This window comes from Acetobacter fabarum (assembly GCF_022483405.1).
Taxonomy (GTDB): Bacteria; Pseudomonadota; Alphaproteobacteria; order Acetobacterales; family Acetobacteraceae; genus Acetobacter; species Acetobacter fabarum.
This window is the reverse complement of the sequence record NZ_JAKVNI010000001.1, coordinates 295,001-349,365: the sequence shown is the minus strand read 5'-3', so window position 1 is coordinate 349,365 and position 54,365 is coordinate 295,001. Positions and strand designations below refer to the sequence as shown.

Sequence of the window (54,365 nt, the reverse complement as noted above, 5' to 3'; positions counted from 1 at the left end):
GCGCGAGGATTTCACCAGCGGTGGCACCCTCGGGATAGCTTTCAAAAAACTCACGGATCACCTGCCGCCTGTTGTCACCGGCAACGTGGGTTTCATGCGTCAGGACAAAAGCCAGATGGCTTGCCGTGGCATCAGCGGGGCTGCTCCGCAGAAACTCCCGAATATCGCGCAGCAGGGCACGGTGGCGTTCGGGCTGGGCAAAAATGGTGCTGTCAACAACTTCTGTCAGAACGTCAGACGGCACGGGCATTTCAAGAATGGACATTATGCAGCCTCCATTTCATCAAACGGTGCAAAAGAAGGAAGGTATCCGCGCGCAATAGCGTTGGCTCCGCTACGGTGCCGCATCAGCATGTCAGTGGTAATCACCAGCCGGAGCCGTCCGTTTTCATCGCGCTCAAAGAGGTGAGCCAAAGCATTGTCCATTGCTCCAGACTGGCACCACTGCATCCAACGGCCACGCAGCGCGATTTCAGTGCCATACTCACCAGATACGACCTGCCAACTCAGGTTTTCCCGCAAGCCGTAAACAATGCCACTGAGCAAACGCCGGTCATCACTACGCTTGTGCGCAAATTTGGACGGCAGCCAGGGCTTGAGTGCATGCATCTGCTCTGTCGTCAGCCAATAGTTTCCGCTCTTGCGGCGGCACTCTTCTACCCGCCGAGGCTTAAACCACATTGCCGCTGCCTTTATCTTTCCAAGGTCGGTCAGCACAAAGGTGTCTTCAGAGCCATCCAGAAGCGTTATAAACCCGCGTTTCTGCATCACGTTGGTCTGATACGTTGTTGTGTCGATCAGAGCGCAGCCTTCTGCTGGCTCCCACATGAGTTTATGTGCATAGGCACGGAGTTTTACCGCGCCGTATGTATGGGCCAGCCAGATAATGGTCTTCATGCCAGGAGAAATTTGCAGGATCATTCCCATTCCCCTTCCAGTGCCGACTTTACATCGGCCACGCTCAGGTTCTCATCCAGCCCTTCCAAAAACTCCCTGATCAGTTGGCGGCTTTCAGGCCCCATCTGCACCTTCACAGCCACATCATCCGTGATCAGGTTATACAGATCGGAAATTTCACTTTCTTCTTTGGCGGGTATCCGGCCTTCTGTTTTTTTGGGTGCTTTAGCCATGCCGATCACTCCCGCCCTTCAAAGGATGGAAGCTCGGTGCCGGTCAGTTCCTTCCATGCCAGCTTCAGGTCTGCTTCCCGCAGCTCTTCTCTCTCATCGGAGCGCATCAGCATGTAAGCGTAGCGTAGGGTCTTATTGAGCGTACGCAGGTGGCCGGGCTGCATGGCAATCCAGCGGCATGTTTTACGCAGCACGCTGCCCGTGATCTCCCATGCGTCCAGCAAAGGCATCACGTCTTTTACCTGCGGTTTATCCCGGTTTTTCCGCATACCAATGCGGGAAAATATCTGGGCATGGGAAGCCTGACGCCCCATCCCCTCAATCCGAGCCTTGAGCGGAATATTCCCCATAAAGACCAGCCCTATGCGGGCTTCGTCATAAATTTTGCGCAACAGATCGATGGACTCTGTTTGCAGGTTCTGTGCCTCATCAACAATAATCAGACCGCGCGTGCCAACAACACGTTCCAAAATGCTATCCATCATACCGGGGCCGCGTTGTTCATTCGCATCCACCAACCTTGTCAGTTTGCGCAAGATTGCAGTCGGGCTGCGCATGGAACTGTCGGCCGTCATCAGCCACACATTGGGGTTGGCATTCCGGTAGTTTTCCGCTGCCAGTGTTTTCCCGAGCCCCGCGTCCCCAGTGATCAGGCCAACATCTGGTCCAGATTGTGAATATTCAAAAACACTCATCCAAATCTGGGCTGTCGGTGTTTCAATAAAACCGGGCTCCTTTGGCATGGAACGGCGTACTTTCGTGCTGGTCCTGCAATTTTCCAGCCAACGGCTTACCTTTTCATCAACCTTCTCATTGTTCCCCGCGTATTTGCCATTCATCCACGCGGAAAGTGTCGAGTAACTGACCCCCGACTGGTTGGCTGCTGCGTTGAGACTAAGTTCATCGCTCTCCATCTGCGCACGAACGCGGGTGCGCAGCGTGTCAGAGGTTGAGTTTTCCTGTTCGCTGCCGATTACGGCAACGCCATTTTCAATTTCAGACATTATTAAAGACCTTTTAGAGAGTAATTAGCGCTGCTCACGCATGAATTGGCGCATCTTTATTACTGTCGATACTTCTTCATCATCATCCTCCAGAAAGTCTGGATCGACTGCTACCGCTGCATTGCCATGGGCTACCAGGGGAGCAGGACGGAACGGTCTCACCACCTTGGTTTCCGGCAGGTTCTCCTCGGGCACGTCTTCACTGATAAATACGTCTGCAAGCTGCTTTGTATCCAGCCGGACTTCCGCCGCCCGCAAATCTTTCGCCAGCTTCCTGAATGCCTTGAACTGTCGGGCAGCAGCCTGCGCGGCTGTCTTGTCGTTAAACCCGGCTTTCTCCACGCACGGAGCTGCCCCCAGATACGTTCCATCTATCCGGTAAACATGCAGATCATCATGCATGGCCTGCGGGTCGAACCGCACCACAACAGAGGTGCCCCGGTGCTGGTGCAGGAAGTCTGCCCAATAACGGTTATCCGCCAGCACAATCACGCCATCACGTCGCGCCACGGTCACGCTTTCCGCAGCCATCAGGCACATGCGCTGCTGCTCCTTGGTGGCCGTAACAATCTCACCCCGGTTTGCTGCCTGTGCGTAGCTTTCGGTAAACACATCATCAAAGCTGCGCTTCCCCTGGCACACGTCGGACCGACGGCCGAGGCGGGCATTGTGCTCGCGAATACCCTCGGCCACTACCTCAAGGAACACCTCCAGTGGCACGGCAGTGCTACCATAGTTTTCCGGCTTGCTGGTCACTGTGTTGCCTGTGTAAGCCCCTGCAAACCGAGGATGCTTGGCAAGGTCACCAGCCAGATCACGCCATGCCCGTTCAATGGGCTTTGAGCGCCCGCTGTATGGTGTGGCCCAATGCACTTCAACACCCAAAAGAGGCAGAATACCCATGGGTTCATCATCCCGCACCTTGAAGCGGTAGCGGTTCTGCACGCCGCCCGTCAGCCACTTGCTGGCAAAGTTGCGCCCGTTATCCAGCCAGCATTTTTTCGGAACACCGTATTTGGCAACCATGTCGCCAAAGGCCAGACGTACGCATTCCTTGTTTTCAGAAACATCTACCCGCCAGGACAAAATCTTGCCGCTATAAATATCCTGAAAGCCAACTAAAACGGGCCTGACAATCATCTCCTTTCCGTTTTCAATCCATTTCACAAACACGTCGAACTTGTGACCATCCGCGTTGACCGCTTCCAGCGCATGGAACACAGCGTGGTCACGCTTCTGGGCAGGGAACATAACTTTGAGTGCCTGCTCTCCTTTCCGGCACAATGTCAGCAATTCCGGGGGCAGCGTATCCATGCGGCGTTTGAGGGTTTTAGACGATGGTAACTGCCATCCCCGTTTTTTAGCCAGCCCCTCAAGCCTACGCATGCAAGCCGTAAAGGTTGGCTCTTCCAGCCGTAGGTAATCGGCCTTCAGAATATCCCAAGCCTCTGTCGGGCATTCAACCTGCTCGGCACGCTTGGCATAGTGAGGGGCCAATGCTGCCAACCAGTCACACTTATTGAAGCCACGCACGTCCCGATACCAGTTCATGATAGTGGTCGTGCCAACACCCTCCATCTTGGCAATCTGCATCACCGCCATTTTTTTTCGGCACCCGGCATCCACCAAGGTCTCAACAGCCATAACAATGCGGTGCGCCTTTTCCGCGCGCGCTTTCAGGCTATTCGGCAAGGCATCATAGCGGGTCCAGATATCCTGCCGCTCACGCATCGCCGTATCGTGCTCAACAACCTCGGCATCTTGCATCTTTACAGCCAACGCAGCGCGTGCAGGCAACGGCAATGCAAAAGGGGTAAATTCATAACCGCCGCCCGCTTCCTTGCGAACGCGCCATGACTTCCCTTCATTTTCCGGGGCAAGCCAGTTTTCTGTCTCAATACGGATATTAATGCCGCGCTTTGAGGCTGGAAGCCCAGGCAAAGCCATTGCAGCCAACTCCGCTGGAGAAAACCATAAAACGCTATTCAGCATCACCGTCCTCCACGCACCATCTGCCTGCGCAACCCGCTTTCCATGCGAGCGAGTTCCTGCTTGCGTTCACGCACTGCTGCCAGCTCAATCATTGGCAGGAAGCGCTTCTCAATCACTGTCCAACCGCGTGGCTGAACAAGAAATTCCACTAAACGCCGGTCCTGTGTGGCCCCCACAAGGGCGTCAAAGCGAGGCACACTGATCTGGTGGCCATCCCGCTGCACGCTGGCGTAAGCATTCAGCATATTCAGGCTGACAGGACGTGCCAGAATGTCACTCATGCGCTCTGCCACTTCCGCACGGCTCAGACTGCATTCGTCCAGCGATACCGCTATGGCCCGCGCCAACTGCGCCTCAAACCCGTTGCCCCGGATCAGGAAAGGATCAAAGGCGGCAACCGGCTCTGGTGGCGCCCAGTCCAGCAGAGAAAGCTGACGTTCATCCTTCCGGGTCATGCTACTCTCTCCATACTTCCAGTCGTCTGACGTAGCATGGCGTCAGCCCGAACAATTTCCAGAAAGATTTCCTCAGAGCAGTCGAGTGCCCAAAGAATGTTGAACAGCACACTGATTTTAGCACCCTGTAAACCGCGCTCGATTTTGCTTATAATCTCATCACTATGCCCGCATTCGTGAGCCAGACGCTCGGCCGTCCAGCGCCGTTTAAGCCGCTCCCGCCGGACGATGCTGCCCATAGCGGAAGCCAGTGCATGGGTGTCTACCTTATTCATGCAGCTTCCCTCCCATCATCCAGAGGTAACCCCGGCGCAATGTATTCCTGAAACCGCATGCGGGTGGCGCTATCAGCCTTGCCCCAAAGAGCCATAAGCTTTTCCAACATGGTTGGCGGAGATTTTTGGGGCTTCCCCTTAATCTGCCGGATGATTTCAGAGACATTTTTCATAGCAGGCCACTGCACAATAAACTGCGCAATCTGCCGCTGCATGTCGGGAGTTTCACGGGCCAATGCATCAAGTTGCGCACCACTTGCCGCAATCCATGTATTGGCAATTTTTTCCCGCACATCCGTCATAATGCTGGTATAACGGGCAACGGAACGCCGAATTGTTCTGGCATCCAAACCGAGCTTCTGGGCAGTTGCCTCGGTAAAGGACGGGATCAAGTGGACAAGGCTGTCCACTTGATCCGACTTCCGGTCCCCACCGTGTTTCGTTTCTGGGTGGAGTTCCTCGTAAACCTCCTTACGTCGCGCAAGAAATGTTGCCCTGTCGAGTGGACTCAGTTCCCGGCGGCAGATATTTTCGTCAATTTCCAGTAACTGCGCTTCAAGCTCTGTTGCCTTCACCACAACAGCAAATGCTGTTTCAATGCCCGCCAGAGCCAAGGCCCGCATGCGGTGTGCACCAGCAATCAGCCGATACCGCTTACCAACTTTCCTTACTTCAATGGGGGTGCGCTGCCCCTGTTCCTGCATACTGGCCGCAATAACGGCCGCAGCATCATCATCAATTCCACGCAGGCGCTCACCAACGTCAATATCTGCGAGTGGAATAGACACGACCGAGAGAAGTGGTTGAGGTGCAACCATGTTCATGCTGCCACCTCATTTTGACGGTGTGTGCTGCACGGCATGGCAGTAGGAGTTCTGTCAGCACGGAATGAGACAGGAGTTCCATCAGTATGAAACCGATCTGGCCACACTTCATGAGGCTCACGCCCAATCTGCTTGGCAATTTCCCGTTCCAGCGGGACAGAATAACCCGGCTGGGCAAGTGCCTGCGTAATTGCATTGGAGTTGCGCCCAAGATGGCGGGACAACGCAGAAAGGCTTCCCCACTTCTTACGGAGCGACGCTTTTACGTCCTCCACGTGCATTCCTAATGGCTTTCGTGCCATAATAGCCTCCTAAACCGGGGCGATGGCAGTCGCCCCTCTTTTTGGTCCCCACGCCGTAGCTTTCGCCCGGCTTTTGCATCCGTAGGGAATGAACGTGAGCATACAACCTAAAAGAGGCATTGCAACAGGAAAGAGTAGCTTCCCGCTTCTTTTGTGTGGATATTCTGTGAATAACGCCTTTTTTATGAGCCATAACAATGCGTTAGGGTTCTGGAATACTCGAAATGTCTAATTTCCCAGCTGAAAAAAAGAACTGGGAAGTCTCTGGTGTCCCTGAAAGGCTTCGTGATGCTGTTGATAAGGGTGGTGGCTACAACACAATAGTAAAGCGGTCAGGCGTCTCCCCAAGCTCTCTTAACGAGTATCTAAAGGGGCGTGTCCTACGAATAGATACAGCAGCTCGTCTGGCGTTTGCCTGCGGAGTCTCTCTTCAATGGCTGATTTTTGGCACGGATGATGCTGAGTCGGCCGTTTCTGGGGCTGCAAACGATGATACATCATTGATTGATTATTATGATGTTGCAGCCTCGGCAGGTTTTGGAATGTCCTGCCCCGACACACCGCAACCCGAAAAAGTGTCCATTTCCCGCCATTTTCTGCGCTCCGAACTCGGTCTAAATCCGTCAGGAACAATCATGCTGCAGGTAAGCGGGGACAGCATGGAACCTACCATGCGTGCCGGAGACAAGCTGATAGTAGACACAGAGCGCCGTCAGTTACTCGATGGCATACATGTTATGGTCGCTAGCGGAACCTTGCTCGTAAAACGCCTTTCCGCCGGTATGCACGGAACTGTCCGCATAATTTCCGATAATGATCGCTACCCCACACAAGAAGCAGAAATCAGCCGTTTCCGCTGGGGCGAACCAGACGGCGGAGACGCCATAACAATAATAGGCCGCGTAGCCTACAGACTACAGGCAATGTCGTAGTGTAAATGTGAGATATTTCAGTGTCGGATGATAAGCCAGTAAGCATGAAAAAAGGATTTGCTGTAATATTTGCCATATCTTCTATTTTTGGCATCATAACAGCACTATCAAACTCAAGCAGCCCCTCTTACATGGTAAATCCCGATTCTGAACCCAGAACAGATATGCTTGAAAAAACGACATTTAGCGGAATTCCAAGAAAAAAAATTCCTGTTGTTAAATTTGCTATCTCATCGCTCTTAGAAGCCTGCCCCAACATTTCTAAATATGCCGTGCATGGTGAGAATATACATGTTTATTACTATCCGAATGGATGGGAGGCGACACCCGCTCACCTAGATGTTGAACTCGATCTTGAGCGCGAAAGTTTAGAAGCGATGCCTCAAGGGCTACGAGACCCTCAGTGGGGAGGTCACGTAGAGTTAGGCGTGTCGGGAGGAAAAAATCCGGGAGCCATCATGGAAATGCCGCTGCCCCTATGGTTATGCAATATGCCAGTAGATCCTGATATTCTGTCGAGTAGGGAGCGCCACTGGGAGCAAGAAAAGCGTTTTCTGCCTTTGCCAAGTATCTCACCTAATAGCTTTTAAAAGGTCTTTAAAAGGTGACTTGATTAGCAGAGCCTGCCTAACAGATTGCTTCCATATTTGGTGTCTTTTTGCCCCGATTGATGCTGCGGTTCCAGACACATACGTCAGACGCGGAAACCAAGACGGCTACTCGGCAGATATGGCCATAATGGCGGGCTTCTCCGGTTTTTCATCCCACAATATCCCCGGTAGTCCCATATAATCCCGTTGTTCCCTTGGTTCCATTTCCTGTGTCCCCTTACACCCAGTGCGCCATGCTGCTGGAACAGCTTGAAGGATTTTATAACAGCCTGCGCCGGGCAAACCAGAACCGTAAAAAACCGCGTTCTGGTGTGGCGGCAGGCTAGGCCTGTCGGGGAAAAAGCTGGTGCAAGGCATGGATTTGTAAAAAATATGCACAATGTGCGTTTTTTTAACTTGCCATGTGCGCGCAGCCTGCGTATGTAAATACCTACATTGGAATTCCTGCGCCAGACCGCAGCAAGCCGCCCCACCGGGCGGCTTTTTTTATGGGCTGGGCGCTACGCGGCACACAGCGCCGTATTCCCCATTTGTGGAAAAATCATGATCCAGTCAGTCAGCTATGCCGATGTGGTGCGCCTGCACCGCACGGATGCCGTGTGCGTTGGCCTGCGTGCGGGCCTGCCCTTGCTCTGCTTTTTGGTGCCCGAGGCGGAAAATACACGCCACAGGGCCGATGTTCCCCTTTCGTGGTGCGAGAGTGCGCAGGCCAATCTGCCGCCAGAGGTGCGCGTGCGCTGTGTTGTGCGCGAGCGGGCGGTGCGCGGGCCGGTTGTGGGGCAGCTCCCCCAGCCTGCCATGCAGCGCATTCACGCCATGATCGCGCGCGAGCGTACCAGCCAGACGGTGGAAGGAGGCTGGCCGCACAAGACCACGCCCCACAATAAGGCCAGCACCCATGCCTGCATGCAAAAAAACACCAGTTCCCGTAACGGCACTGCCCGAACCGGCTATTACGCCTGAGGTCTGGGAGCATATCTTCAGTCAGGCGGAGGAAGGCCACACCCTGCGCCAGATCAGCACGGGGGCGGGCATGCCAACATGGGAGCATATGCGCGCCAGCCTGCGTGCAAGCCCCACACTGGCCAGCCGCTACGCCCGCGCAAGAGTGCTGGCAGCAGAAGCGTTTGAGGACCGGCTGTTACAGGAGGTCCATAGCATTAGCGGGGAAGATACAGCCGCCATGCGCCTGCGGATTGATACCCTCAAATGGATCATGTCCAAGCGTGCGCCCGCCCGCTACGGCGAAAAAGCAGCAGGTGAACCACAGGAGCCCCCCGCGGCCCGGCCCGATGGCAGGCCTCGCACCATTCGCCGTGTGATTGTGGACCCGCAGGTGCGAGAAGCAGTAAAAAATGAGCAGACCAAGCCTTAAAATACCCACGGCAAGGGTGTTCGCACCCCTGCTGGCTCCGTGCCGTTACAAAGGCGCTTATGGGGGGCGTGGGTCGGGCAAGTCGCATTTTTTTGGCGAATGCGTGGTGGAGGAGCATCTGCGGCTGGCAGGGCACCGCACGGTGTGCATCCGGGAGGTGCAGAAATCCACCCAGTTGTCCTCCCGCCAGTTGATTATTGATAAAATCAGCCAGTTTAACCTGCAACGGTATTTTGATGTGCAGGACAGGGCCATTCGCACACCGGGGGATGGGTTAATTGTGTTTCAGGGCATGCAGAACCACACGGCAGAAAGCCTGAAGTCACTCGAAGGGTTTGACCGGGCATGGGTGGAGGAGGCGCAGTCTGTCTCCGCCCTGAGCTGGCGTATGCTGCGGCCCACTTTGCGCAAAAAAGGGTCGGAAATCTGGGCATCATGGAACCCTCATGCCCCAACCGATGCGGTGGATGCGTTTTTCCGTGGTGCTGGCTCGGACCGGGCGGACCTTGTGGCCGTGCGGGCCAACTGGTCGGATAACCCGTGGTTTGATCAGGGCACCTTGCCAACAGAGCGGCTGGAGGACCAGCGCACCCGCCCCGATGAATACGGGCATGTATGGGAAGGGGATTACCAGAATTTTTCCGCAGCCCAGATTTTTGCTGGCCGGGTGCGGGTGCAGGACTTTGCAGTGCCGGAAGATACACGGTTTTACTACGGTGTGGACTGGGGTTTTGCCAAAGACCCACTGGCTGCCCTGCGCTGCTTTATTGTGGGCAATACCGTGTATATCGACCACGAAGCCGGAGGCATTGGCGTGGAGCTGGATGCCATACCCGCCGTGCTGGGGCAGGTGCCCAATGCCGGGCAATGGCCATGGAAGGCCGATGGCGCCCGACCGGAAACCATAAGTTTTCTGGCCCGCACATATGGGTTTCGTATCAGTGCCGCCAAAAAATGGCCCGGCAGTGTGGAGGACGGCATAGCCCGGCTTAAAGCGTTTGACGCCATTGTGGTGCACCCGCGCTGCAAACGGGTTGCGGAGGAATTTCGTTTGTATTCCTACAGAATAGACAAGGACACAGGGGATATTCTGCCCATTGTGGAGGACGCGCATAACCATTGGATAGATGCGCTGCGCTATGCGCTGGACGGGGTTATTCACAACCGGCGCACCATGCCCCGCTTTAACGCCGGAACGCTCCGGCACATTCTGCATGCCAGCAGGGACGGAAAAAACGGATGACAAACTGGTTGGCCCGCCTGCGTGGGCATTCAGGCGCAAACCCTGCGCAGGGTGGGGGAGTGCGCGCAGCCATGGCGGCGCCGCGGGGCAAGGCTGGGCGTATGGAGCCATTTTTGCCCCATAACCCACCTGCTGCGGCCCCGCAGCCGACCCACCCGCACACAGGGCATGGCGGGGGTAAGCGGCGTTTGGGCTTGAGTGCCCTGTCTGGCTTTGGCGGGCATGCTCTGGAGGAGCCTTCCCCCACCATACAGGACCGGGCGGCGGCCCTGTTCCTGCCTTACCAGCCCCCACGCGGGGTGCGCGGGGCAGGAGCGGCTGCACTGGCTATGGATGAAGGGCTGGGGGCGTATGCCAGCGCGCAGTATGGCATGGTCTCAAGCTTTGTGGAGCAGGGGCTTGCCTTTAAAGGCTACCCCACCCTGGCCGCCATGATGCTGCGGGCCGAGTTTAGAAAACCCGTGGAAATTATTGCGCGTGAGGCAACACGGGCATGGATCCGCTTCCGCTGCAACGGTGTGCAGGCCGATGCTGCCCAGACCGCCGCGCGCCTGCGTGCGGTGGAGGTGGAGTTCCTGCGCCTGCATGTGCGCGATGTGGTGCGCCGCCAGATTGTGCATGGTCTGGGCTTTGGCGTGGGCCATATATGGGTTGGCCTGCGTGGTGTGCCCCTGAACGATGCCGGGCAGGCCGTGCCCTTGTGCCCAACCCCGCACGGCATGGCGCGTGGCCAGCTTGAACGGCTGGTGAACATAGACCCCATATGGACCACACCCAACAGCTATAATGCGGATAACCCGCTGCGGGCGGATTACTACCGCCCGGCGGACTGGTGGGTACAGGGGGTGCTGGTCAACAGTTCGCGCCTGTTGAGCGTGGTGCCGTTTGAAGTGCCGGATATTCTCAAGCCCGCCTTCAACTTTGGCGGTCTGGCCCTGCCGCAGATGCTGGAAACCTACGTGCACAATTTTTTGCGCACGCGGCAGTCGGTATCGGACATGGTGAGTAATTTTGCCACCAAGATTCTGAAAACCGACATGAGCGGCACCATGCAGTCCGATACCGGCGTGCAGTATGCCGATATTGATGCCCAAAGTGTTACCGCACGTGTTGCGGCCATGAATGCCTGGCAGAGCAACAACGGTACGTTCGTGCTCGACCGCGAGAGCGAGGATTTTGACATAAAGTCAGCCCCGCTCAGCGGTCTTGCGGAGCTTCAGGCCCAGTCGCAGGAGTTCATGGCCGGTATTCCCGGCATTCCGCTGGTCAAGCTGTTTGGTATCCAACCGCAGGGTCTTAATGCGTCCTCGCAAGGGGAAATCAGGGTTTTTTATGATGAAATCGCAGCTTTTCAGGAGGCCCACATGGCCCCCGTGCTGCGGGCTCTGTTCCACCTTGTCCAGCTTAACCTGTGGGGGCGTATAGACCCCGATCTGGATTTTGAGTTCGTTCCCCTGTGGCAGATGTCCGAGCAGGAAGCCGCCGCAGTGGAAAAAACCAAAACCGACATGGACACGGCCAATATCCTCTCGGGCAAGATCACCCCGCACGAGGCCCGTGCGCGTGAGGCAGCGGATGCCCAGAGCCTGTACCGCACCGCAGGGCTTGCCCACCCCATGCCCGGCGGTGGGCCGGATGCGGATTTTGTCAAAACGCCACAGGCAAAAAGAGCAGAACAGCATGAATGACACACTCGCCCATGACCGCATGGGCTCGGTCCGCATGACCGATGAGGACGGACGCCTGCATGTGGCCGCAACCCCCATAAGCAAGGCGTGCGTTAACGCCTATTACGGGCGCGAAATACCCGGTGCAGATGCGCTGGGCCTTGCCCCGGACAGGCTGTACAACCTGCTGCGTGACCCCGCGGAACTGGCCCGCGCAGCGCCCAGCTTTAACGCCCTGCCGGTGCTGGCCGAACATGCCCACGTTACCGCTGCCGCCCCTCGGGCCGATCTGGTTGTGGGCACCACGGGCACCAATGCGCGCTTTACCAGCCCGTATCTGACCAATTCCCTGGCGATCTGGAATGCCGGGGCCATTCATAACATCCGCTCGGGCGCGCAGCGCGAACTCTCCTGCGCGTACCGCTACACGCCGGTCATGGAGGCAGGCCAGTTTGAAGGCCAGCCCTATGACGGGCGCATGACCAACATTCGCGGCAACCACGTGGCGCTTGTGCCCAGTGGGCGTGCCGGGCCGGATGTTGTGGTGGCGGATGCCAAACCAAAGGACATTGCTATGGTTCAAACACATGCAGCCCCCACGGCGGGGCAGGTTTTTGCCCGCCTTGGCACGGCTTTTGCCACAGGCGCACTGGCCATGACCGCAAGCCTGAGCGAGCTGGAAGCATGGCTCAGGCACACCGGCATGGCCTGTGCGCAGGGCACGGCGGAAGGGGCAGCCCCCCCGGTGCCGCCAGATAATGGCGCGGCAGAGGCAGGGGTGGGCGGCACAGGCCCCGCAGCCCACACCACTGCGGGCAGCCCTTCCTCCCCACCGCAGAAGCCCCCCCGTTCGGCCACAGAGCAGGACGGGGCGGCACAGCCTGCCACTGCGCAGGATAGCGCGGTGCAGAGTGCCGTTGCCGCAGCTCTGGCTGCCGAGCGCACCCGTGCTGCAAGCGCGCAGGAAGCCCGCAGCCTTGTCCGCCCGCTGGTGGGTGATGTGCTGGGCATGGACAGTGCTGCCGATATTCTACGCTACGCTCTGGGTGAGCAGGGTGTGGGCACGGAGGGCGTAAACGAGCCGGGGCTCAAAGCCCTTGTGCTGGCCTGCCTTGGTACGGCGGCTACCCCCGCCGCATCCGGCATGGGGGACCGCGCGGGGCATGCGCTGGGCGCGGCCGATCATGCGGCCCCCCATGCGGCGCATCTGGCAACCCGCTTTGGCGTGCCTGCGCCGCGCAAACTTTAAAACAAGGAGGCACAAATAATGCCTTTTCCCAATACAGTGCATTATGGCTGGCCTGCCGGGTTCCCCGGTGCATGGGCCAGCCAGAACCCCCAGCGCATGGTTGTGCCCGGGGTTAACGGGTTTTGCGCCGGGGCGGGGGGTGTGGCTGTGGCCGCCTTTGCCTGGGTGCAGGCTGACGGCACCACTGTGCTGAACAAGCCGGACCCGGCAAACCCCAAGGCCACGCCAACAGGTTTTGTTGTGCGTGCCCAGCAGGGGCAGGCCACGCAGTATATGCAGCAGAACACCATGACCATTGCACAGGGCTTTATGGTGGGGCTGGCCGAAGGGGGAGATGTGTTCGCCCAGGCGACCACGGCCTCGGCCACGGGGCAGGCGGTTTATGCTTCCCTTAGTGATGGCACGCTCCAGTGTGCGGCCGCAGGGGCGGCCCCTACCGGCACGGTGGATACGGGCTGGTCGGTGGCGCAGGGGGCGGCTGCGGGGCTGCCGTTCATTATTACCGGCCCAATTGCGGGTGCGCGTAGCGCGCTTTCCTCCACCTCTGGTACAGGGAACTAACAGGGTATGAGCACTTTTTTCCGGAACGATGCACCAGCCCTTGCGCGGGACTGGGGGATCCATCTTGGTGGTGTCAGCCGCTATTTTTCCGAACTGGCGCAGGATGCGGCCTTGCCTGCCAATATGGCAGTAACCGCGCCCAATAGCGGTATTCCCGCCCTGTTCACCACCTATACCGACCCGGTGGTTATTCGCGCTCTGGTAACGCCCACCCGCTCGGAGACCATTTACGGCACCGCCCGTAAAGGGGACTGGACAACCGATACCGCACAGTTCCCGGTTGTGGAACTCTCCGGTTACGCCGCAGCGTATGATGATTACAGCCCCGCAGGCACGGTGGATTCCAACGCCAACTGGGTGCAGCGCCAGTCTTTTTACTACCAGACCTGGACCCGCTGGGGCGAGCGTGAGGTGGAGCGTATGGGCGCTGCCAAAATTGACTGGGTCAACCAGAAGAACCTTGCCTCTGCCTCGGTCCTGAACCGTAACCAGAACCAGATCAACCTGTTCGGCGTTGCCGGGCTGGAACTGTATGGTGCGCTCAACGACCCCAACCTGCCGCCCGCCATTGCCCCCACGCCCAAATTTGCGGCGTCCGGCACGGCAGCAGCAGGGAACACATGGGCGGATACAACGGACCCCGTGCAGGTTTATGCTGATATTCTCAAGGCTTTTGGCACGCTGTCTGCACAGATGGGGGGCAACCTTACGCTTGAATCGCCCCTTACGCTGGTTATTCCCACCGAGCGGCAGCAGTGCCTGCTCTATACCAACCAGTATCAGGTCGCGTTGAGTGACCTGCTGAAGAAGAACCTGCCCAACCTGACCATCCAGACCCTGCCCGAAGCCGGGGTCACGCTGGGTGGCGGGCAGGCGGCTACCACGCTCATGCAGTTGTTTGTCAGCGAGGTGGAAGGCCAGCAGGCCGTGACTACCGCCTTTACCGAAAAACTGCGTGCCCATGCGGTGGAACGGTATTCTTCCAGCTTCAGGCAGAAAAAATCGCAGGGTACATGGGGGACCATCTGGTTCTACCCGCAGGCCTGCGTCACCATGGCAGGGGTTTAAAACCAATGGCAGCAGCATCTTCCAATGCCTCCCGCGCAGGGGGCACGGTTACGGTTATCTGCCGCATGCCCGCAGGGCTTGTGCTGGACCTGTATGACACGGCCGAACTGGCCGCGCGGGCCCGTGCGGCTACCCCGGTTATGGCGCCGCCCAAACCCAGCGCGCGTGTGCAGCTGAACGGGGCCAAGGCAGACCCGCGCTACCATGCGCGGGACAACCTGTTGCTGGGCATGGGGGGGCGTACACAGGTGGATGCCAGCTTCTGGCAGGCATGGCTGGCGCAGAACCCCAATTTTCTGCCACTCAAAAACGGGCTGATTTTTGCCCAGCCCGATACGGATGCCGCCGGGGCGGAACTGGCCGAGCGTGGCCAGCACCGCACCGGGCTGGAAGGGCTGGAGCCCACCAGCCTGCCCGGTGTAACGCCCTTTGCCCGGGATGCCGCCTGATGCCCGATGCCACCACAACCCCTGTGCCTGCAACGGCGGCCCTCACAACAGGTGCCGCCATGCCGGGCGTGGTCGTGTTTGATTACACGGCCTGGTCGGCCCGGTTTGCGGGGCTTGCGGCCAATGTGGGGGCAACGCAGGCACAGGCCTGTTTTGAGCAGGCTACGCTGTACCTGCCCAATACCCCCACAGGCCCGGTGCCCGATACAGGGCGGCGCGCGCTGCTGCTGGGGTTGCTGGTGGCCCATATTGCCACGCTGGAACTGCCACAGGAGCAGGGGGGCAATGGCGGGCTGGTGGGGCGTGTGGCCTCCGCCAGCAGGGGGAGTGTGTCGGTCACAACCGATTATGCCACCCAGACCGAGCGCGCGGCATGGTTTGCCCAGACCCAGTACGGGGCGGCCTTCTGGGCGGCCACGCGGGGGCTGCGGCAGGCACGCTACGTGCCCGGTGGACCGCAAATGCCACGGATATGGCCCTGATTTTTGTGTAACCGGAGTGTTCCGCCATGCAGATTTTTGCACTGGCTGGTCGGCTGAGTGGTGCGGTCAACCCCTGTGTTGCGGCAACCCTGCTGGCCAGCACGGGGAGTGTCACCAACCCCGATGGCAGCCAGACCCCCACCTACACCGCACTGGATTTGCAAATAGAGGTGCAGGCCGTAGCGGGGGAGGACCTGCAACTGGTGCAGAATATTGCCCAGCAGGCAGACAGGCGCGTGGTGTACCTGCCTGCTGCCGCCCGTGCGCTTAACGGCGCATTGCAGTGCGGGGGCGATATTTTGCAGTTTTACGGAGCGGACTGGCTCATTACCCAGTCCCTCGAACAATGGGGGGAGGGGGAATGGTCCAAGGTTCTGGTGATACGGCAGAACAGCCCACAGGCGTAACCTCCCCCAATGATGGGCAGATTTATGGGGCCGTGCGCAACTGGCTGCTCAGCACCCTGCCTGCCTGTGTGCAGGTGGTACAGGGCCAGCAGAACCGCGTGGCTCCACCTTTAGCCCCTTTTATTACCATGACTCTGGTGGAACGCACCCGCCTTGCCACCAATAGCTGGAGTTACACCCCCACCACGCGGGAGGTGCGCGAACCCGTAAGGGTTGGTGTGCAGCTTGGCGTGTTTGGGAGCGGTGCAGGGGGCTACGCACAAACCATAGCCACCCTGTGGCGCGACCCGCAGGCCGGTGCCTTTTTTGCGGGGCTGCCCTTCCCGCTGGCTCCGCTGGATGTGGACGCCCCCACCCAGTCCGGCTTCAGGGACGCCGAACATCAGTATGAAGAAAACTGGACTGTAACCCTGCATATGCAGGTCACATTCAGCCTGAGTATTGCTCAGGATTTTGCAACAACCCTTTCGGTCATCGCCCTGAGTGCCGATGTATCCGACCCGCCAGAGGAGTAACGCTGTGGCTGGCATTCCCATTTCCACCATTGTCAAGGTCGCCCCCGGTGTGCTGGCCGCCGGTGGCAGCCTGAACGCCCTGACCGGCCTTGTGCTGAGCACCAATGCTGCCGTTGTGCCTGTGGGCACCGTAAAGGACTTTACCACCGCGGCCGATGTGGGTGCGGCATTTGGTATGGAGTCCGTAGAATACCAGATGGCCTGCGTATATTTTGCAGGCTATACCAATGCCGCCCTAACGCCCGCCCGCCTGTTGTTTGGTGGGTACGCAAACCCCGCAACCGGGCAGAGCGTGGCCGAGCAGCTAACCGCCCTGCGCGCCACCAATGCCGCATGGAATGCCCTGACCCCCGCTTTTGAGCCTGATCTGGCGGACAAGCAGGCCATGGCCCAGTGGGTGGCGGCTCAGGGGAACACCCTATGGGCCGTGCTGTGGGATACGGACACCCAGGCCACCACCCAGAACAGCACAACCGCATTTGGCGTATGGCTTAAAAACCAGAACCTGAGCGGGGTCAGCGCTGTGTACAACGACCCGCAGACAGCGGCCCTCTGCCTTGGGTGGATGGCGTCCCTCTCCTTTGGCACAACGGCGGGGCGGCAGACGCTGGCCATGGTGCAGGATGCATCGGGGTTGATTGTGCCGCCTGTGGTGGATGGCACAATGGCCGCAACACTGCTGGATAACGGCTACAATTTTTACGGTGCGTATGCCAACGGCTCCAGCACGTTCCAGTTCATGCGGCCCGGTTGTGTGTCTGGCCCGTTCCTGTGGGCGGATAGTTACGTCAACCAGATCTGGCTCAATGCCAGCCTGACCTCGGACCTGATCACCCTTTTGCTCAATACCGGGCAGATTCCATACAATACGGAGGGTGATACCCTGGTGGCGGCCGCCGTGCAGGGCACCATTACGCAGGCACTGGGTTTTGGGGCCATTCAGCCCGGTGTGGCGTTAAGTACGGCGCAAAGGCAGCAGATCAACAATGCCTCGGCCATGGCTACGGCGGCGGACAGTGTGGCCACGCGGGGGTGGTATTTTATGCCCAACGTGTCCAGTGCTGCGGCGTCCTTCCGTGTGGCGCGTACCACCCCGCCCGCGCGCCTGTGGTACGCAGATGGCCAGAGCGTGCAGGCCATTACCCTGAACAGTGTTGAGGTACAGTAATTATGGCGCTCGATATTTCGGCAGCCAATGCCATTTTCACCATAACCGTGCCGGGCCTGTATAATGCGCCCGTTACACTCAAGAACTTTTCAACCGACCGGGCGTGGGATGTGGCGGAGCAGAACTGCGCGCATACCCAGATGTCGATAGATGGTTACCTGAACGCGGGTTTTGTGCCCGAACCCGTGGAGCAGTCCATTACGCTTTCTGCCGCGAGCGAGAGCGTTATTGTGTTTGAAGCTATTATGACCGCCCAGCAGACCGCGCGCACGCTCTACCGCCTTGGGGCGGAAATTACGCTCACCGGCACAGGCCGCAAATACACACTGGTCAATGGTGTGCTGCGTGGTGTGTCCCCCATGCCCAGTGCCGGGCGTCTGCTGGCAGACCGGCATTTTGCCGTAAGTTGGCAGGCTATTTACCCGGCGGGGCTGTAATGGCTATCCGCCAGACCAGCGTGACCGTCCCGCTTGAAGGGGCGGATTACGGCAAGGTGTTTGTCATTACCCGCATGTCCGCCATGGAGGCGGACCAGTGGGGGCGGCACTGCCTGCAGGCGGCCATTGCCTCGGGCGCGGATATTCCGGGGCTGGAGGTGGATGCCGGGCTGGCCGGGCTTGCAGCCGTGGGGCTGGGCATTTTTGGTGCCATGGACCCCGAGCGGATGGACAGCCTGCTGGAGCGGCTCATGCGCTGTGTGAGCGTACAGCCCGACCCGCGCAACGCCGCCGTGCGCCGCCCGCTGGATGAGAGCGATCTGGAGGAAATCCCCACCGTTGGCTGGCTCCAGAAGGAAGCTTTTGCCCTGCATGTGGATTTTTTCAAAGGCGTCGGCCCGTTGTTTTCCCTTCTGTCGGCCCTGCTTCAGACAGAACCCGGCGCGCCGCCGCCCGATGCCCCAATGTAAGCGAGCGGCACGCGCTGGTCATGCTCGAAGGGCTGGCCAGCCTGCGCGAGCTGCAAACCGTTTATGACAGCGAGGATTTTGAAAACCTGCTGGAAATGGCCCTTATCAAACGCTTTAACAGGTAAAACGCAATGGCAACGCTAACACAGTGCCTGACTGCCGCCTTGGTGCCCCGGTATTCCGGTGGGGCAGGCGCGGTGCCGGTGCATGCTGCAATGGCGCGGGCGGTGCTGTCTGTGCTGGTGGGGGCCGTGCAAGGCGGGGCTTCTCCGCTCAGCCCGGGGCGCGCGGGCGGGCGGGGTGTGGTGGCAGCCCTTATGGCCATGCCCCCAATGGCGCGGGCGCAAGGGGTTGGGCTGGCCGGGGCACAGGTGCCGGGTATGGTAGCACTCTCCCCCGGAATGTCCCCTCCTGCGGTGCAGCCATTAGGGCAGGTTGGCAAAAGCCAGCTCGCTTTAAGCGGATTTTTGCAAAAATTGTGGCAGGACCGCCCGGTATCACCCGCCCTGTGGCAGATGCCACAGCAATTTGTGGCACCAGATGGAGCGGTGCAGGCTATGGCAGCCCAGCAGGGTGGGGTCTCGCCCGGCATGGCCTTTACCGGGGCTGCGCCGCAGAGCACTGGTGTGCGGAGGGGTATTGTGTTGGTGGCTCCCCCCGAGCAGGCATTTTTGCTGTCCTCCGTCTCCCACCAGTCTTCCGTTCTAGTGCCTTATGGCGGAGGGGGGAGTGCCATGCGCGCTATTGCAGGCGGGTATGGGCAAAAGGTTTACGTGCCAGCCGGGCATGGCGCGGCCGTGCTGCTGGAGCATATGGTGGCCACACCGGCACAAAAGGGTGCGGCGCTTGGGGCTGTGCGCAGGCTGCACGGTGTTTACGGCACAATGCGCGCCATGCCGCACCATGCCGGGCTTATGGCAGGTGTTCTGCGCCATGCGGGTGTGTCTGGGCGGCAGGAGGGAGCTGCACAGGGGGTACTCCCCCCTGTGCCGGATTACCTGCATGCCACCAGCCGGGCCGTGGGGGTTGCCAGTATGGTGCTCCCCTTCACAGCTTCCGCCCCTGCGGTGCAGGCACAGATTACAGTCAACGCCCCAAACAGCACACCACAGGCTATTGGGAATGAGGTCGCCCACCGGATGAGCACACTGCGTATGCAGGCACGGCAGGCCAATATGGGGCAGTTCTAGGCTCTGGGCCGTTGAGCGGTGCAGGGGGCTGGCATGGTCTATCATACGGGCAGGAAACTGGTTTATGGTGCGCCCCATGCGTGTGGTACTGGCTTTTTTTGTATGGTGTTCTGTTGCTGTTCCCGCTTGGGCGGTGGAGGAACAATGCCAGGCATTCGGGGTGAATGCCCAGTTGCCGGCACTGACCAACCCCCGGCTGGAACGGGGGACAACCCTGCTGTGTAACCTTGGGTATGCGGCCCTTGTGTCCACCGTGTCACACGGGCCGTTATGGGCGGCGGAACACCTGCGGGCGAATGATCTGGCCGCTGCGGCTGACCTGCCGCGCAAGGGGCATTTTTATGCCGACCCGCGCTGGCCCGGTGGCGCCGCGCTGAGCGATTACAGGCGCACAAAACCTTATGACCGCGGGCACATGGCCCCCAGTGGGGACCAGCCAACCCTACAGGCCCAGCAGGAAACCTATGCCCTGTCCAACATTGTTCCCCAGGCCTCTGTGCTCAACAAGGGGATCTGGGCACGTATGGAGCACAAGGTGCGCCTGCTGGCCGAGCGCGAGGGCGAACTGTATGTGGTTACAGGCCCGGCTTTTCATTTACGCCCCATTGCCACGCAGGGGCATGACCATGTGTATGTGCCCAGCTCGGTATGGAAAGCCGTTTACTCCCCCACGCGGGGCAGGGCGGGGGTGTATGTGTGCAAAAACCGCCCCGTTCACCCTCATTGCGATCAGGTAAGTGTGCAGACCCTTATCCGCAATACGGGGGTGGACCCGTTCCCTGCCGTTCCTGCGCAGGTCAAGGCACAGGTGTGGCGTCTGCCCTCCCCCTGAATGTTGTGTGGCTCCCCCCCTTTGGGGCAGGGCGGGCAGGAGGGTTTGTAACGTGCAACAGGCGGCCCCAGTGGCCGCTTTTTTGTTGCGTTCACCCTTGCCGCCCATTTCTACGGCCTCGTACCTCGTGCCCTCCACAGGGCATGCACTGGCGCAGTCCTTTTCCCCTTTTGTTTTTGTCATTCTACAGGATGGAGTTTGCCATCATGCCCATGCTTCCCATCAGCCTGCCCCCCGTATGGGATGTGCCCGTGGCGGCGGGGGTGCCTGCCCTTCTGGGCCAGTCGGTTAAGGCGGGGGTTGCGGCCTCGGCCTCCACAGCCGTGGCAACCATGCTGAATGCCGCTGTTCTGGCGCAGGCCGAGCGGCAATGGGGTGTTTTTACGCCCGATAACAAACCGGTCTTAACATCGGGGCACGTGCGTGCGCTGGATGTGCAGAGCCAGTGCCGCATTGCCACCGCCCCGCTGGAGAACGGGTCTTTCCTGTCCTACAACAAGGTGCGCATGCCCGGCCTGTATGGGGTGGAAATGCTGTGTGATGGGTCCAGCATGGAACTGGGGAGTGCGAGTGTGCTGGGGGATCTGCTCAGCACGCTGGGTATGCCCGCCCTTTCTGCCGGGTTGCAGGCGCGTGCGCTGTTTGTGGCGGCGCTGGATGCGCTGGTGGCCGACCTTGGCCTTTACCACATTGTTATGCCCGAGGCGGTTTACGCCAATGTCAATGTAACCGGCTACCGGATCCGGCGTGATGTGCATGCAGGGGTAAGCATGCTGGTGGCCGAACTGGCCGTGCAGGAGGTGCGGCTGGGGGCCAGTGCAACATATGCGGGCACCGCCACCCCACAGGGGCAGGCCGTGCGGAACGGAGGGCACGTGCAGGCCCTTGCCTCCAGCACAAGTGTGGCGGGGTTTTTGTAATGGCGGTTGTTATTCCCCTGAGCGCGGTTGCCTACCAGAGCCTGCGCGTGCCGCTTTCGGGGCGGGCATGCAGGCTGGATGTGCAGCAGCGCAGCACCGGCCTGTACGCCGCCCTGTGGGTGGATGACAGCCCTGTACTGGCAGGCGTGCTGTGCCAGGACCGCACATGGCTTGTGCGCCAAAGTGCCACAACCTTGCCCGGAGATCTGGCCTTTGCAGATACGCAGGGCACGCAGGACCCCGATTACACCGGCCTTGGCAGCCGTTTTGTGCTTGTTTACGCGGAGAACACCAATGGCTGAGGCCGCACAGGGCAGCACGGTAGCTGCCGGGGGTACGCTGGGGGGGGCGCCGCCCGCCGCCTTGGCCAACCGGCAGGTGCGCGTGGTGTTTACTCTGGCGCAGGACGGGTTTGGCCCCGGCGGGGCAGAAACAATAACCCTGAGCGGCTACTGTGTGCACTGCCATATCATGAGCACAGGGCTGGAAAGCGGGATGAGCTGCGCCTTGCGGGTGGAAGGGCTGGCCCAGCCTCTGCTCAACCGCCTTTCGCTCATACAGGCGGGTATGGCAGCACAAACGCGTAATACGGTGACCATTATGGCAGGGAACAGTGCCGCGCAGGGCAGCCTGCCGGTTGTATTTTCTGGCGGCGTGGTCGAGGCTTTTGTGGATTACGCCAACAGCCCCGATGTGGCGTTTGAGGTCCGTGCCCTTTCAGGCGCATTGCCAGCGGCCGTGCCGGTTGCCCCTACCTCGTTCGGGGGGGATGTGCCGGTTGCTACGGTCATGCAGGCATTGGCCAGCAAGGCGGAACTGGGTTTTGCCAATTATGGCGTGCAGACCCTGCTGCGCGGAGGGGTGTACTACAAGGGGTCCGTGGCCGAGCAGGTGGATAGCTGTGCGCGCGCGGCCCGTATTTCCTACCAGATCGGGGTGGGGGTGCTGGCTATCTGGCCTGCGGGCATGGTGGCCGGGGCATATGGGCCAGTGCGCCCTGTTAGCGTGGCGACCGGGCTGGTGGGCTACCCCAGTTACAGCCAGTACGGTGTGGTGTTCCAGACCGTGTTCAACCCCGACATCCGGTTCAGGGATACGGTCAGCCTGCAAACCGGAACCGCCACGCAGGCCACGGCTGGGGGTGTTGCGGGTCTTGCCCCCACACAGGCCGGGCCTGCGCAGGCCAGCCAGATGCGCACCGGCGGCGGTACGCTGCCCACAGGCGGGTTATGGGTTGTGCAGAACGTGCGCCACGACCTGCAAACCGAACAGCCCGATGGGTCATGGTTCACAACAGTAGAGGCGGCAAGGCCAGACTTTGCCGGGCAGGCATTTGCAAGATAAACTGGTAGGCTCCCTGCGGGCCGAGGATGGAGCCAGTGCGTTTAACGCCACCAACGCGGCTATTCGGCGGGTGCTGGCCATGCTGGGGGCTACGGCTCTTGTGCAGGTACGGGCCGTGCGCGGAACAGGGCTGGAGCCGGTGGGCATGGTGGACGTGCAGCCCATGGTCCACCAGCAGGATGGGGCAGGCCGCACCACGCCGCACGGGCTGATCCACAACGTGCCTTACCTGCGCCTGCAAGGGGGCCGGCGTGCGCTGATCTGTGACCCGGCGGTGGGGGATATTGGGGCCATTATTGTTTGCGGGCGGGATATTGCCAGCGTCAAAAGCACCCGCCAGCCAGCAGCCCCCGGCTCCTACCGCCAGCATGATTACGCAGACTCCCTGTATATTGGCGGGTTTTTAAATGCTCCCCCGCAGGAATATGCCGGCTGGGTGGGGGAGGATTTTGTGCTGAATACCACAGGCCGTTTTGTAGTGAACGCCAGCCAATGCCAGATCAACTGTGCAGTACAGGTACAGGGTGGGCTGAGTGCGCAGGGGGATGTACAGGCCGGGCAGATCAGCCTGCAAAACCATACCCATGCAGGCGTGCAGCCCGGAGCGGGCAAAACGGGTGCCCCCCAATAAGGCGCATGTTCGCGCAATAGACACTGTTTTTTGTAACATGCCGCCCCGCTGGGCGGTTTTTTTTATTGGGGCGCCATGAACACGCTGCTGCTTGACCGGACCACATGGGACCTGCTGCCCGATGCCAGCGGCAATATGGCCGTGGCATCGGGATCGTATGCCATCTGCCAGAATGTTGCTTCTGCCATAAGGGTTTTTATGGGTGAATGTTACTACAACACCGCAACCGGCCTGCCTTACCGCCAGCATATTCTGGCCCACACGCAGGCTGCGCCCGTGTTCCGGATGCAGGCGGAACAGGCGGCCAGTGCCGTGGCCGGTGTGGCCGCCGCCCGGTGTGTGCTGACCGGCATTGCCGCTAACCGCCAGTTATCTGGCTATGTTCTTGTATCCACCACTTTGGGAGATGTGCAGCATGTCGGGTTCTAACACCGTGGGGACCACCGCCGTACCCGCCCCAACCATGACCGATGCAGGCTTTGTGGCTCCGGCGGAAAGCGATATTCTGGCCGGTATTCTTGATGACATGAACGCAGCTTTTGGCAATGTGCTCAATACCGACCTGTCCACCCCGCAGGGCCAGCTTGCCATGTCCCTTACCGCCATTGTGGGCGATGCGTATGACCAGATGCTTGCCCTGTTCAATGGTGTGGACCCCGCGCGGGCGGCAGGGCGTATGCAGGACGCCATTGGCAACCTGTATTTTATGACCCGCAAACCCGCTACGGCTACGGTGGTCACCTGCCAGTGCTCGGGTGCGGCAGGTACTGTTGTGCCACAGGGTACACTGGTGCAGGACGGGAGTGGCAACACCTATGCAGCCGATGGTGCCATAACGCTGGATGCCACGGGGTATGGGGTGGGTACGTTTTCGTGCACGGTTACGGGGGCGGTGGAATGCCCGCCGCTGAGCCTGGGCGTGTACCAGTCTGTTGTGGGGCTGACCAGTGTGAGCAACGCCGCAGCCGGGGTAGCCGGGCAGGCGGTGGAAGGGCGGCAGGCGTTTGAACTGCGCCGCCAGCAGACTGTAGCACGCAATGCCATGGGGCCGCTGGATGCGCTGGCGGGGGAGGTATTGTCCACCCCCGGTGTGACCGATGCCTATGTGAGCGAGAACAGTACGGCAAACCCTGTGACCACAGGCGGGGTAACGCTGCCCCCGCACAGCCTGTATGTGTGTGTCAATGGCGGGCTGGATACGGATGTGGCTCTGGCCATCATGCGTAAAAAAACACCCGGCTGCGCAAGTGTGGGCACAAGCAGTGTGGTTGTGGCGGACCCCAACGCAGCCTATGCCAAACATCCACAATATACCGTGCAGTTTACCCGCGCGCAGGCAACACCTGTTTATGTGGCGGTGGTGCTGGCGGGTGGGGCTTCGGTACCATCTACAGCGGTGGCGGATGTGCAGGCCGCTCTTGTGGCGGGGTTTGAAGGGGCTACGGGCACGCAGCGTGTGCCCATTGGTGGCACGGTTTACGCCAGCAATTTTTATTCCAGCGCCAGCAGTGTGGGGGACTGGGTTAAAATTGTTGGCATAACCGTGGGCCTTGCCGCCCAGCCAGTGGCCTCCACCGTGCAGGTCAATATTGATCAGATCCCTGTTGTTTCAGCCGCAACAATTGCTGTGCAGGTGCTCTGATGGAGGGCGTGCAGCAGACTTTTTTATCCCAGTATGCCAATGCGCCGCGTATGCAGGCACTGGTTGCTGGCTGGAACCAGATGCTCGACCCCGCCGCCCTGATTGACCAGTGGTACAGTCAGGTCTGGAACCTGCACACCGCACAGGGGTATGGGCTGGACGTATGGGGCCGCATTGTTGGGGTTTCCCGCGTGCTAAGCCTTTCTGCCCAGTCTTACCTCGGGTTTTATGAAGCCTCGGACCTGACGGAGGAAGGGTTTGCCAACGCACCATGGTACCGCGGGGTGGAGGCAACCAGCAATTACCGCCTGTCTGACGATGGTTACCGCCAGCTGATATACGCCCGTGCGCTGGCCAATATTTCCGGCGGGTCGGTGTTCGAGATCAACCAGATTCTGACAACGCTTTTTGCCGGGCAGGGCGACGCCTATGTGCGCGACAATAACGATATGAGCATGACCTACGTGTTCAGCTTTGTGCCTACTGCCGTGCAGGTCAGCATTATCCAGAACAGTGGCGTGTTGCCCCGGCCTGCGGGTGTTTCCGTATCCTACCAGATTCAGAGCAATTGATCATGAAAAGCACAGATGACCGCAAGCTGTTTGGCACGCCCATAGGGGGGGCAGCCGTTGCGGGCAATATTGCGGTTATTCCGCAAACACAGGCTACGGCGGGCGATGGCACGGCCTCGGTCGCACTTGGCTTCCCACCCGAAACCTTTATTGCCCGCGCAGCCGGGGGCGAACCACCCCGTGGGCAGGACATGAACGGCCTGCTCAACCTGCTCTCCAGCGCCATGCAGGTGTTGCAGGCAGGCTGGGTTGGGGCGTTTGATGCCGGTTTTGCCCAGTCCATTGGCGGGTACCCCGCCGGGGCCATTGTGGCGGGGGTCGTGCCCGGCACATTCTGGGTCAGCACGGTGGAGGCCAATGTTTCCACCCCCGGTGCGCAGGGGGCGGGCTGGCAATCCCTGTTCAATGGCTATGCCACACAGGCCTGGGCCAATGTGCAGTTTTTGCAACTGGCCCTTGCCACACTCCAGAAAGTTACAGGCCCGGTGGCCTTTGCCGGGCCAACAACAGTCCCTGATATAACAGCCTTTGCCGGGGGTGATGCGCTGAATGCCAAAACGGCAGAGGGACGCTACGTTAAATCCGCCCCTGCTGCCGGGCAGACCCGCATTACGGACCTGACGCAGAATACCGATGGGCGCGCCGTGTTTGGGAATGGCACCAATACTGGCGTACTGGCCAGTCTGGCAGATTTGCCTTTGTCCTCCCCCAGCTTGCAGATTCAGGAGTTTTCCGTAACGGGTGATAACAGCTCGGCTGTAACAACCACCTTCCCCGTGGCGTTCAAGGCGGGGACAGTTCCCAAAATATGGCTGCGGATCAATAACGAGCCCAACAGTAATGCCTGGACGCGTCTGGCACATATGCGTTTGGATGCGCAGTATAATGAAATAATAGACAATACCGGTTTTACATGGGGGGCAACGTATCTGGCATTTACCAGTAACGGTAATTCCGCTGCTCCGTTCACTCTATCTGTTTGCGCGATTGGAGAAAAACAGTGAGCATTCTGGATGACTTGAAAGCCACGTACCCCGCACGCTATTATGCCAGCATGGATAAACCCTGCGCATGGTACGACATGTGGAGCTGTGCCTCCATGGATGGCCTGCCCGCGGCCAGCGCCCTGTTTGCCATGACAGCAGAGCAATGGGCGGCAAAAGGGGGGAATAGCGGCACAAAGAGCATGGCGGTTATAAACGACCAGCTCGTGGATTACGCGCCCCCAACCGTTCCGGTGCCGCTGAAAACACAGGCGACAACCGCGCAGGCATGGATACAGCAGCAGGCCAATCTGGCATCGGCCATGGGTGAGGTCTTTACCGCGGATATGAAGGCGTATGTCCTTGCAGTGAACGCCATTGCCAGTGGTGCGGATACCACCAGCACGGCTCTGCCCGCACAACCAGCCAGTGTTATGGTGAGCAGTGCAGCCACCGCTACAGGCTGAACACCCCTCAATAGACACAACGATGCATAGCCGCCCTTTGAGGCGGTTTTTTTATGCCCGGATACAAAAAATGACCCCAACACAATGCGCGGCCCCCCGAGCAGTGGATGATGACCTGCGCGTGATCGTGGATAGCCACGCCCGCCGCCTTGATGGGCTGGAGGATGATGTTGATACACTCAAATCCGGCCAGTCCGCCATGATCGAGCGGCTTATTTCCATCGAGGCACAGGGGCAGGAGCGTGAGCGCAACCGGGCGGCCCAGGCGCAGGATATGCGCAACGCTCTGGCCAGCCTGACCCAGCAGCTGGCCGAGCAGACCGGTGCCCAGAAGAGGCAGAACCAGCTGGCCGAGGACAGCCTGCACAGGTGGCGAAAGCTGGCAGTTATAGCAGGGCTTTTATGCACAATCAGCGCGGCCATAGGCTCCACGCTTCTGTCTGATCAGGAGGTGGCCAGCACCATATGGGTGCATTGGCTGCACCTGCGCGAGCCGTGGGATATGCCGGTGCAGGAGGTCCCCCATGCCGGGCCTTGATCTGGCGCAGTTCAAGGCGCTGCTGGTGCGCCCGGTTCTGGGGCAACTGGGGTTGGGGGGGAGTGCGGCGCTCAACCTGCTGAGCGGCACGGCACTGGTAGAAAGCGGGCTTGTATGGCTCCAACAGAATGGTGGCGGTCCCGCTCTGGGCCTGTGGCAGATGGAGCCCGCAACGCATGATGACATATGGCGGAACTTTTTGCGCTTTCGCCCCGATCTGGCCAGTGCCGTGCGGCAGGTTGGGGGGGCTGGGGCCGGTGTGGGCAGTGCAGCACTGCTGGTGAGCAATCTGGCCTATGCCTGTGCCATGGCACGCATGGCCTATGTGCGAGCCCCTGCCCAACTGCCTGCGGCAACGGATTCCGCAGGGTTAAGCGCGTATCATAAACAATTTTATAATACACTGCTGGGTGCTGCGGATGCACAGCGGAATATGGCCCTGTTTGCCCGCGCTGTTGCCGCCTGAAAAAACTGTTCCGCACAGCCCCAAGCACAGCAAATGGCCCTGTACAGCCCCGTAAGGGGCATGGTTGTGCACCGGGTTGCTGCGTGGAGCCAGTAGGGATTTGTGCCCGTAATGAATCGGCAGGTTGGAAAAGGGGAGGATGGAAGAGGAAGAAAAAGAGGATGAAGGGTCAAGCGGGATAAGAGAAAATAATAATAAGTTCACAAAAAAACAGTTATTTTTCATGTTGTTGTATGGTCAATCGGTTGTTAAGAATTTTCCGTCCTGACCTTGCGGGCTGGATTGAGGCGAAAAACCATGACCTTGCGCTTACTAGAGGTGGACGTGCCCGCGTATTCCAACCAACGCCAGATGCGCGATATTGCCTGCAGGGTAGAGCCCGTGCGTGCGACGGAAGCGGGGTCGCATGTTCTGTCCATTTTTCAGGATAATGCCGAACTCGCGGGTATTCCCGTTGTGGATGAGTGCAACCGGCCCATAGGCATTGTGCAGCGGCGGGACTTTTTTTTGCGTCTGGGCCAGCGCTTTGGGTACGAGGTGTACGCCAACCGCCCGATCTCCCTGCTTATGGAGTGCGAACCCATACAGGTGGATGTGCATGAAAAAGTCTCCGACTTTGTTGCAACAATCCTGAATATCCGCTCACTCAACCAGATTAATGAATTCATCATAACCGAATGTGGCCAGTATTACGGGCTGGGTTCTGCACTCAGCCTTACGCGTTCCCTGCACGCACAGGCCATGGATACCATTAACGAGCTCAACAAGATTGCGGGCGAACTCCGGCAGGCCAACAAAACCATCATGCGCGATAAATCCTTTATTTCCGGTATAGTGGACAATATCCCCACCGCCATTCAGGTGCGGGATATTAAAACGGGTGACATCATTGTGCATAACAAGGCAGCGGAGGAATATGGCCTGCAAACCGCAGCCTCCTACGCGGGCATGCTCCTTGATGCCCCCCTGCAACTGGACGGTGAACTGGCCGAAGACCCGTTTTTGTACCAGCAGCCCGAAGCAGTGGAAGAAACACTGGTGGACCGCGAGGGCCGTGCGCGCGTTGTCTCCCGCCATGATCTGCTGATTGCGGATGATGACGGCAACATGCGCTGGAAGCTCTGCGTAGCTGACGATATTACCGAATACCGCGATGCCCAGCGCAGGATTGAACGCCTTGCCCATTACGACAGCCTGACCGGCCTGCCCAACCGCTATTATCTGGGCATCCGTCTGGGTGAGTTGTCGCAGGACCTGAGCAACCCGTTCGTGCTGCTTTACATAGACCTCGACTACTTCAAATCCATCAACGACATGTACGGCCATAGCGGGGGGGATGAACTGCTGATCGCCGCTGCAAACCGGCTAAAGGCCTGCTGCCGCGAGGAAGATTTTGTAGCCCGGCTGGGGGGCGATGAGTTTGCAGTGATCTGGCAGCACTGTGGCCCGCTGGACGAGATTGAATCCCGGCTGGAAGAACTGGTGGCAAGCCTGGGCCGCCCCTACATTATTCAGGGGGCGGAGGCCAAGTCCGGGGCCAGTATCGGGGCTGCGGGTTTTCCGCTTCAGGCGGGGGATGTCACAACCTTGCTGCAATATGCGGATATGGCACTCTACCGTGCCAAGGCTCTGGGCCGCTGCCAGCACAAGCTGTTTGATACAGACCTGAGCTATGAAATTCTGGAACGGGCCGAACTCGTTGCCGCCCTGCACCGGCTGGTGGAAGGTGATGGCCTGTTACTGCACTACCAGCCCATTTACGGCATTCACGCGCGCAAGGTGCAATCCTACGAGGCACTGGCCCGCTGGAACCACCCCGAACGCGGGATGATCCCGCCTGATGTGTTCATCCGTCTGGCGGAGGAAACAGGGCTGATCCACCAGTTGGGCGAGCGGATCCTGCATCTGGCCTGTAGCGAGGCACTGAACTGGCCTGCGCATATCAATGTCTCGGTCAATGTTTCCCCCCTTCAGTTAAAAAACAGAAAATTCCCTGAAATTGTCAAAAATGTTCTGGAAAAAACTGGCCTGAACGGTGCACGCCTTGAGGTGGAAATAACCGAAAGCGTGCTGATGGATGAATACGAGCATAAAAACGTTATTCTGAACGAGCTCAAGGCACTTGGCTGCAAGATCAGCATGGACGATTTTGGAACCGGCTATTCTTCACTCAGCTATTTGTGGAAGTTCTCGTTCGACAAGATCAAAATTGACCGCAGCTTCATTCAGGCCCTGCCAGACCCCACCGCCAAGGAAATCATACAGGCCATTCTGGGCATTGCCAGCATTCGCGCCATGACGGTTACGGTAGAGGGGGTGGAAACCGCAGCCCAGTTGCAGATGGTCAGCAACATGGGCTGCTCGGAGGCGCAGGGCTACTACCTTGGCCGCCCCCAGCAGCAGGCCATTGCTGGCACACGGGATACGGAAACGGCTCTGGTGTGGGAGTGAGCGGCCCCATTCAGGTCCGCTCCAGCTCCGGGGGTGTTGTCAGGACTGCTCGCGCCGGCTCCACGCGCCGGTCTGTTCCAAAAGCAGGACCGGGTTGGGTGTGCCATTGACCACCTGCTCGCTCTGCTGCCCGTCCACGCTGCGGGGGGCATCCCCCACCAGTGTTACGCGCTGGAGTTCCCGTTCCTCCTGACCAAAATCGGCAATGGCGCGGTGTTCGGTGGCGCGGTTGTCCCACATGGCAACGTCTCCGGCCTGCCAGTGCCAGGTTATGGTGTTTTCCGGCCGGGTGACATGCCCTTGCAAAATGCCAAGCAGAGCTTGTGAATCCGGCAGGTTAAACCCGACCAGCCGTTTGATGAACTGGCCCAGAAGCAGAACCTTCTCCCCCGTTTCAGGGTGTACGCGCACGACGGGGTGTTTGGCCTCAAACACGCGGGCGGCAAAAACATTGGCCTGCCACTGAATAAACTCCCAGTCGCGCTCGGCAATCAGGTCCGTGTGGTCATATTCGTTATTGGTGTGAATGGCCCAGAGCTTGTCGGCCAGTTCCTGCAGGGGTTGTGGCAGGGAACGGTACGCCGTGGCGGTGTTGGCCCACAGGGTTGACCCGCCGTAAGGGGCGGGGCGTATGCACCGCAGGATGGACGCCTTGGGGTAGGAGGCCATGAAGGTCATGTCGGCATGCCATGTGTTGGCAGCCCGGCCCTTGCGCGATTTAAGCTCAAAAATATGTTTTGTGCCCTGCGCGCTGGAAACCGTGGGGTGGGACACAAGCGTGCCAAACCGTGCGCCAAGGTCCTCCTGCTGTGCGCTGGTCAGTGACTGTTTGCGAAAGAAGATCACCTTGTGTTCCAGCATGGCGTTGTAAATGAACGCGATGCTGGCCTCGTCCAGATCGGGGGACAGGGTAATACCCCTGATTTCCGCACCAATTTGACCACCAAGCTTTGTAACGGTTGGTGATGCCGTTTTTTCTACCAGACCGAGAGACATTCGAGCATTCCTTAAAAAACAACACCAAAAAATGGTGGATTATGGGCGGCGGAAGGAGGACTTGTTCCAAAACGTCACTAATCTGTTGTTCTGGAACATATTTTTCTTTCAGGCACTGGGCATTCCCACAATGTTAAGCGTGGATTAAGGGGCGGGAAACCCCGTTTCTGACTCGCATTATGGCGGTATAATATCGTTGAATATACTAAATTCTAATTAACAACAACACGTGATAGTTTAATCTTGACGTTATGACGGAATTGTATCGTTATTTAAGAGTCGAATCATATTTAAACTTCCAAATGTAGTGGAAAACAGAATGCTCACCCTGCCTTCGAACCTGCGCCGTATTGTTCTGAATGTCTCGGTGACGTCCCTTGGTTGCGCCATGGTTGCTGGCACCGCACAGGCGCAGTTACAGACCCCCGCCAGCAAAAAAACCTCCCCCAACCATTCAGCGCTCGAAGCCGGGCAGGCGGAGGATGTAACCGTTAGCGTGCGCAGGCGTAGCGAACCGTTGCAGAAGGTGCCTGTGGCCACATCGGTCTATTCCGCCAAACAGGCCACGCGGGATAACGTGCATGACCTGCAGGGCATTTTTGAATTTATCCCTTCCGCCAACTTCCGGGCCAATTCCTCATCCAAGGACCGGGCAACCTTTGTGCGCGGCATAGGCACCATTGCGACCTCTCCGGGGGTGGAGCCGTCCGTATCCACCGTGCTGGACGGAGTGGTGCTGGCCCGGCCCGGGCAAGCCACGGCCGATATTCTGGATCTTGACCATGTAGAGGTCATGCGGGGGCCACAGGGCACGCTGTTTGGCAAAAACGCCTCTGCCGGGGCGGTCAACATTGTTACCCGGCAGCCTACGGCGGACTTTCATGCCTTTGCGGAGGCCTCCTATTTTTCGGGGAACGAATACCGGCTGACCGGGGGGGCTACGGGCACGCTTGTTCCGTCCAAGCTGGTTGCCAATGCATCTTTTCTGGTCGGTGGTTTTGACGGGAATGTTAAAAACCTGGCCAACAGCACCACGGTGAATGGCTACGAACACCGTGGTGCGCGCAGCAAGTTCCTCTGGACTCCGGATGAGGAAACACAGGTCACATTCGGGCTGGATTACATGTACCAGAACGATCTGGTGCCAACGGGGGTTTATACCTCCACCAATCAGGTGGCGTACCCTACGGGAGCGGTCAAAACCAACCCCGCACTGGCTTCGGCACTGGTGGGGGAGGGGGTTACACCTTCCAAGAACAACACCTCGGTCAGCAATAATACGCAAAGCCGCTCTGTGGACCATACTGGTGGTTTTTCTGCAACGGTCGATCGCGAACTTGGGCGTGGGTACAAGCTCACTTCCATTTCCGCCTACAGGCAGTGGCAGAATATTCAGGATCAGGATTACGATGGCCTGTCCGGCGTGTACGCCACCCTGCCCGAGGTGCGGGACCACGGTAAGCTGAACTTCTGGCAGGCATCGCAGGAAGTGCGCATTGCCTCCCCCCGTGGACATTTTTTTGATTATGTTGCCGGGTTTTACTACCTGCACGGGGTGGACCGGGAGGTCTATAGCCGCACCCTTTCGCAAAACGGGCAGGGCACGGCTTACGGCCAGTCGCATTATGGCATAACCAACAACAACTATGCCGTTTTTGCTGAAGGAAACCTGAACTTTACAAAAAACTTCCGGGCTATTCTGGGCCTGCGCCTGCTGCGTGACGATCTGGGGTATGACATGTCACGCAGGTCCACATCTGCCGTGGCGGTAACGGGTATCCGCCCGTCCTATGCGTCCTCCGGCTCCACGTCGCAAAATGGGTACGTGGACCGCATTGGCCTGCAATATGACATTAAGCCTGATATTCATGCCTATTTTACCTATTCGCATGGGTATAAGGGGCCTGCCTACAATACGTTTTTCAATATGCAGGCAACAGATGCGCAGGTGCTTAAACCCGAGCAGAACAACAGTTTTGAACTGGGGCTTAAATCCCAGTTCCTGCACCGGCGGGTTACGGCAAACCTTGCTGCATTTATTGAAAACTTCTCCAACTATCAGGCCAACTTTCTGGATAACGTAGCCGGTGGTGCGGTTTACCGCATGATCAATGCCGGGTCTGTCTCCTCCAAGGGGGTAGAAGGGGATGTGGCCGTGCGCACCCTGCCGGGGCTGACGCTGGGCGGCAATTTTGCCTACACCTACGCTGTGGTGGACAAGTTTAACTGCCCTGCTGGTGCCCCTGCATCGTGCAATGTTAACGGCCAGCCCCTGCCTTTTGCACCACGCTGGAAGTTTGTGCTGAATGCGGATTACACAAAAAGCCTGAACAACCGCTTCACCCTATCGGTGGACAGTGACTACACGTGGCAGAGCCGCACGCAGTTTGCCCTGACCGAAACGCCAGACACGGTGCAGAAGGCTTATGGCATATGGAACATGAGCACCACGTTGCAGGACAAAAAGCTCAAGCTCCAGCTTTCACTTGTCATGCGCAACGCCATTAACACGCATTATGCCTCTTACATGGCATATGGCGCACTGGGCGGTGTGACCAGCTCCATCCCGCGTGATTACGGCCGTTATGGTGGCTTTGTTCTGCGTAAGGATTTCTGAACATGGCAGGGAACGCACTCTCCCCCCGTCCTTCGCAGGTTTTGACCACCTTGCTGTTGTGCTCCATTATTGTGGTAGCCGCAGCAGACAGGCAGATTATTGCGCTGCTCAAGCCCGTTCTGGACCAGACATTTGGCTGGACGGCGCGCGATTACGCCAGCATTGCCGCATGGACGCAGGTTGCTGCGGCATGCAGCCTGCTGGCGGCGGGGTGGCTGGTGGACTGGGCCGGGCCAAAGCGCACACTGGGTGTAGCCCTGACAGGCTGGAGCCTGCTGACCGTACTGCACGCCTTTGCCTCCTCCGTGCGGGATTTTGTGCTGATCCGCGCGGGCCTTGGCGCGTTTGAGGGGGCAGGCACCCCGAGCATGATGAAGTTTATTGCGCTGGCTGTTCCACGCTCCCAGCGCGGCAAGGTTATTGGCATTCTCAACGCCACACCCAATGTGGCAGCGGTGCTGACCCCCCTGCTGGTTGCGCTGGTTCTGCCCCTGCTTGGCTGGCGCGCTCTTGTGGTGGGGCTTGGTGGGGTTGGGCTTGTGCTGGCCCTGTTCTGGCAGTTCCGGGGGCCGGTGGTCCTTGGCCCGGCCGGGCCGCAACAGGCGGATGGTGCCACCACGGCGCGGCTGCGGGACCCGGCGGTGCGCCGGGTTGTGGTGGCGTTTTCCATTAGCAAGGTGCTCTCGGATGCTACATGGTGGCTGTTGCTGAGCTGGCTGCCCGATATTTTTCATTCCCATTTTGGCCTGAGCATGCGGGGCATGAGCGGGGCATCGGGCACGGTTTATATTGGTGCGGGTATTGGGGCATTCTGCGGGGGTATTCTGCCGGGGCTTTTGCGCCCTTATGTGGGGTCGCAGGAGCAGGCGCGCCGTATTGTTATGGGCACGGCAGCCCTGTGCGTTGTTCCAATGATGTTTGTATTTTTCACAACGTCTCTGGCTGTTGGCCTGTTCCTGTTTACCGTGGCGCTTATGGCGCATCAGGTTTTTGCCAGTAACCTGTTTGGGGTGGTTACGGACTGGCTGCCAGCCAGCCTGGTTGGCCGGGCTACGGGTATTGGCGCGTTCTGCGGCAACCTTGGTGGGGCGTCCATTCTGTGGGCCAGCGGGTTTGTGCCCATGCCGGTTATTCTGGGTGGGTGCAGTCTGGCTTACGTGCTGGCATGGAGCGTGCTGCGCGTGCGGGTGGCCCCTGTGTGGCTGGAGAGCACCTTTTGCGAACCACATGGCGGGCGTGTGGCTCTGGCGGTATAAAACGCAAGACGGAATAAAGATTTTTCCATTTTTACCAAAAAAGGATCGTGTAATTCAATGAACTGGCAACCTTCCGCCACGCGGTATGAGCAGGCAGATTTCCGGCGTTGTGGGCATTCCGGGCTGGACCTGCCGCGTATTTCTCTTGGCCTGTGGCACAATTTTGGGGATACGGACGCCTTTGCAACCGGCCGCGTCACCATCCGCCGGGCGTTTGACCGGGGCGTGACGCATTTTGACCTCGCCAACAACTACGGCACGCCCTATGGCTCGGCAGAGGAAAACTTCGGGCGTATTCTGCAAAAAGACCTGCACCCCTACCGTGATGAACTGGTCATTTCCACCAAGGCGGGGTGGGATATGTGGCCCGGCCCCTATGGCAATGGCGGGTCACGCAAATATCTGCTCTCCTCCCTCAACCAGAGTTTGAAGCGCATGGGGGTGGACTATGTGGATATTTTTTATTCCCACCGCCCAACCCCCGATGTGCCGCTGGAGGAAACCATAGGCGCGCTCGTTCAGGCCTACAGGCAGGGCAAGGCGCTTTATGTGGGGATTTCCTCCTACGATGCCGCCAGCATGCGGGAGGCCGAGGCCATTCTGCGCTCTGCGGGGGTTCCCCTGCTTGTGCACCAGCCCGCATACTCGCTGCTGAACCGGGGCATAGAGGCCGAGCTTCTGCCCGCGCTGGAGGAGCTTGGGGTTGGGTGTGTTATTTTCTCCCCTCTGGCGCAAGGGGTGCTGACCCGCAAATATCTGGGGGGTATTCCTGCCGAATCCCGCGCGGCTACAAGCCGTTTTCTGGATCAGGCGGCCATAACCCCGCAGGTGCTCAAGGCCGTGCGCAGGCTGGATGAGCTGGCACAGGCCCGCGGGCAGAGCCTGGCGCAAATGGCTGTGGCATGGACGCTGCGCAACCCGGTTGTCACATCAGCCATTATCGGGGCCAGAAACGTGCAGCAACTGGACGAAACACTGGCCGCGCTGGAGAACCTGGCGTTCTCTGCCACAGAACTGGCCGCCATTGAGCAGGCTCTGGCTGGCGTATGATGCGGGCGGGTCAGGCCTGTTGTGTCTGGCCCGCAGCATGCCCTGTGTTTGTGGTTTTTACGGGGTGTGCGCCAGTGCCTGTTCCCACGGCGGAGTGGGGGTGTAGCACTGGCTCAGATAATCAATCATGGCGCGGATTTTAAGGGATACGCTAATCCCCGGTGCATAAACCGCGTGCAGGTCCGGCCCCGGTACGGGGGGCAGGTCCAGTGTGAGCGCACGCAGGCGGCCTGTGCGCAGCTCCTCGCTCACAACAAAAACCGGCTGGTACACAATGCCTTCACCCGCCAGTGCCGCTTCACGCAGGACATCGCCATTATTGGCGCTGAGCGGGCCGGAAACAGGCACCGTTTTTTCCCCTTTTTCCCCAAAGCTCCAGCGGCTGGCGCTGTTGGTGCCGCTTAGCGTGTAGCCAAGGCACTGGTGCTGGCTTAGCTCCTCCACCCGGGTGGGGGTGCCCGCACGCTCCAGGTATGCAGGGGCTGCGCACACCACCATGCGAATGGTGGCCAGCCTGCGGCTGCGCAGGGTGCTGGAGGGCATTTTGCGTATGCGCAGGGTCAGGTCCCAGCCTTCGTCTATCAGGTCCACGGTACGGTCGTTCAGCCCCAGTTCAACACTTACGTGCGGGTGCAGGCGGTTGAACTCGGGCAGGTAGGGGGCCACGTAGCGTATGGCAAAGGAGACAGGTGCATTCAGCCGCAGGTGGCCGCGGGCTTCGTGCCGCTGCTCGCTTACGGTAAGCTCCATGTCCTCCATGTCCGCCAGAATACGCTGGCTACCTTCCAGAAACAGGCGCCCTGCCTCGGTGAGCGAGAGGTGGCGCGTGCTGCGGCGGAACAGGGTTACGCCCAGCCGGTCTTCCAGCGTGGTGACATGCTTGGTCACCATGGTGGGGGAAAGGGCAAGTGCCCGCGCTGCCGCGCTAAAGCTGCCAAGCTGCACCACCTTAACGAAAACCTGCATACTGGTAAAACGGTCAAGCATGGGCCGCTCCTGTGGTGGCGGGGCTGGGGGTGCTGGCCAAAACGCCCCTGTTGTTCTAGCAGCCCATGTTGGTTTTTGTCATGCTGGGGTAAATACCGGGCATGGGGCTGGCGCACGGGGTGCACTGCCCGCGCGTGCTAACAGGTGTGGGCCGGGCTGGCCGGTACCACAAGACACAGGCAGGGAACGTGGCAGACACAAGGCAGGCAGACAACCGGGTAAACCAGCAGGCAGGGGCCTGCGGTGGGCAGGGTGCGCGCATGTCCGGCCCGGTTGCCCGTGGTGCCGGGGCTACGGTGGCCCCGGCCCGGCAGGCCCGCACGGGGCTGGGGCGGGCCATGCTGCTTGGCACCATGCTGGCAGGGCTTGCCCCCTGCGTGCAGGCCGCCCCCCTGCGTGCCACCATACCCCCCGCCGTACAGGATGTGCCCCGCTCGGACGGGCTGCACGCCCTGCCGGTTACCAGCGTGCAGGCCGATGCCCTGCCCCGTGTGGCTGATGTGGCACCGGGCCTGTTCCTGCCAGCGGAGAGCACAACCGGGCTTGCGGCATTCTGGTCCGGGCCGGAACTGATGGTGGTGGTGGACCGCGCCCTGCCAGCCCTGTTCCACCTGCCTGGCGAGGGCGGTATGTTCGACCGGCGGGAGAGCGTGGCCCTGAACGGTGCAACCCTGCTCCGGATTTACCTGCCGGATCACCCGCATATTGCCGTGCTGCGCCAGAAGGCGGGCTGGCTGCTCTGCGCCGTTCAGCCCGGCCGCCCGGATGGGTGTGGTGCACGTGTGGGCAGCCCTGCGGGGAATGGCGGGGGGCATGGGGCTTCGGCTGGCGCGCACCCCGCTACGCCAGCGGTGCAGATGGTGCCCCTCCCTGCCCGCATCCTGTTTGCACAAAGCCAGCCCGGCCGGGTTGTTACCCTGCCGGACCCCGCAACCGGGGGCAGGCTGTTTGTGGCGACTACCCGGCAGGTGGAAACCCCTTTGCAGCCGCGCTCGGCCGTGGGGTATGCCGTGCGCCCGGCGGTGCTGGGGGTGGTGGTTGCAGCGGATTCGGCGCAGCTTTTCATGCAGTCTACGCCCAGCGGGCCGGTGCTGGAGGCCATAGCCGGCCAGCCCGTGCCGGTTGGCCTGCCTGCTCCGTCCCCCAGTGCCAGCGTGCGGCAGGGGCAGGACTGGTTCTGGCTCGGCCTGCGGGATGAACCCACTCCCCTGCTGTTGCAGAAGTGGCGCAAAGCGCGCGACAGTCTGGGCCAGGCAGCGGGGGACCCCGCAACCGTTCTGGCGGGCCAGCCGGAGGCTGTGGTCATTACCATGTGGGCCATGCGGGTGGCGGCGGCACAGGCGGCCTTTGCCGCAGGGTACCCCCAGCAGGCATGGGAGCTGCTGCGTGCCCTGCCCGAGCACAGCGGGCATGATGGCGGCAGTGCGGCCGATGTGGGCGGTGTGGTGCGTGGCGGCTGGCCGGGGCCGGGTGTGCTGGCCCTGCGCGCCTGTGCGGCCCTGCTTAGTGGGGACATGGCCGGAGCCGCCCCATTGGCCAGTGCGGACTGGGCCTTTGGGCCAGACATGGTGCTATGGCGTGGCGCGTATTTTATGCTCAGCGGTGCAGGGAGCGTGCCCACATCCGTTTTGCTGGCGCGTGGTTACGCACGGCTGGAACAGTACCCCGCACCGGTCCGCGCGGGGCTTATGTTGCGGGTTACGCAGTATCTGGCCCAGTTTGGCGGGCCGGATGAGCGCGCCGTATTGGGCTCCCTGCCAGATGACCCGGCATACAGCCTTGCCCGCATTATGGTGCAGGCCCGCGGCACGGAACCCGAAAGCGCGCGTGTTGCACTGGAAAACCTGACCGCTTCGGGTAATGACCGCATGGCCGACATGGCCCGGGCCGAGCTGGTCGGCTTTTTGCTGGCGCATGACCAGATCGGGCCGGATATGGCCGCACAGGCCTATGCCCAGATTCTGGCCGCGCAGGTGGCCGAAGGGGGCAGGGTGGCCCCCAATGCCCAACAGGGTGAGGTGAATATTGTGCCCGCCTTGCGGCTGGTTTACGCGCAGGCTCTGGCCCGTAGCGGGCAGGCCGTGCGCGCTGCGGGTGTGCTGAGCGGGCTGGGTGCGTCCGAGCTGGCACCGCAGGACAAGCTGGATGCAGCATGGCGCACGGTGCTGTTTGCGCTGGTGTTTGGCCCACCCCACGCCGATGCAGCGCAGGGTACGCCCGCCCATGGCAGCCACGGCGCCGTGGGGCGGAAGCGGGGCGGGCGCGGGGCTGTGCCCAATGTTCCCCCCGCTACAGACCGCGCCCAGCAGCTGGCACTGGCAAGGGCCAGCATGGGGCTGGTGCCAGATGACCCGCTCAAGGCCAAACTGCTGGCCGGGCTTGGGCGGCAGCTTATGGCCATGGGGCAGTTCGGGCAGGCCATACCGGTTTTGCAGCAGGCCGATGTGCTGGCCATAGAACCGCTGATGCGGGCTGATATTGAGGAGCAGCTTGCGCAGGCTGCATTGCAGGGCAACCAGCGCCCGCTTGCCCTGCGCGCGCTTGAGCGCAGCGCACTGGCTGACCTGCCGGAAGACCTTGCCGCCCGCCGCAGGTATGATGAGGCCAGACTGGCCGCCGCCAGCGGCAACCGCGAGGGCGCACAGGCCCTTCTGGCCGAGGATGAATCGGATGCGGGCCTGTCCGTGCGTGGGGCCCTGTATGAGCAGGACCAGCAATGGGCACAGGCCGTGCTGGTTGTGGGCCGCCTTGCCAGCCGCACCCTGCCAGAGCAGGGCGAGCTAAGCCCCCCGCAGCGCGACCTGGTGATTCGTCTGGCAACGGATGCCGCTGCGGCAGGGGATATGGAAACCCTGCACAGCCTGCGCGCATGGGTGGCTGGGCGTGCCCTTGGGGCGGAACGGCAGGCCCGGTTTGCGGCCCTTCTCAGGCAGGCGCAAAAAGGGCCGGTTGTCTCCCTTGGTGGGTATGGCCTGCCATCGACATTTGACAAATCTGTTAAAGACCCAAAATAGTTCTTGCACCCAAGGGGTAAAAAGCCCTAGTTAGCGCGCTCTTGGCCCAAGGGGGCGATTAATTTCGCCCAACAGGCTGTCTACTGGTTTGGGGGTACGTCAATGAACGCACTTGCTCAACTGGGGATGGTCTCGGAACTCCCGAGCAATAACCAGGCAATTTCTGTTCCGGTCACATTTGAAGATGATGACTGTAAAGATTATTTCGTCGAAAAAGACGGCGAAAAATTTGCAGGGACACACCTGCTGGTTGATATGTGGGGGGCCACTAATCTGGACAACCCCGCGAAAATCGACAGCACCCTGTGTGAAGCGGCTCTGGCGGCAGGGGCAACCATTCTGCACAGCCATTTCCACCATTTTACACCCAATGGCGGTGTATCTGGCGTTGTTGTGCTGGCTGAAAGCCATATTTCCATCCACACATGGCCCGAACGCAACTTTGCTGCGGTCGACATTTTCATGTGTGGCGCATGCGACCCGCATCTGGCTATTCCGGTTATGCAGAGCCTGTTTCAGGCCGAGCAGCTGGACGTAAGCGAAGAGCGTCGCGGCCGCGTACAGGCTTAAAAAAGCCCGCGCGGATTAAGCGCAAACTTCCTCTTTATCGGTATTGAACGGCGGCTTTGCCCAGGCATTGGGCAGGGCCGCCGTGCCGTGCATGGCAAGGATGGCTGAGATGGCTGAAAACTGGATTGAAGAAACCCTGTACGACAACTGGGGCCAGCGCTTCCGTGTTGTTCGGGAACTGGCGCGCGTTAAAAGCCCGTTTCAGGATATTGTTGTATTTGAAAGCGATTCTCACGGTCGCGTCCTGCTGCTTGATGGCGTGGTGCAGATTACCGAACGGGATGAATTCGTTTATCAGGAAATGCTGACCCACGTGCCGCTGTTTACGCACAAGGCTCCGCGCCGGGTGCTGATTATTGGCGCGGGTGACGGTGGCGTGCTGCGTCGCGTGCTGGAACACCCCGGCGTGGAAAAAGCCGTGATGGTGGAAATTGATGGCGCAGTCATCGAACTTTCCAAACAGCACCTGCCCTCCATTGCGGGCGATGCCTGGACCAACCCGCGCGCTGAAGTGATTGTGGGCGACGGGATTGATTACGTTGCCAAAGCAGCCGATGGCTCCTTTGACGTGATTATTGTGGATAGCACAGACCCCATTGGCGTGGGCGAAGTCCTGTTTACTGACAGTTTTTACGAACATTGCGCCCGCGTGCTCAGCGCGGAGGGGCTGATTGTCAACCAGTGCGGTGTGCCCTTCATGCAGGCCGATGAACTGTTTGAAACCAGCGAACGCCGGGCCAAATACTTCCCCCATGTGTCCGCCTATGTGGCGGCTGTGCCGACCTATGTCGGCGGGTTCATGACTCTGGGCATCGCCTCCAAGGGGCCAAACCCCGCCGGGCAGGATACAGCCGTTGTGCGCGCCCGTGCCGAACAGGCTGGTATTTTGGGTAAAACCCAGTACTGGACGCCAGAAATCCATACCGGCTCCTTTAACCTGCCGCCCTATATTGCCCGGCACCTGCCCGGCGCAAAGGCGTAATCTACCCCGTGACCGTGATTGACTCGTAAGGGAAATAATGTCACGGTCGCACCCGCGCAGAGGGAGAGACCAGCCGTAAAAAGCTGGCGCCGAAGGAGCAACCGCCCCGGAAACTCTCAGGCAAAAGGACCCTGCGCTCTAAACTTCTGGAGAGAGGTGCGTTCGCACCCGCCGACGGGATAGCGATCTCAGGCAAAAGCACAGAAGGGGCAGCGGACGGTCCGGTCCGAAGCTCCGTGTTTTTGTCCTGTGCCCGGCATGGGGTGCGCGCGGAGTTTGGGCCTTTTTTGTAAGGCGGCGTGCATGGGCACCGATTCTTCTCTCCTCCATACTCCTCTCCATACCCTGCATCAGGATTTTGGCGGCAAAATGGTGCCGTTTGCAGGCTATTCCATGCCGTTGCAATACACGGATGGCATTATGGCCGAGCACCGCCATGTGCGCGAACAGGTGGGCCTGTTTGATGTCTCCCACATGGGGCAGGTGCGTATTCGTGCACGCTCTGGCAATGTGGAGGACGCAGCCCGCGCGCTGGAACGTCTGGTCCCTGCCGATATTGTGGGCCTTAAAACCAACCGGCAGCGTTATACGCAGTTCACCAACACATCGGGCGGTATTCTGGACGACCTGATGGTGATCGCGCAGGAAGAATGCCTGCTGCTGGTAGTGAACGCCGCATGCAAGCAGGCCGACTTTGCCCATATGCAGGATAATCTGGCCGACTGTCTGGTTGAGCAGCTGGAAGACCGCGCCCTGCTGGCCCTGCAGGGCCCACTGGCGCAGGACGTGCTGAGCAGCTTTGATGCAGATGCCGCAACCATGCGCTTTATGGATGTGTGCATGCTCGAAATTGATGGCGCACGCTGCATCGTCTCGCGCTCGGGCTATACGGGGGAAGACGGGTACGAAATCTCGCTCTCCGCCAAGGATGCAGACCGCGTGGCCCGCCAGTTGCTCCAGCACCAGCAGGTCAGGCTGATCGGCCTGGGTGCGCGGGACAGCCTGCGGCTGGAAGCCGGGCTGTGCCTGTATGGTTCCGATATTGATGAAACCACAACCCCGGTGGAAGCAGCACTGGAATGGTCTATCCAGAAGTCCCGCCGCACCGGTGGCGCACGTGCTGGCGGCTTTCCGGGCGCGGATATTATTCTGGAGCAGCTTGAAAAAGGTGTAACCCGCCGCCGCGTGGGCCTGCTGCCAACCGGCCGCGCCCCCGTGCGCCACGGTGCCCCCCTGTATGCAGATGAGGCCTTGGCCGACAAGGTGGGCGAGGTGACATCCGGCGCATTTGGCCCCACGCTGGAGGCCCCGGTTGCCATGGGTTATGTGGCCACCCCCCATGCCGCTGTAGGTACGGAGCTTGTGGCGGAACTGCGCGGGCGTGGCGTGCCATCCCGCGTGGCGGCTCTGCCTTTGGTGCCTGCGCGCTTCAAGCGGTAAAGCGCTTTTTTCCTTTTCAACATGTTTTCAGGCAGGCCCCGGTTTGGGGCCTTACGGAGTATTAAGGCAATGACCCTGTATTTTACGAGCGAACACGAATGGCTGCGCGTGGATGGTGATACGGCCGTGGTGGGCATTACCCAGCATGCAGCCGATGAACTGGGTGAACTGGTGTTTGTGGAAACACGGCCCGCTTGCACGCAGGTCAAGGCAGGCGAAGCCGTTGCCGTTGTGGAATCGGTCAAGGCTGCATCCGACATTTACGCTCCCGTGGATGGTGAGATTGTGGAAGGCAACGCCGCTCTGGCCGATGACCCCTCCACCGTCAGCTCCGACCCGCAGGGTGCGGGCTGGATTGTCAAGTTCCGCCTGAGCAACCCCGCACAGCTTGATGGCCTGATGAATGCCGAGGCCTACGCCGCCTTTATTGGCTGAGCAGCCCCGCTCCACCCCGCCCGCCTGAGCGGCGCGCCCGTATGCCTGCCAGACCGGTGCGCGCATACGGGGTGGGGTGTTCCTTGTTGTTTTGCGTTTACCCGCGTGTATCAGGATCGTTCCCCGCATGTTCTCCCAAGTTGAAAACCTGCCCGCTTTTGCAGGGCTTCGGGCCGATGGCGCAGCCTTTGCCGCCCGCCATATTGGCCCCACGCCAGATGAGCAGGCCGCCATGCTGCGCACGGTGGGTGCCAGCTCCCTTGATGAGCTGACAGCCCAGACCCTGCCCGCCGCCATTCGGGTCGGGCAGCCGCTGGGGCTGGGGGAAGGCTGGACCGAAACAGACGTGCTGGCACACCTGCGCACGCTGGCCGGGCAGAACCGTGTGCTCACCAGCCTGATCGGGCAGGGCTATTACGGCACGGTGCTGCCTGCCGTGATCGGGCGCAATATTCTGGAAAACCCGGCATGGTACACGGCCTATACGCCTTACCAGCCAGAAATCAGCCAGGGGCGGCTGGAAGCGCTGCTGAACTTCCAGACCATGGTTACCGAACTGACCGGGCTGGACATTGCCAATGCCTCCCTGCTGGATGAGGCCACGGCAGCGGCGGAAGCCATGGCGCTGGCCAAGCGGGTTGCCAAATCCGCCTCCAACACGTTCTTTGTGGATGCGGACTGCCACCCCCAGACCATTGCCGTGCTCAAAACCCGTGCCGAGCCGATGGGCTTTTGCATACAGGTGGGCAACCCGGCAACGGACCTGAACGCGGCAGACGTGTTTGGCGCCGTGTTCCAGTACCCCGGCTCCTCGGGGCAGCTGACCGACCCGCGCGCCTGTGTGCAGGCGCTGCATGCGGCTGGTGGCATTGCCATTATGGCCGCCGACCCGCTGGCCCTGACCATGCTGGCCTCCCCCGGAGAGCTGGGGGCGGATATTGCCATTGGTTCCACCCAGCGCTTTGGCGTGCCCATGGGTTTTGGTGGCCCGCACGCCGCCTACATGGCCGTGCGCGATGCGTATAAGCGGAGCATGCCCGGCCGCCTTGTCGGGGTTTCGGTTGATAGCGAGGGCCGCCCGGCCTACCGCCTTGCGCTGCAAACGCGCGAGCAGCACATCCGGCGCGAAAAAGCGACATCCAACATCTGCACCGCACAGGTGCTGCTGGCCGTTATTGCGGGCATGTATGCAGTCTATCATGGGCCGGAAGGGCTTAAGGCCATTGCCCGGCGTGTGCACGGGCTTACGTGCACACTGGCTGCGGGCCTGCGCGCACTTGGCGTAACCGTGCAGACCACCGCGTTCTTTGACACGATTACCGTAGATGCGGGTGACAATGCCCCCGCCCTGCTGGCCCGTGCGTGCGAAATGGGCATGAACCTGCGCAATGCAGGGGCTGGGCGCATTGGCATCAGTCTGGACGAAACCAGCACAATCAAAACCGTGCTGGATGTCTGGTCCGTGTTCTGCACCGACCGCGACCGTATGGGGCATATGGCGCTCAAGCTGGAACAGGCCGCCTCGACCGTGCCGGAAGCGCTGGTCCGCCAGTCTGCCTTCATGCGGCAGGCGGTGTTTGGTTCCTGCCGGTCCGAGACGGATATGCTGCGCTACCTGCGCCGCCTGTCCGACAAGGATCTGGCGCTGGACCGGACCATGATCCCCCTTGGCTCGTGCACCATGAAGCTGAACGCCACGGTGGAAATGCTGCCCATTACGTGGCCCGGTTTTTGTGACCTGCACCCCTACGCCCCGGCTGATCAGACGCAGGGTTACCAGAGCCTTCTGGCCGACCTTGAGCGCTGGCTGTGCGCGATCAGCGGGTATGATGCGGTGTCCTTCCAGCCCAATTCGGGCGCGCAGGGTGAGTACGCGGGCCTGCTGGCCATTCGGGCCTACCACCGTGCGCGCGGGCAGGGGGAACGCAATGTGTGCCTTATTCCGGCCTCTGCCCATGGCACCAACCCCGCTTCCGCCCAGATGGCGGGCATGAGCGTGGTGGTGGTCAAATGTGATGGTGAAGGCAACATTGACCTGGAAGACATGCAGGCCAAGGTTGCAGCCCACGCGGCGGACCTGTCCGCTGTGATGATCACCTACCCCTCCACCCATGGCGTGTTTGAAGAAAACATGCGCGCCATCTGCGACATGGTGCACGCAGCCGGTGGGCAGGTTTATGTGGATGGCGCAAACATGAACGCGCAGGTCGGCCTTGCCCGCCCGGCGGATTATGGTGGGGATGTCAGCCACTTCAACCTGCACAAGACCTTCTGCATCCCCCATGGCGGGGGTGGTCCGGGCATGGGGCCCATTGGTGTGCGTGCCCATCTGGCCCCGTTCCTGCCGGGTAATCCGGCGGATGCGGCGGTGGATGTAGCCGTGAGCGCTGCCCAGTTTGGCTCGGCCTCCATCCTGCCCATCTCATGGGCGTATATCCGCCTGATGGGGGATGAAGGGCTGAAGCGCGCAACGCAGGTGGCTATCCTGAATGCCAACTACATTGTCAGCCGCCTGTCCGATGCGTATCCGGTGCTGTACCGTGGGGCCAAGGGGCGGGTTGCGCATGAGTGCATTCTGGACCTGCGCCCGATCAAGGACAACGTGGGCGTGACGGTGGATGACATGGCCAAGCGGCTGGTGGACTACGGGTTCCATGCCCCTACGGTCAGTTTTCCCGTTGCGGGCACGTTCATGATCGAACCGACTGAATCCGAAGGCAAGGCCGAGCTGGACCGCTTTTGCGATGCCATGCTGGCTATTCGTGAAGAAGTGCGTGCGGTGGAGCAGGGTACGGTGACAGCCGAGCAGTCCGTGCTGCGCCACGCACCACATACGGGTGCTGCGGTTACGGCAGAGGTATGGGAACACCCTTACAGCCGCCAGCAGGCGTGCTTCCCCCCCGGTGTAAACCCGGCCACCAAATACTGGCCCAACGTTGCCCGGATCGACAACGTATACGGGGACCGCAATCTTGTGTGTTCCTGCCCTGATATTGCGGAATGGATGGAATAATCACAGCCCGCACCATCGGCTAGCACCATCGGCTAGCACCATCGGCTAGCACCATCGGCTAGCACCATCGGCTCACAACAGGGCGGTTCGGGGGTTTTCCTCCGGGCCGCCTTTTGTGTTTGTGCGGCAGTGTGTTGCTGGCGTTGCGCTCGCCTTACCTTACGGGCCTGCACCAAGTTGGGCCTTGCTCCCCTTGTGTGGGCATGTGGCGGAGGTTCTGGCCAGTCAGTGGCGTGGTTTTTCAGGCCCGGGGTTTGTGTTTGACACAGGTTGGAGCGCAGAATAAAAACGAAACTGTCTCGTTTCTTAAAATGCCGGTTTAGCCTGTCTTTACCTGCGGCAGGCGGCTGCCCCCATGCCAGAGGATGCAAGAATCCGTGCCAGTCTTGGCTGAGTTATCCAGTTGTTCCACGCCAGTGCGTGGGATGCCTTTGTGGCGCCGGGGCTTTGTCTCGTTTTGCAATTTTCTGCGCGGCAGGTCTGGTCTGGCGGGGCGGGTGCACGTGCTGGCACATACCCCGCTGGCAGTGCGCTCACATAAGGGTGGCAGGACTATTGCCGGAGGGCTGGTAGCCACATTCTGGCTTGTGGCGCACTCTGCTCTGGCCCAGCAATCACAGCCACAGCCACAGCCACAGCCACAGCCACAGCCACAGCCACAGCCACAGCCTGTAGCGCAGCCGCTGGTCTGTGCGCCTAATGATGGCCGGCTGAGTGTGCGGGTGGAAGAGCTTGGTGCTGTGGTTGGCTACCAGTGGGGGCGTGGCACGCTCGAACTCGGCGGGCATACCTACCAGATTGTGGCGCGTGGTGGCGGGGTGCTGGCTGTAGGGCATGCCTTTTTTGCCGCCGCAGGCTGTGTAAGCAACATTACCCGCCCCGAGGATTTTAGCGGCACGTACTGGACAACCGGGGGCAGTGCGGTTGTAGGGCAGGGGCATGGGGTTCTGTTTATGGAAAATGCCCACGGCGTGGATGTGCATCTGGCCGAGCAGGCGCGGGGTGTTCTTATGTCCTGGCAGATTGCCCGGCTGGATATGGAGCTTATTCCCGACTGATCCAGCCCACAGGGCCATAATCTGCTACGTGTTCCACCTTATGGGGCTGGCGCTGGCTTTCCTGCCATGGGCAGAGGGAGTAATGTGGGGCAGACGTTTTTTGGCAAACAGCAGATGGGTTAACCGGGTTTATGGCAGACGGAGTAACACATACGGGCGGCCGCCCATCGCACGAGGCGGCGGAAGAGCTGGACCGTACGGTTATTGCCACAGCCACCACAGCGTTCATGCGCGCAGGGTACGCCGGAACTTCTGTTGAGCATATTGCCAAGGTTATTGGCTGCTCCAAGGCGACCATTTACCGGCGCTACCCTTCCAAAAAAGAGCTGTTCAGGGCCGTGGTGCACGAGCGCTGCCGGGAGCTTGTTGGCATTTTGCAGGTTGAGCCGGGGAGCATGGCCAACCCGATGGATGCCATAAAGGATATGCTGCGTCGTTTTCTGGATTTTCTGCTGGTGCCCGAAACGGTGGAAACTTACCGGATCCTTATTATGGACTGCCAGCAGTTTGCCAGCATTACCGAAGATCTGGATCGGGCCATAGAACCATTGCACGAGCGGATGAAAATGTTGCTGGCTAAGGTGCTGGGCTGGCCAGATACGCCGGAAAACCGGGCCGAAGTTGCGGTGCTGGAAATGAGCCTGCGCGGTCTGGTAACAGGCTGGCCGCTGCACCAGATGCTAAGCGGGCGCAAGCCGTTTGCGACCGATGCCGCCAAACGCCACTTTTTTGAGGCAAGCTGGAATGTGCTGGAAAGTGCGGTGCGTGTCCGCATTGCCTCTGGTCCGCCAAAATAGGGCGCTGGTGCTAAAAGCCGGACAAAAAAATACCCCGTTCAGGCTGGCTGAGCGGGGTATGGGCGCATAAGCGGTGGGGAACCGCTTACGGGAGGGTTGCTACAGGCTGTGCGCCTGCGGGTGCCTGCGCCAGCTGGGTTGCTGGCATCTTGTTGGCCCATGCGGTCATGACTTCCTGCTTCAGGCTGTCAGGCGTTGCATTTTTGCTGGCCGAATGGGGGTAGATAAACCCGTAAGTGGGGTAGATGGAGCCGTAGCTGTTGCGGTTGTTCAGGGCAACGCGCACGGCAGACCAGTCATTGTTGGGGGACACGTCTATAACAGACACGTTGCGGCTGATACCGGCCTGCGCCCAGTGGGACTGGTCAATAACAATGGTGCGGCTGTCCACAATGTTGCGCACAACGGCAACGTGGCCAAGCGGCATGCGGCGTGTGGCGCGGAAGTTGAGAACACTGCCTGCCTTGGGTTCCAGCCCCCGGTCATACACACCGGCGGCATTGTGCCACCAGTCACGCGCATTGCCGTGCAGGACCACATCGGATGCGGACTTGGCGTAAGCCACGCACTGGATCACATGGCTGGAGCTGCGGTGGTGGTGGCTGGAAGCCGTGTGCACATTGCGGTGAGCCGTGCGCGCCTGAGCAGAACAGGTGAAAAAGGAAGCAGTAACAAAGGACACAACGGCCAGCGTAAGTTTTAGCTTTTTAGACCGTCCATCCTGCATCGTGTCTGCCTTTCCCTGGCTTGCTTTAGTTTAGGTCAGCTGCATGTTCTGTGGTCAGGTATAAACATCAATGCAGATCAGGCAAGCGTTGTTTGCGCGGCAAAAACGCGAAAGTGACTGTTTGCCAAAAAGAACCGGGTTGAAAATGAAAAATAGGAATTAATTCCTATCATCTGTCACGAGATTGCCTTAATTCGGCATGGCAGGGCGGATTTGGCGAACAGGGGATAAAAGCCGGGCTGATTCTGATTCGGTGCATCTGTGGCTAAAAAACCACGCCCCGCAAAAGGCCAGCCCGGCAGGTCAGGCAGGCTTATTTGGTGGTGACCAGCATGATTTCAACCAGCATGCGCGGGTCGGCCAGAATACCCTGCACGCAGGCGCGGGCCGGGGCCATGCCTTCTGGCAGCCAGGCGCTCCACAGGGCGTTCAGCTTGTCGCGGTCGTTAATGTCCTTCAGCCAGATCTGGGCCTGTAGCAGGCGGGTGTTGTCGGTCCCGTGCTGTTCAAGCAGGGCGTCCAGCTGTGCCAGTACGTCGCGGGTCTGGCCTTCCACGTCCTGGTCCAGATCGCGGGCCACAACACCCTGAGTGTACACAAAGCCGTGGTATTCCACCGCTGCGGACAGAATCGGGTTGGGGTTGGTGCGCAGGATTTTGCTCATGAAAAAACGCTTCCTTAGTGGATTATCGGAATAACAGGCGCATGCGCCTCTAACGCACATGCGGTTCCACAGTTTTCGGAGCGATCGGGGCTGCGGTCAACCGGGGGGCGGCACCATACGGGCAAACTGGTCCAGTCTGTCGGGGGTATCAAAGTCTTCCAGCAGGGTTGCCGGGGCGGGCAGCAGGCGCACGGCAGGCCCAAGTGCGCGCAGGATGGCCCGCCCGCCCTGATCCCCCGTCACCCCGAGCAGTGCGGCAAATTCGGTGCTGGACCACACAACCGGGTTGCCGGGCTTATTGTGCCTTTGCGCGGCTACAACCGGGGCCTGTGTGGTGTGCTGCTCATAGAGCAGGGCGTTCAGCAGGTGGGTGGGCACAAGGGGCATATCGCCCAGGCAGACCAGCAGGCTGGTGGCTGGCATGGCCTGTGCCGCGCGCACACCCGCCCGGAGCGAGGCAGAAAGTCCATCAGCCGCATCCATCACGCAATGTGTGCTCAGGCGTGTGCCGTATTCGGGCAGGGCGTGGGTCAGTTCGGCCAGTTCGGCCCGGTTGGGGGGGAGCAGTACCAGCACATGGGCGGCGGCACTGTGCAGGGTGTTGCGCAGGGTGCGTACCAGCATGGGGCAGCCCGTGGCGTCGGGGGCAAGCAGCTTGTGCTGTGCCCCTGTGCGGGAGGACTGGCCCGCAGCCAGCACAATGGCCAGAGTTCCGGCGAGTGTTCCTGCCCGCGTGCCGTCCTGCGCGGGGGGCATCAGGGGTATTGCCACCCGCGCGCCTGCGCCAGTGGGGCCTGCCTGCGCACGGCTACAATATCGGCCAGAATGGACAGGGCTATTTCCTCCGCGCCTACAGCGCCTATGGCCAGCCCTATGGGGCCACGGATGCGGGCGAGTTCTGCCTCGGCAAAGCCCAGCGTGCGCAGGCGCTCCATGCGGCTGGCCTGCGTTTTGCGCGAGCCCAGTGCCCCAATATAGAATGCCGGGCTGCGCAGGGCCTCCTCCAGCGTGGGGTCATCCAGCTTGGCGTCGTGCGTCAGGGTGGCAATGGCGGTCATGGGGTCTATGCCCAGTGCCTGCATGGCTTCGTCCGGCCATTCGGTCAGCAGGGTCTGTCCCGGAACAAGGCCGGGAAAACGCTGGACCGTGGCCAGTGCGGAGCGCGGGTCAATGACAATGGGGGCCAGCCCGACCATGCTGGCCATGCGCGCCAGAGACTGGGCAATATGTACCGCCCCCACAATAAGCAGGCGCGGGGCGGGCACCAGAGGCTGCACAAACCATTCCTGCCCGGTGGCATCTGCCTCCGCCCCGCTCCGGCCGTGTTGCAGGCGGGCATGGGCTGCGTTGCAGATTTCGGGCGGGCAGGTGCCAAATTGCACAGTGCTGCCTTGCTCTGTTTGCACAACAAGTGCGTGCTGTGTGCCATTGTGCAGGCGCACCAAGGCCGCCGCCTGCCGGTTTGCCATGCACGCACAGACCTGTTCGAGCAGTGCAAGGGGGAAGGTTCCGGTGGGGCAGGCGGGGGAATTTATGGCTTCCACCTGCACGTCCAGCCGCCCGCCACAGGCCAGCCCGACCTCCCACGCACGGGCGCTGCTTACGCCATATTCCAGCGTTTGTGCGGGGCTTCCGGCCATAATGTCCTGCGCGTGGGTCATCACATCGGTTTCCACGCACCCACCGCTGACCGAACCTTCCACCGCACCGCGCGCACTGATGGCCATGCAGCTCCCCGCCGGGCGGGGGGAGCTGCCCCACGTGCCGGTTACGGTGGCAAGGGCCACAGGCTCACCCGCCCGCGCCCAGGCCAGTGCATGGTCCAGTGGGGTCAGGAGTTGGGGAGGGGGGGCTGGAACTGTCATGATCGTTGCCTATATCACTGTGCACACAGACTGCCCATTGGCAGCAGAACAGGCCAGAAGCGGCGTGGCTGCACAGCAACAATGGGAACGGGCTGTACGATTTTGGAACAAGGACATATTTTCCATGACTGAAGAAAGAGACGGCCTGATTGTTTACGTTGCTGCTGATGGCGGCAAAGTGCGCTTTTTGCACGATGCGCAGGGCGAAATGCGCGACGTAACGGACCTTAAGGCCGATGGCCATGAAGACACCCCCGGCAAGCTCCCGCCCGAAACCGACCCCCGCACAGCGGCCAAGGAAGGGTTTGCCCGTAACGTGGCCGACCGCATTAACGCCATGGTTGCCCACGGTGCCAACGTGGCGGGCTTTGTTATTGCGGCTCCTGCACCCATTATGCACGACATCCGCGCCCATCTGAGCAAACCTGCCGAAGCCAAGGTGATCAAGACGCTGATCAAGGACCTGACCAACATTCCGGCCCATGACCTGCACAAGCATTTTGACATCCCGGCCACAGGCTGGGTGCTGCCGGGCTAAAAAAAGCCTTAAGCCGCAGACAGAAAGCTGCCAGATGGTTCCGTCTGGCAGCTTTTTTTTGGCATACTGGCCAGAACACGGCGCAAAAGAGAGGTCGCATATGCAGGTTTCCTACCCCGGCATGCAGCTACGCATCGTTCCGGTTACCCCGTTCCGGCAGAACTGCTCCATCCTGTGGCACGAGGGCACGGGCGGGTGCATCATGGTCGATGTGGGGGGGGATGCGGATGTGCTGCTCGACTTTGCAAACCGCAAGTCCCTGAACGTGGAGGCCATTGTGCTGACCCACGGCCACCTGGACCACGCCGGGGGTGTTATGGCCCTGTGCCGTGGGCTGGAAGCACAGGGCAAGCCCCGCCCGGCCGTGATCGGGCCGGATGAGCGGGATGCGTTTCTGCTCTCCTCCATAACCGATCAGGCCCGCCATTTTGGCCTTACCGGGCTGGAGAATGCCTCGGTCGATCGCTTTGTGCGTGATGGCGAGGTGCTGGACTATCTGGGCTGCCAGTTGCGCGTGGTGCATGTGCCGGGCCATACGCCGGGGCATGTTGTGCTGGTGGACGAGCGCGCCCGCTTTGCCTTTGTGGGGGATGTGCTGTTCCGTGGTTCCGTCGGCCGGACGGATTTTGCCTATGGTAACGGCGCACAGCTTATAGAGGGCATACGCCAAAAGCTGCTGCCGCTTGGGGATGATATTGTGATAGTCCCCGGTCATGGTGGATTGTCCACACTGGGCGCGGAGCGGACGGGTAACCCGTTTTTGCAAGACGCGCATTGAGTGCAGGAGAAAACAGGACGTGAAGAACAAACAACTGTTCGGGCTGCTTATGGCCGCGCTGGTGGGGAGTGCGGGTGCAACATGGGGCCTGCCCGCCCTGGCGGATGATGGAGAGCCCACGCAGGCCCAGCCGGTTCTGCCCAAGGAGCCGCTGAGCATTGTCTCCGCTTCGGGCAGGCATGTTTTCTCCGTGGAGCTGGCAAAAACCCCGCGCCAGCAGCAGGTGGGCGAGATGTTCCGCACGCAGGTGCCAGCCGATGGGGGCATGCTGTTCCCGTGGGGTGCGCCCCAGCAGAGTGATATGTGGATGGAAAACACCCTTGTCCCGCTGGATATTGTTTTTATTGGCCCCGACCAGCGCGTGCAGGCGATTGTGGAAAACGCAGTGCCGCAAAGTCTGGCCCATATCAGCAGCCACGGCCCCGCACTGGCCACGCTGGAACTGGCTGGTGGCGTAACCGCCAGACTGGGCATTATGGTGGGGGACAAGGTGGAGGCGGCCTCTCTGGCGCCGGCAGCCCCGGTTGCCTCCGTGCCACAGGCAGCCCAGCCAACCACAAAAACGCCCTGACGCGCCGCCCCTGCTCCGCTAGAAGCGCCTGACATGGCACCGGGCTGGCGGAGCTTGGGTGCGCTTAGCTCACGAGGCGGGACTTTGACCTTTCTGGTAACCGGTGCAGCCGGGTTTATTGGTTTTCATGTTGCACGGGCACTGCTCGAACGCGGCGACCGGGTGATCGGGGTTGATAACCTGACACCCTGCCCCGACCCGAACCTGAAAAAAAGCCGCCTGCTCCTGTTGGAGCAGTATCCCGGCTTTACCCTGCATGGGCTGGATATCAGCCAGCCCGATACCCTTATGGCCCTTGCTGCCAGGGAGCCGCATATCCGCGGTATTTTCCACTTTGCAGCACAGGCCGGGGTTC

60 protein-coding genes and 1 riboswitch (2 of these 61 running past the window's edge) are annotated in these 54,365 nt (G+C 60.3%); of the genes, 45 read left to right on the top strand and 15 right to left on the bottom strand.

Annotated features, from left to right (window positions below):
* The 9 genes in view from LKE65_RS01770 to LKE65_RS01730 are tightly spaced (at most 44 nt apart) and all read right to left on the bottom strand, a layout consistent with a single transcriptional unit that may run on beyond the window.
* A protein-coding gene (locus tag LKE65_RS01770) for a hypothetical protein (protein ID WP_278740239.1) crosses the window boundary here: on the bottom strand, positions 1 to 265 show its 5' portion. 17 nt of this gene lie to the left of the window's left edge; the window shows 265 of its 282 coding nt (coding positions 1-265); the start codon lies at positions 263 to 265; its stop codon lies beyond the left edge, outside the window.
* Positions 265 to 921 (bottom strand): hypothetical protein, encoded by a 657-nt coding sequence (locus LKE65_RS01765; RefSeq protein WP_278740237.1) that lies wholly within the window; start codon positions 919 to 921, stop codon positions 265 to 267. The genes LKE65_RS01770 and LKE65_RS01765 overlap by 1 nt, the downstream gene beginning before the upstream one ends.
* On the bottom strand, positions 918 to 1,130 hold the full coding sequence (locus LKE65_RS01760) for a hypothetical protein (protein WP_278740236.1): 213 nt from the start codon (positions 1,128 to 1,130) through the stop codon (positions 918 to 920). Before LKE65_RS01760 ends, LKE65_RS01765 begins: the two co-directional genes overlap by 4 nt.
* 5 nt (positions 1,131 to 1,135) lie before the next feature.
* Positions 1,136 to 2,134, bottom strand: coding sequence for an AAA family ATPase (locus LKE65_RS01755; protein ID WP_278740235.1), 999 nt, complete (start codon positions 2,132 to 2,134; stop codon positions 1,136 to 1,138).
* A gap of 24 nt (positions 2,135 to 2,158) precedes the next feature.
* Positions 2,159 to 4,081, bottom strand: coding sequence for a transposase domain-containing protein (locus LKE65_RS01750; protein WP_278740234.1), 1,923 nt, complete (start codon positions 4,079 to 4,081; stop codon positions 2,159 to 2,161).
* Positions 4,082 to 4,125: 44 nt separating this feature from the next.
* The gene (locus LKE65_RS01745; RefSeq protein WP_278740233.1) at positions 4,126 to 4,581 is read right to left on the bottom strand and encodes a hypothetical protein; all 456 of its coding nucleotides are present in this window, start codon (positions 4,579 to 4,581) and stop codon (positions 4,126 to 4,128) included.
* Positions 4,578 to 4,856 (bottom strand): helix-turn-helix domain-containing protein, encoded by a 279-nt coding sequence (locus LKE65_RS01740; RefSeq protein WP_278740232.1) that lies wholly within the window; start codon positions 4,854 to 4,856, stop codon positions 4,578 to 4,580. The genes LKE65_RS01745 and LKE65_RS01740 overlap by 4 nt, the downstream gene beginning before the upstream one ends.
* Positions 4,853 to 5,674, bottom strand: a complete 822-nt coding sequence (locus LKE65_RS01735; RefSeq protein ID WP_278741727.1) for a ParB/RepB/Spo0J family partition protein — start codon at positions 5,672 to 5,674, stop codon at positions 4,853 to 4,855. The genes LKE65_RS01740 and LKE65_RS01735 overlap by 4 nt, the downstream gene beginning before the upstream one ends.
* Before the next feature lie 2 nt (positions 5,675 to 5,676).
* A complete protein-coding gene (locus tag LKE65_RS01730; RefSeq protein ID WP_278741726.1) occupies positions 5,677 to 5,961 on the bottom strand; it encodes a helix-turn-helix domain-containing protein in 285 nt (94 codons plus the stop codon).
* A gap of 245 nt (positions 5,962 to 6,206) precedes the next feature.
* On the opposite strand from LKE65_RS01730, the gene LKE65_RS01725 reads away from it, so the two are divergent.
* From LKE65_RS01725 to LKE65_RS01580, 30 genes are all read left to right on the top strand, one after another.
* Positions 6,207 to 6,914, top strand: coding sequence for a LexA family transcriptional regulator (locus LKE65_RS01725; RefSeq protein WP_278740231.1), 708 nt, complete (start codon positions 6,207 to 6,209; stop codon positions 6,912 to 6,914).
* A 44-nt stretch (positions 6,915 to 6,958) separates the two neighbouring features.
* Positions 6,959 to 7,504 (top strand): hypothetical protein, encoded by a 546-nt coding sequence (locus LKE65_RS01720; protein WP_278740230.1) that lies wholly within the window; start codon positions 6,959 to 6,961, stop codon positions 7,502 to 7,504.
* A 564-nt stretch (positions 7,505 to 8,068) separates the two neighbouring features.
* Positions 8,069 to 8,488, top strand: coding sequence for a hypothetical protein (locus tag LKE65_RS01715; RefSeq protein ID WP_278740229.1), 420 nt, complete (start codon positions 8,069 to 8,071; stop codon positions 8,486 to 8,488).
* Positions 8,424 to 8,900, top strand: a complete 477-nt coding sequence (locus LKE65_RS01710) for a hypothetical protein (RefSeq protein ID WP_278740228.1) — start codon at positions 8,424 to 8,426, stop codon at positions 8,898 to 8,900. Before LKE65_RS01715 ends, LKE65_RS01710 begins: the two co-directional genes overlap by 65 nt.
* On the top strand, positions 8,881 to 10,143 hold the full coding sequence (locus LKE65_RS01705) for a PBSX family phage terminase large subunit (protein WP_278740227.1): 1,263 nt from the start codon (positions 8,881 to 8,883) through the stop codon (positions 10,141 to 10,143). Before LKE65_RS01710 ends, LKE65_RS01705 begins: the two co-directional genes overlap by 20 nt.
* Positions 10,140 to 11,831, top strand: coding sequence for a phage portal protein (locus LKE65_RS01700; protein WP_278740226.1), 1,692 nt, complete (start codon positions 10,140 to 10,142; stop codon positions 11,829 to 11,831). The genes LKE65_RS01705 and LKE65_RS01700 overlap by 4 nt, the downstream gene beginning before the upstream one ends.
* On the top strand, positions 11,824 to 13,059 hold the full coding sequence (locus LKE65_RS01695) for a DUF2213 domain-containing protein (RefSeq protein ID WP_278740225.1): 1,236 nt from the start codon (positions 11,824 to 11,826) through the stop codon (positions 13,057 to 13,059). Before LKE65_RS01700 ends, LKE65_RS01695 begins: the two co-directional genes overlap by 8 nt.
* A gap of 18 nt (positions 13,060 to 13,077) precedes the next feature.
* Positions 13,078 to 13,620 (top strand): structural cement protein Gp24, encoded by a 543-nt coding sequence (locus tag LKE65_RS01690; protein WP_278740224.1) that lies wholly within the window; start codon positions 13,078 to 13,080, stop codon positions 13,618 to 13,620.
* A gap of 6 nt (positions 13,621 to 13,626) precedes the next feature.
* Complete coding sequence (locus LKE65_RS01685; RefSeq protein WP_278740222.1) at positions 13,627 to 14,688, top strand: DUF2184 domain-containing protein; 1,062 nt, start codon at positions 13,627 to 13,629, stop codon at positions 14,686 to 14,688.
* 5 nt (positions 14,689 to 14,693) lie between these two features.
* Positions 14,694 to 15,137 carry a hypothetical protein gene (locus LKE65_RS01680; protein ID WP_253530553.1) on the top strand — a complete coding sequence of 148 codons (444 nt, stop codon included), beginning with the start codon at positions 14,694 to 14,696 and terminating at the stop codon, positions 15,135 to 15,137.
* Positions 15,137 to 15,619, top strand: a complete 483-nt coding sequence (locus tag LKE65_RS01675; RefSeq protein ID WP_278740220.1) for a DUF4054 domain-containing protein — start codon at positions 15,137 to 15,139, stop codon at positions 15,617 to 15,619. The genes LKE65_RS01680 and LKE65_RS01675 overlap by 1 nt, the downstream gene beginning before the upstream one ends.
* Before the next feature lie 26 nt (positions 15,620 to 15,645).
* Entirely contained in the window at positions 15,646 to 16,026 is a 381-nt protein-coding gene (locus tag LKE65_RS01670; RefSeq protein WP_166115852.1) for a hypothetical protein, read from the top strand.
* Entirely contained in the window at positions 15,981 to 16,541 is a 561-nt protein-coding gene (locus LKE65_RS01665) for a phage neck terminator protein (protein WP_253530544.1), read from the top strand. Before LKE65_RS01670 ends, LKE65_RS01665 begins: the two co-directional genes overlap by 46 nt.
* A 4-nt stretch (positions 16,542 to 16,545) precedes the next feature.
* Complete coding sequence (locus tag LKE65_RS01660) at positions 16,546 to 17,709, top strand: DUF3383 family protein (RefSeq protein WP_278740217.1); 1,164 nt, start codon at positions 16,546 to 16,548, stop codon at positions 17,707 to 17,709.
* Positions 17,710 to 17,711: 2 nt separating this feature from the next.
* Positions 17,712 to 18,146 (top strand): phage tail fiber protein, encoded by a 435-nt coding sequence (locus LKE65_RS01655; protein ID WP_253530538.1) that lies wholly within the window; start codon positions 17,712 to 17,714, stop codon positions 18,144 to 18,146.
* On the top strand, positions 18,146 to 18,616 hold the full coding sequence (locus tag LKE65_RS01650; protein WP_166115858.1) for a hypothetical protein: 471 nt from the start codon (positions 18,146 to 18,148) through the stop codon (positions 18,614 to 18,616). The genes LKE65_RS01655 and LKE65_RS01650 overlap by 1 nt, the downstream gene beginning before the upstream one ends.
* Before the next feature lie 131 nt (positions 18,617 to 18,747).
* Positions 18,748 to 19,806: a hypothetical protein gene (locus tag LKE65_RS01645; protein ID WP_278740216.1), complete on the top strand. Its 1,059-nt coding sequence runs from the start codon at positions 18,748 to 18,750 to the stop codon at positions 19,804 to 19,806.
* A 64-nt stretch (positions 19,807 to 19,870) separates the two neighbouring features.
* Positions 19,871 to 20,638 carry a DNA/RNA non-specific endonuclease gene (locus tag LKE65_RS01640; protein ID WP_278740215.1) on the top strand — a complete coding sequence of 256 codons (768 nt, stop codon included), beginning with the start codon at positions 19,871 to 19,873 and terminating at the stop codon, positions 20,636 to 20,638.
* Between the two features lie 206 nt (positions 20,639 to 20,844).
* Entirely contained in the window at positions 20,845 to 21,558 is a 714-nt protein-coding gene (locus LKE65_RS01635; protein ID WP_253530533.1) for a hypothetical protein, read from the top strand.
* Positions 21,558 to 21,860: a phage baseplate plug family protein gene (locus LKE65_RS01630; protein WP_253530530.1), complete on the top strand. Its 303-nt coding sequence runs from the start codon at positions 21,558 to 21,560 to the stop codon at positions 21,858 to 21,860. Before LKE65_RS01635 ends, LKE65_RS01630 begins: the two co-directional genes overlap by 1 nt.
* Positions 21,853 to 22,902, top strand: a complete 1,050-nt coding sequence (locus LKE65_RS01625; protein ID WP_278740214.1) for a baseplate hub protein — start codon at positions 21,853 to 21,855, stop codon at positions 22,900 to 22,902. The genes LKE65_RS01630 and LKE65_RS01625 overlap by 8 nt, the downstream gene beginning before the upstream one ends.
* Positions 22,892 to 23,533, top strand: a complete 642-nt coding sequence (locus LKE65_RS01620; RefSeq protein WP_278740213.1) for a Gp138 family membrane-puncturing spike protein — start codon at positions 22,892 to 22,894, stop codon at positions 23,531 to 23,533. Before LKE65_RS01625 ends, LKE65_RS01620 begins: the two co-directional genes overlap by 11 nt.
* 75 nt (positions 23,534 to 23,608) lie before the next feature.
* A complete protein-coding gene (locus tag LKE65_RS01615; protein ID WP_253530523.1) occupies positions 23,609 to 23,962 on the top strand; it encodes a hypothetical protein in 354 nt (117 codons plus the stop codon).
* Complete coding sequence (locus LKE65_RS01610) at positions 23,940 to 25,175, top strand: baseplate J/gp47 family protein (protein ID WP_434734877.1); 1,236 nt, start codon at positions 23,940 to 23,942, stop codon at positions 25,173 to 25,175. The genes LKE65_RS01615 and LKE65_RS01610 overlap by 23 nt, the downstream gene beginning before the upstream one ends.
* Positions 25,175 to 25,747, top strand: coding sequence for a DUF2612 domain-containing protein (locus LKE65_RS01605; RefSeq protein ID WP_166115874.1), 573 nt, complete (start codon positions 25,175 to 25,177; stop codon positions 25,745 to 25,747). The genes LKE65_RS01610 and LKE65_RS01605 overlap by 1 nt, the downstream gene beginning before the upstream one ends.
* A 2-nt stretch (positions 25,748 to 25,749) precedes the next feature.
* On the top strand, positions 25,750 to 26,751 hold the full coding sequence (locus LKE65_RS01600) for a hypothetical protein (protein WP_278740208.1): 1,002 nt from the start codon (positions 25,750 to 25,752) through the stop codon (positions 26,749 to 26,751).
* Positions 26,748 to 27,197 carry a hypothetical protein gene (locus LKE65_RS01595; protein ID WP_278740206.1) on the top strand — a complete coding sequence of 150 codons (450 nt, stop codon included), beginning with the start codon at positions 26,748 to 26,750 and terminating at the stop codon, positions 27,195 to 27,197. Before LKE65_RS01600 ends, LKE65_RS01595 begins: the two co-directional genes overlap by 4 nt.
* Positions 27,198 to 27,267: 70 nt before the next feature.
* Positions 27,268 to 27,735, top strand: a complete 468-nt coding sequence (locus LKE65_RS01590; protein ID WP_253530480.1) for a hypothetical protein — start codon at positions 27,268 to 27,270, stop codon at positions 27,733 to 27,735.
* Complete coding sequence (locus LKE65_RS01585) at positions 27,722 to 28,201, top strand: hypothetical protein (RefSeq protein WP_278740201.1); 480 nt, start codon at positions 27,722 to 27,724, stop codon at positions 28,199 to 28,201. The genes LKE65_RS01590 and LKE65_RS01585 overlap by 14 nt, the downstream gene beginning before the upstream one ends.
* 297 nt (positions 28,202 to 28,498) lie before the next feature.
* The gene (locus LKE65_RS01580) at positions 28,499 to 30,652 is read left to right on the top strand and encodes an EAL domain-containing protein (RefSeq protein ID WP_095350110.1); all 2,154 of its coding nucleotides are present in this window, start codon (positions 28,499 to 28,501) and stop codon (positions 30,650 to 30,652) included.
* A 39-nt stretch (positions 30,653 to 30,691) separates the two neighbouring features.
* Here LKE65_RS01580 and LKE65_RS01575 read toward each other — a convergent pair whose 3' ends face one another.
* A complete protein-coding gene (locus LKE65_RS01575; RefSeq protein ID WP_278740200.1) occupies positions 30,692 to 31,648 on the bottom strand; it encodes a TauD/TfdA dioxygenase family protein in 957 nt (318 codons plus the stop codon).
* A 319-nt stretch (positions 31,649 to 31,967) separates the two neighbouring features.
* Here LKE65_RS01575 and LKE65_RS01570 point away from each other — a divergent pair, with 319 nt between their 5' ends.
* From LKE65_RS01570 to LKE65_RS01560, 3 genes are read left to right on the top strand one after another with little or no spacing between them, the layout of a single operon-like run.
* Complete coding sequence (locus LKE65_RS01570) at positions 31,968 to 34,265, top strand: TonB-dependent receptor (RefSeq protein WP_233129204.1); 2,298 nt, start codon at positions 31,968 to 31,970, stop codon at positions 34,263 to 34,265.
* A 2-nt stretch (positions 34,266 to 34,267) separates the two neighbouring features.
* The gene (locus LKE65_RS01565; RefSeq protein WP_165926383.1) at positions 34,268 to 35,521 is read left to right on the top strand and encodes an MFS transporter; all 1,254 of its coding nucleotides are present in this window, start codon (positions 34,268 to 34,270) and stop codon (positions 35,519 to 35,521) included.
* Positions 35,522 to 35,578: 57 nt separating this feature from the next.
* Complete coding sequence (locus LKE65_RS01560; protein WP_278740198.1) at positions 35,579 to 36,571, top strand: aldo/keto reductase; 993 nt, start codon at positions 35,579 to 35,581, stop codon at positions 36,569 to 36,571.
* A gap of 57 nt (positions 36,572 to 36,628) precedes the next feature.
* Here LKE65_RS01560 and LKE65_RS01555 read toward each other — a convergent pair whose 3' ends face one another.
* Positions 36,629 to 37,558: a substrate binding domain-containing protein gene (locus tag LKE65_RS01555; RefSeq protein ID WP_086647270.1), complete on the bottom strand. Its 930-nt coding sequence runs from the start codon at positions 37,556 to 37,558 to the stop codon at positions 36,629 to 36,631.
* Positions 37,559 to 37,659: 101 nt separating this feature from the next.
* Here LKE65_RS01555 and LKE65_RS01550 point away from each other — a divergent pair, with 101 nt between their 5' ends.
* From LKE65_RS01550 to LKE65_RS01515, 8 genes are all read left to right on the top strand, one after another.
* Positions 37,660 to 40,572, top strand: coding sequence for a hypothetical protein (locus LKE65_RS01550; protein ID WP_278740195.1), 2,913 nt, complete (start codon positions 37,660 to 37,662; stop codon positions 40,570 to 40,572).
* A gap of 102 nt (positions 40,573 to 40,674) precedes the next feature.
* Positions 40,675 to 41,142 (top strand): adenosylmethionine decarboxylase, encoded by a 468-nt coding sequence (gene speD, locus LKE65_RS01545; RefSeq protein ID WP_278740193.1) that lies wholly within the window; start codon positions 40,675 to 40,677, stop codon positions 41,140 to 41,142.
* 109 nt (positions 41,143 to 41,251) lie between these two features.
* Positions 41,252 to 42,124, top strand: coding sequence for a polyamine aminopropyltransferase (speE, locus tag LKE65_RS01540; RefSeq protein WP_086647276.1), 873 nt, complete (start codon positions 41,252 to 41,254; stop codon positions 42,122 to 42,124).
* Positions 42,125 to 42,174: 50 nt separating this feature from the next.
* Positions 42,175 to 42,265: riboswitch (glycine riboswitch) on the top strand.
* 162 nt (positions 42,266 to 42,427) lie between these two features.
* The gene (gcvT, locus tag LKE65_RS01535) at positions 42,428 to 43,564 is read left to right on the top strand and encodes a glycine cleavage system aminomethyltransferase GcvT (RefSeq protein WP_086647273.1); all 1,137 of its coding nucleotides are present in this window, start codon (positions 42,428 to 42,430) and stop codon (positions 43,562 to 43,564) included.
* A 69-nt stretch (positions 43,565 to 43,633) separates the two neighbouring features.
* Entirely contained in the window at positions 43,634 to 43,999 is a 366-nt protein-coding gene (gene gcvH, locus LKE65_RS01530; RefSeq protein ID WP_278740188.1) for a glycine cleavage system protein GcvH, read from the top strand.
* Positions 44,000 to 44,126: 127 nt separating this feature from the next.
* On the top strand, positions 44,127 to 47,012 hold the full coding sequence (gcvP, locus tag LKE65_RS01525) for an aminomethyl-transferring glycine dehydrogenase (RefSeq protein ID WP_278740186.1): 2,886 nt from the start codon (positions 44,127 to 44,129) through the stop codon (positions 47,010 to 47,012).
* Positions 47,013 to 47,515: 503 nt separating this feature from the next.
* On the top strand, positions 47,516 to 48,070 hold the full coding sequence (locus LKE65_RS01520) for a hypothetical protein (RefSeq protein WP_278740175.1): 555 nt from the start codon (positions 47,516 to 47,518) through the stop codon (positions 48,068 to 48,070).
* Between the two features lie 131 nt (positions 48,071 to 48,201).
* A complete protein-coding gene (locus tag LKE65_RS01515; protein ID WP_086647357.1) occupies positions 48,202 to 48,867 on the top strand; it encodes a TetR/AcrR family transcriptional regulator in 666 nt (221 codons plus the stop codon).
* Between the two features lie 85 nt (positions 48,868 to 48,952).
* On the opposite strand, the gene LKE65_RS01510 is transcribed toward LKE65_RS01515, so the two are convergent.
* From LKE65_RS01510 to LKE65_RS01495, 4 genes are all read right to left on the bottom strand, one after another.
* On the bottom strand, positions 48,953 to 49,594 hold the full coding sequence (locus LKE65_RS01510) for a CHAP domain-containing protein (protein ID WP_278740174.1): 642 nt from the start codon (positions 49,592 to 49,594) through the stop codon (positions 48,953 to 48,955).
* A gap of 313 nt (positions 49,595 to 49,907) precedes the next feature.
* Positions 49,908 to 50,258 (bottom strand): RidA family protein, encoded by a 351-nt coding sequence (locus LKE65_RS01505; RefSeq protein ID WP_086647359.1) that lies wholly within the window; start codon positions 50,256 to 50,258, stop codon positions 49,908 to 49,910.
* Positions 50,259 to 50,354: 96 nt separating this feature from the next.
* The gene (locus LKE65_RS01500) at positions 50,355 to 51,029 is read right to left on the bottom strand and encodes a nucleotidyltransferase family protein (RefSeq protein WP_278740171.1); all 675 of its coding nucleotides are present in this window, start codon (positions 51,027 to 51,029) and stop codon (positions 50,355 to 50,357) included.
* On the bottom strand, positions 51,014 to 52,123 hold the full coding sequence (locus LKE65_RS01495; RefSeq protein WP_278740170.1) for an XdhC family protein: 1,110 nt from the start codon (positions 52,121 to 52,123) through the stop codon (positions 51,014 to 51,016). The genes LKE65_RS01500 and LKE65_RS01495 overlap by 16 nt, the downstream gene beginning before the upstream one ends.
* Positions 52,124 to 52,247: 124 nt before the next feature.
* Between LKE65_RS01495 and LKE65_RS01490 the strand changes: the two genes are divergently transcribed.
* The 4 genes from LKE65_RS01490 to LKE65_RS01475 all read left to right on the top strand — a co-directional run.
* Complete coding sequence (locus tag LKE65_RS01490) at positions 52,248 to 52,661, top strand: host attachment protein (RefSeq protein ID WP_194301403.1); 414 nt, start codon at positions 52,248 to 52,250, stop codon at positions 52,659 to 52,661.
* Positions 52,662 to 52,761: 100 nt separating this feature from the next.
* Positions 52,762 to 53,439 (top strand): MBL fold metallo-hydrolase, encoded by a 678-nt coding sequence (locus tag LKE65_RS01485; RefSeq protein WP_086647364.1) that lies wholly within the window; start codon positions 52,762 to 52,764, stop codon positions 53,437 to 53,439.
* Positions 53,440 to 53,488: 49 nt separating this feature from the next.
* Positions 53,489 to 54,010: a DUF192 domain-containing protein gene (locus LKE65_RS01480; RefSeq protein ID WP_086647365.1), complete on the top strand. Its 522-nt coding sequence runs from the start codon at positions 53,489 to 53,491 to the stop codon at positions 54,008 to 54,010.
* Positions 54,011 to 54,094: 84 nt separating this feature from the next.
* On the top strand, positions 54,095 to 54,365 hold the 5' portion of the coding sequence (locus LKE65_RS01475; RefSeq protein ID WP_278740168.1) for an NAD-dependent epimerase/dehydratase family protein. Its footprint extends 716 nt past the window's final position; 271 of the gene's 987 nt are visible here — the first part of the coding sequence; it begins with the start codon at positions 54,095 to 54,097; the stop codon falls past the right edge of the window.

Bases quoted from the DNA above. Each gene is read 5' to 3' on its own strand.
- LKE65_RS01695 (WP_278740225.1), top strand. From the start codon at position 11,824: ATGAATGACACACTCGCCCATGACCGCATGGGCTCGGTCCGCATGACC.
- LKE65_RS01575 (WP_278740200.1), bottom strand. From the start codon at position 31,648: ATGTCTCTCGGTCTGGTAGAAAAAACGGCATCACCAACCGTTACAAAG.
- LKE65_RS01505 (WP_086647359.1), bottom strand. From the start codon at position 50,258: ATGAGCAAAATCCTGCGCACCAACCCCAACCCGATTCTGTCCGCAGCG.
- LKE65_RS01590 (WP_253530480.1), top strand. From the start codon at position 27,268: ATGACCCCAACACAATGCGCGGCCCCCCGAGCAGTGGATGATGACCTG.
- gcvH (WP_278740188.1), top strand. From the start codon at position 43,634: ATGACCCTGTATTTTACGAGCGAACACGAATGGCTGCGCGTGGATGGT.
- LKE65_RS01635 (WP_253530533.1), top strand. From the start codon at position 20,845: ATGCCCATGCTTCCCATCAGCCTGCCCCCCGTATGGGATGTGCCCGTG.
- LKE65_RS01650 (WP_166115858.1), top strand. From the start codon at position 18,146: ATGGCTATCCGCCAGACCAGCGTGACCGTCCCGCTTGAAGGGGCGGAT.
- LKE65_RS01765 (WP_278740237.1), bottom strand. From the start codon at position 921: ATGATCCTGCAAATTTCTCCTGGCATGAAGACCATTATCTGGCTGGCC.
- LKE65_RS01700 (WP_278740226.1), top strand. From the start codon at position 10,140: ATGACAAACTGGTTGGCCCGCCTGCGTGGGCATTCAGGCGCAAACCCT.
- speE (WP_086647276.1), top strand. From the start codon at position 41,252: ATGGCTGAAAACTGGATTGAAGAAACCCTGTACGACAACTGGGGCCAG.
- LKE65_RS01685 (WP_278740222.1), top strand. From the start codon at position 13,627: ATGAGCACTTTTTTCCGGAACGATGCACCAGCCCTTGCGCGGGACTGG.
- LKE65_RS01690 (WP_278740224.1), top strand. From the start codon at position 13,078: ATGCCTTTTCCCAATACAGTGCATTATGGCTGGCCTGCCGGGTTCCCC.
- LKE65_RS01665 (WP_253530544.1), top strand. From the start codon at position 15,981: ATGGTCCAAGGTTCTGGTGATACGGCAGAACAGCCCACAGGCGTAACC.
- LKE65_RS01755 (WP_278740235.1), bottom strand. From the start codon at position 2,134: ATGTCTGAAATTGAAAATGGCGTTGCCGTAATCGGCAGCGAACAGGAA.
- gcvP (WP_278740186.1), top strand. From the start codon at position 44,127: ATGTTCTCCCAAGTTGAAAACCTGCCCGCTTTTGCAGGGCTTCGGGCC.
- LKE65_RS01490 (WP_194301403.1), top strand. From the start codon at position 52,248: ATGACTGAAGAAAGAGACGGCCTGATTGTTTACGTTGCTGCTGATGGC.
- LKE65_RS01670 (WP_166115852.1), top strand. From the start codon at position 15,646: ATGCAGATTTTTGCACTGGCTGGTCGGCTGAGTGGTGCGGTCAACCCC.
- LKE65_RS01740 (WP_278740232.1), bottom strand. From the start codon at position 4,856: ATGAATAAGGTAGACACCCATGCACTGGCTTCCGCTATGGGCAGCATC.
- LKE65_RS01645 (WP_278740216.1), top strand. From the start codon at position 18,748: ATGGCAACGCTAACACAGTGCCTGACTGCCGCCTTGGTGCCCCGGTAT.
- LKE65_RS01555 (WP_086647270.1), bottom strand. From the start codon at position 37,558: ATGCTTGACCGTTTTACCAGTATGCAGGTTTTCGTTAAGGTGGTGCAG.
- LKE65_RS01715 (WP_278740229.1), top strand. From the start codon at position 8,069: ATGATCCAGTCAGTCAGCTATGCCGATGTGGTGCGCCTGCACCGCACG.
- LKE65_RS01705 (WP_278740227.1), top strand. From the start codon at position 8,881: ATGAGCAGACCAAGCCTTAAAATACCCACGGCAAGGGTGTTCGCACCC.
- LKE65_RS01580 (WP_095350110.1), top strand. From the start codon at position 28,499: ATGACCTTGCGCTTACTAGAGGTGGACGTGCCCGCGTATTCCAACCAA.
- LKE65_RS01745 (WP_278740233.1), bottom strand. From the start codon at position 4,581: ATGACCCGGAAGGATGAACGTCAGCTTTCTCTGCTGGACTGGGCGCCA.
- LKE65_RS01515 (WP_086647357.1), top strand. From the start codon at position 48,202: ATGGCAGACGGAGTAACACATACGGGCGGCCGCCCATCGCACGAGGCG.
- LKE65_RS01510 (WP_278740174.1), bottom strand. From the start codon at position 49,594: ATGCAGGATGGACGGTCTAAAAAGCTAAAACTTACGCTGGCCGTTGTG.
- LKE65_RS01725 (WP_278740231.1), top strand. From the start codon at position 6,207: ATGTCTAATTTCCCAGCTGAAAAAAAGAACTGGGAAGTCTCTGGTGTC.
- LKE65_RS01495 (WP_278740170.1), bottom strand. From the start codon at position 52,123: ATGACAGTTCCAGCCCCCCCTCCCCAACTCCTGACCCCACTGGACCAT.
- LKE65_RS01605 (WP_166115874.1), top strand. From the start codon at position 25,175: ATGGAGGGCGTGCAGCAGACTTTTTTATCCCAGTATGCCAATGCGCCG.
- LKE65_RS01480 (WP_086647365.1), top strand. From the start codon at position 53,489: ATGGCCGCGCTGGTGGGGAGTGCGGGTGCAACATGGGGCCTGCCCGCC.
- LKE65_RS01485 (WP_086647364.1), top strand. From the start codon at position 52,762: ATGCAGGTTTCCTACCCCGGCATGCAGCTACGCATCGTTCCGGTTACC.
- LKE65_RS01630 (WP_253530530.1), top strand. From the start codon at position 21,558: ATGGCGGTTGTTATTCCCCTGAGCGCGGTTGCCTACCAGAGCCTGCGC.
- LKE65_RS01675 (WP_278740220.1), top strand. From the start codon at position 15,137: ATGCCCGATGCCACCACAACCCCTGTGCCTGCAACGGCGGCCCTCACA.
- speD (WP_278740193.1), top strand. From the start codon at position 40,675: ATGAACGCACTTGCTCAACTGGGGATGGTCTCGGAACTCCCGAGCAAT.
- LKE65_RS01615 (WP_253530523.1), top strand. From the start codon at position 23,609: ATGAACACGCTGCTGCTTGACCGGACCACATGGGACCTGCTGCCCGAT.
- LKE65_RS01625 (WP_278740214.1), top strand. From the start codon at position 21,853: ATGGCTGAGGCCGCACAGGGCAGCACGGTAGCTGCCGGGGGTACGCTG.
- LKE65_RS01610 (WP_434734877.1), top strand. From the start codon at position 23,940: ATGTGCAGCATGTCGGGTTCTAACACCGTGGGGACCACCGCCGTACCC.
- LKE65_RS01680 (WP_253530553.1), top strand. From the start codon at position 14,694: ATGGCAGCAGCATCTTCCAATGCCTCCCGCGCAGGGGGCACGGTTACG.
- LKE65_RS01550 (WP_278740195.1), top strand. From the start codon at position 37,660: ATGGGGCTGGCGCACGGGGTGCACTGCCCGCGCGTGCTAACAGGTGTG.
- LKE65_RS01655 (WP_253530538.1), top strand. From the start codon at position 17,712: ATGGCGCTCGATATTTCGGCAGCCAATGCCATTTTCACCATAACCGTG.
- LKE65_RS01640 (WP_278740215.1), top strand. From the start codon at position 19,871: ATGGTGCGCCCCATGCGTGTGGTACTGGCTTTTTTTGTATGGTGTTCT.
- LKE65_RS01735 (WP_278741727.1), bottom strand. From the start codon at position 5,674: ATGGTTGCACCTCAACCACTTCTCTCGGTCGTGTCTATTCCACTCGCA.
- LKE65_RS01565 (WP_165926383.1), top strand. From the start codon at position 34,268: ATGGCAGGGAACGCACTCTCCCCCCGTCCTTCGCAGGTTTTGACCACC.
- LKE65_RS01570 (WP_233129204.1), top strand. From the start codon at position 31,968: ATGCTCACCCTGCCTTCGAACCTGCGCCGTATTGTTCTGAATGTCTCG.
- LKE65_RS01750 (WP_278740234.1), bottom strand. From the start codon at position 4,081: ATGGCTTTGCCTGGGCTTCCAGCCTCAAAGCGCGGCATTAATATCCGT.
- LKE65_RS01730 (WP_278741726.1), bottom strand. From the start codon at position 5,961: ATGCACGTGGAGGACGTAAAAGCGTCGCTCCGTAAGAAGTGGGGAAGC.
- LKE65_RS01710 (WP_278740228.1), top strand. From the start codon at position 8,424: ATGCCTGCATGCAAAAAAACACCAGTTCCCGTAACGGCACTGCCCGAA.
- gcvT (WP_086647273.1), top strand. From the start codon at position 42,428: ATGGGCACCGATTCTTCTCTCCTCCATACTCCTCTCCATACCCTGCAT.
- LKE65_RS01720 (WP_278740230.1), top strand. From the start codon at position 6,959: ATGAAAAAAGGATTTGCTGTAATATTTGCCATATCTTCTATTTTTGGC.
- LKE65_RS01760 (WP_278740236.1), bottom strand. From the start codon at position 1,130: ATGGCTAAAGCACCCAAAAAAACAGAAGGCCGGATACCCGCCAAAGAA.
- LKE65_RS01600 (WP_278740208.1), top strand. From the start codon at position 25,750: ATGAAAAGCACAGATGACCGCAAGCTGTTTGGCACGCCCATAGGGGGG.
- LKE65_RS01585 (WP_278740201.1), top strand. From the start codon at position 27,722: ATGCCGGGCCTTGATCTGGCGCAGTTCAAGGCGCTGCTGGTGCGCCCG.
- LKE65_RS01560 (WP_278740198.1), top strand. From the start codon at position 35,579: ATGAACTGGCAACCTTCCGCCACGCGGTATGAGCAGGCAGATTTCCGG.